Below are 55,426 nucleotides of genomic sequence, written 5' to 3' on the forward strand. Positions count from 1 at the left end.
GCCAGCGACGATTACGGCGTGCTGCGTGGCGAGGCGGTCATCACCCTCGATCTGGAGGCCATCGACCGCCGCTACGGCCTTTCGGTCGATCCCGAGGCGCGCGCACCCTTGCTGCTGGCGCTGCCGATGCCGATGTCGGGCGACCGCATGTCGCTGACCGAGACCCTGCGCGAGGACCTCTCGCAACACCCCTGGGCCAACCTGCCGGTGCAGGTCGTGCTGCGCGCGGTCGATGCGGCGGGGCAGGCGGGCGAGAGCCCGGCCGAGGCGGCGATCCTGCCCGGGCGGCGGTTCTTCGAACCCGCGGCCAAGGCGCTGATCGAACTCAGGCGCGACGTGCTGTGGAACGCGGTGAATGGTCGGCGCGCGGCGATGCTGATGCGGGCCATGCTGCATCGCTCGGAAGGCGCTTTCCATTACGAGAACGCGCCGGTCCTGATCCGCGGCGCGGTCAATTTCATCGAGACGCGGCTCGATGCCGGGACCTTCACGCCCGAGGCGCGCGATGATCTGGCGCAGCGGCTCTGGGATCTGGCGCTGTTGATGGAGGAAGGCGAGCTGGCCAATGCCCGCGACCGGCTGCAACGTGCCCGCGACCGGCTGGCCGAGGCGATGGAGCGCGGCGCCGACCCGTCCGAGATCCAGGACCTGATGGACGAGCTGCGCGAGGCCACCCGCGATTACATGGCGATGCTGGCCGAACAGGCCCCCGATGCCGAGGACCCGCAGGCCGACCAGCGCGATCAGGGCGAGCGGCAGGAGGGCGAGCGCGTCAGCCAGAGCCAGATCCAGGAGATGATGGACGCGATCCAGCAGGCCATGGAAGAGGGCCGGATGGAGGACGCCGCCGAGATGATGGCGCAGCTGAACGCGCTGCTCGACAATTTGCAGATGACCCGCGGCGAGGGTGGCGAGCCCATGCCGGGCGGCGAGGCGATGGAGGGTCTGGGCGACACGTTGGGCGAGCAGCAGGGCCTCGCCGACGAGACCTTCGAGCAATTGCAGGAGCAATTCGGCCAAGGCGGCCAGCCTCAGGACGGTCAACCGCAGCAAGGCCAGCAACAGGGCCAGCAACAGCAGGGCCAGCAGGGCGAAGCCGGCAAGGATGATGAGCAGGCGATGCGCGAGCTGGCCGAGCGGCAGCGCGAATTGCGCGAGCGGCTGCGCCAGCAGCAGCTGGGCGATCTGCCGGGCGAGGGCACCGACGAGGGCGAGGCCGGTCTGCAGGCGCTGGAAGAGGCCAACCGCGCCATGGATCAGGCGGCCGAGTCGCTCGAACAGGGCGACATGCGCGGCGCGTTGCAGCGGCAGGCCGAGGCGCTGGATGCCCTGCGCGAGGGGCTGCGCGAATTCCGCGACGCGATGGACGCCGACCGGCGCGAGCGCGCGGGCTCCGAGGGCGACCCGGATCAGGCGCAGGCCCAGGGCTCGGGCCGCGATCCTCTGGGCCGCGAGATGGGGCCCTCGGCGCAGAGCGGGGATTTCGGCTCGGTCGTGCCGGGCGAGGATCCGCGGGAGCGGGCGCGCGAGCTGATGGACGAGATCCGCCGCCGCCAGGCCGAACGCGAACGTCCCGAGGCCGAGCGGGATTACCTCAACCGGCTGATCGAGCCCTATTGAGCGGCGTCCCGCGGGGTGGGTTGCGAAGCAAACCTACGGGGCCTGGTCCGGTGCGTGCGAGCACGCACCCTACGGGGCCCGGGAGGACCGCCGTGCATCGCGCCGGGTCTCCGTGACACGCCCGGTGCGCGAGGGGCCGGGCGAGATCCTCCTGCGTAGGGCGGCGGGATCCGACCCCGGCCTGCGCAGGGGCAGCGGCGAGGCGCGCGCACCCGGCGGGCGCCCTGTAGGGTGGGATTTCGTCCCACCGTTGCCGCCCCGGTAGGGTGCGTGCTCGCACGCACCGCCGTTACAACGGCCCCGGCAGGCGTTCCTCGCTGAGGAGTACATTGGCATCGACCGCGCCGATCCCGGGCAGGGTCATGATCCGCCGCCGGAGCACCCGCTCGAAATCCGCCAGATCCCGCGCCACCACCCGCAGCCGGTAATCATAGAGCCCGAGGACGTGCTGGACCGTCTGCACCTCGGGGATGGCCGAGACGGCGCGTTCGAAATCCTCGAGGCTGACCCGGCCCTTGGCGGCGAGGCTGACGCCGAGAAAGACGGTGACGCCGAAACCCAGCGGCGCCTGATCGAGGATCAACCGGCGCCCGGCAATCGCGCCCTCGTCCGTCAGGCGCCGGATACGCCGCCAGGCGGCGGGCTGGCTGAGCCCGAGCTTGCGCCCCAGGGCACCGGCGCTTTGCGTGGCATCCTCGGCCAGCGCCCGCAGGATCGCGCGGTCGGTCTCGTCGAGGGCGATCATCGGCGGCCCCGGGGGAGGGGTTTCGCCCTCGTCCCCCGCGCCCGCGGCGCGGTCTCCTCGGGCGACCGGCCGGGGGGCGCTGCCCCCCGGACCCCCCGGGATATTTGGGGCGCAAAGAAGGGGCGGGCGAGAGAGGCGCCCTTGGCGGCTTGGCCTGCGCCCGGGGCGGGGCGGGGGGCGCTGCCCCCCGGGCCCTCCGGGATATTGGGCGGGCAAAGAAGGGTGCGGGGCAGGGCGGCGGGGAGGCCGCCGTCTGTGGTCCGGCGGGGGCGGGCAGTGGGGGGGACCCGGGCGTTCTGCGGGAGGGGCGTGGTGCCGGTCCCGGCCGACGCAGCGAGGCCAAAGCCGGTGCCGCGCACTGTGCCGTCGTCAGTGTCGGTGCCCCAGCGGTGTCTGGGGGGGCGGTGGGATGGGGCGGCGGGCGGCGCATTGCCGGCCGAGAGCCAAACCGGTGCGGCGCTGGTCGCGGGGGCAGCGCCCGGCCGCGCGTCCCCGTGTGGCGCCGTCCTGGCCGGAGCCGCCGTCAGGGCGCCGCCCCCCATGGGGTGCGCGCGAGGGGGCCGGGGCGTGCTGGCGGGCTCGGGGGCGATCACAGCGGCAGCGCCTCGCCGCGCTTGATTTCGGCCACGTGCATCAGCGCCTCCAGATCGGCGATATGGGGGAGGGTGAGGAGGCGGGTGCGGTAGACCTCCTGGTAATGGGCCATGTCGCGGGCGATGACGTTGAGGCGCACGTCGACCCGGCCGAGGAAAGTCTGGATCTCCAGCACCTCGGGCACGTGCCGGGCGGCGGCGATGAATTCGTCGAAGGCGCGCGGGTCGGTCTTGTCGAGCGTGATCCTGAGCGAGACCTCGACCTCCCAGCCGAGGCGGCGCCAGTCGATCACCGCGCCGACGCCCTTGAGGATGCCGCGCGCGCGCAGCCGGTCGAGGCGGCGCGAGGCCGTCGCCTCGGTCATCGTGGCGCGGCGGGCCAGTTCGGCCAGCGGCAGGCCGGGATCGGCCTGATACTGGCGCAACAGGCGGCGGTCGGTGTCATCGACGGACATGAAAACCCCGAAAATACCAAGATCTGCGAATGATGCATGACAGGTTTGCGCCAAAAATGCGGGAGATTGCAATGGAATTCCCGCCAAACCGCCTATGATGCCCCCACCAACGAACAAAGGAGCGCCCCGATGCGCGTGTATTACGACCGCGACTGCGACATCAACCTGATCAAGGACAAGAAAGTGGCCATCCTCGGCTACGGGTCCCAGGGCCATGCCCATGCGCTGAACCTGCGCGATTCGGGCGCGAAGAACGTCGTCGTGGCGCTGCGCGAGGGTTCGGCCTCGGCCGCGAAATGCGAGAAAGAGGGCCTGAAGGTCATGGGCATCGCCGAGGCTGCCGCCTGGGCCGACCTCATCATGTTCACCATGCCCGACGAGCTGCAGGCCGCGACCTACAAGAAATACGTCCATGACAACCTGCGCGAAGGCGCGGCGATCGCCTTCGCCCATGGCCTGAACGTCCACTTCGGCCTGATCGAGCCGAAAGCCGGCGTCGACGTCATCATGATGGCGCCGAAGGGCCCGGGCCACACCGTGCGCGGCGAATACGTCAAGGGCGGCGGCGTGCCTTGCCTCGTGGCCGTGCATCAGGACGCGACCGGCCGCGCCATGGAACTGGGCCTGAGCTATTGCTCGGCCATCGGGGGCGGGCGTTCGGGGATCATCGAGACCAATTTCCGTCAGGAATGCGAAACCGACCTCTTCGGCGAGCAGGCGGTGCTGTGCGGCGGTCTGGTCGAGCTGATCCGCATGGGCTTCGAGACGCTGGTCGAGGCGGGTTACGAGCCCGAGATGGCCTATTTCGAGTGCCTGCACGAGGTGAAGCTGATCGTGGACCTGATCTACGAAGGCGGCATCGCCAACATGAACTACTCGATCTCGAACACCGCCGAATACGGCGAGTATGTCTCGGGCCCGCGCATCCTGCCCTACGACGAGACCAAGGCCCGCATGAAAGCCGTGCTGACCGACATCCAGACCGGCAAGTTCGTGCGTGACTTCATGCAGGAAAACGCCGTCGGCCAGCCGTTCTTCAAGGCGACCCGTCGTCTGAACGACGAGCATCAGATCGAGCAGGTCGGCGAGAAGCTGCGCGCCATGATGCCCTGGATCTCGAAGGGCAAGATGGTCGACAAGTCGCGGAACTGAGTGCGGAAAACGGTGCGTGCGAGCACGCACCCTACGCCCCGGGCGTAGACGGGAGGGCGCGCGGCGAGGAGGCTGCGCGCCTTTTTTCATGGCGGCCTCTAGGGGGCGGGGTCATGAAAAAGGGGCCGCGAGGGCGGCCCCGGGCGTCCCGTTTGCAGCGCGCCTCAGCGGCGCGAGCGGCGGGAATTGGTTTCGCCGACCACGACGATCTCCGAGGCGGTTTCCAGCTGCGCCTGGGTCAGCGCCGCGACGGCGGTGATGGTGCGCGTGGCCTCGGTATTCGGGCCTGAGACGGGCGCCGAGGGCGCGGCGGCGACGAAGCGGAAGGTCAGCACGCCGCCGACCGGGCGGCCGAAATTCTCGGGCAGCAGCTGCGCGTCCCACCAGCCGTCCGAGGGCATCAGCGCCTCGGCCCGGACGATGGCGCCGGAGGAGGTGCTCTCGATGGTCATCGCCGTCACCGCGGGCACCAGCGGGCGGCCGTCGATCACGTCGCTGACCGGACCCAGTTCCGGGCGCGTGTCCTCGCTGGAACTGCCGAACCAGTTGCGCGGGTTCATGCGCGACTCGCGGAAGCCGCCGCAGCCGGAAACGGCGAGCGTGGCGACAAGCAGGATGGTCAGCGGCGCTTTCATCGGGTCTCTCCATGCGGGACAGGCGGGGCGGGCGCCCTTGGCCTAGCGCAAAGGCGGGGGGTTGAAAAGGGCGGGACTGGACCTTTGCCGCGCCGGGGCCTAGGTCTGGACCCGCAGCAAGGGGAAGACGCGCCATGGCCCAGGCAGAGTTTGACGAGATCGCCGAGACTTTCGAGTTCCTCGACGATTGGGAGGACCGCTATCGCCATGTGATCGAGCTGGGCCGCGATCTGCCGCCGATGCCCGAGGCGTTGAAGGTGCCCGCGAACAAGGTGAACGGCTGCGCCAGCCAGGTCTGGCTGTTTCCGCAGATCGAGGACGGGCGCTTCGACTTCCTCGGTGCCTCGGACGCGATGATCGTCAGCGGGCTGATTGCGGTGCTGCACGCGCTTTACGCCGGGCGGCCGCTGGCCGAGGTGCCGGGCGTCGATGCGGCGGGCGCGCTGAAGCGGCTGGGGCTGGACGAGCATCTGTCGTCCCAGCGCTCGAACGGCCTCAGGGCGATGGTCGAGCGCATCAAGCTGGTGGCGACCGAGGCGCTGGGCTGAGGCTCAGGCCATCAGCCGGGCGGTGGCGCGGCGGGCGCTTTCGGCCAGCGCCTGTTCGTCCAGCGTGACCAATTGCCCGTCGCGGACTATCTGACGACCTTCAACCAGCAGGTGGCGCACGCGGTGCGGGCCGCAGAGGACCAGCGCCGCGACCGGGTCCCAGGACCCCGCAGCCTGCAGGGCGCGCAGGTCCCAGATGGCGATGTCGGCGCGTTTGCCGGGCTCCAGCGAGCCCAGTTCCGCCGCCCGCCCCAGCACCGAGGCACCGCCCAGCGTGGCGATCTCCAATGCCTCGCGCGCGGCCATGGCGTCGGCGCCGTTCGCCACCCGCTGCAACAGCATCAATTGCCGCGCCTCGCCGATCAGGTCGCCCGCGTCGTTCGAGGCCGATCCGTCGACGCCCAGCCCGACCGTCACGCCCGCGTCCCGCATCGCCCGCACCGGGGCGATGCCCGAGCCGAGGCGGCAGTTCGAGCAGGGACAATGGGCGACGCCGGTTTTGGTATGGGCAAAGAGCGCGATCTCGGCGGCGTCCAGTTTCACGCAATGCGCGTGCCAGACATCGGCGCCGGTCCAGCCCAGTTCCTCGGCATACTGGCCCGGGCGGCAGCCGAACTGGGCCAACGAATAGGCGATATCCTCGTCATTCTCGGCCAGATGGGTGTGCAGCATGACGCCCTTGTCCCGCGCCAGCAGCGCCGCGTCGCGCATCAACTCGCGGCTGACCGAGAAGGGCGAGCAGGGGGCGAGGCCGACGCGGGTCATGGCCTGTGGCGAGGGGTCGTGGAAGGCGTCCACCACGCGGATGCAATCGTCGAGGATCGCCGCCTCGTCCTCGACCAGCGAATCCGGGGGCAGGCCGCCCTTGGACTCGCCGATCGACATGGCGCCGCGGGTGGCGTGGAACCTCAGCCCCAGCGCCCGGGCGGCGTGGATCGTGTCATCAAGCCGCGAGCCGTTGGGGTAGAGATAGAGGTGGTCCGAGGACATCGTGCAGCCGGACAGCGCCAGTTCCGCCAGCCCCAGCTGGGTGGAGACCTGCATGTCCTCGGGCCGGTAGCGGGCCCAGATCGGATAGAGCGTCTTCAGCCAGCCGAAGAGCAGCGCGTCCTGCCCGCCCGGCACGGCGCGGGTCAGCGACTGATAGAGGTGGTGGTGGGTGTTCACCAGCCCCGGGGTGACGACGCAGCCCGAGGCGTCGATCACCTCGGCCCCCGGGGCGGTCAGACCGGGGCCGAGGGCGCTGATGGCGCCGCTCTCGATCAGGATCGAGGCGCCCGCCAGCTCGCGCCGCGCGCCGTCCATCGTCACCACCACCTCGGCGTTGCGGATCAGGATCTGTGGCATCGTCTTTTCCCTTGGCGAAACGGGGGCCCGGCGGGGCCCCCGTTGGATCAGCCCTTCTGACCGGCGAGCCCGCCCGAGACTTCCTCGGTCGATTCCTCGGTCAGATGCTCGGGCAGCAGCAGGTTCAGCACCACCGCGATCAGCGCCGCGGGCAGAAGGCCCGAGGTCAGCAGGATCTGCGCCGTGCGCGGCAGGTGCTGCAGCGCCGAGGGCTCCAGCTGCAGGCCGAGGCTGACGGACAGCGCCACGGCGAAGATCACCATGTTGCGCCGGTTCCAGTGGACGTCCGACAGCATCGAGATGCCCGAGGCGCAGACCATGCCGAACATGACGATGACCCCGCCGCCCAGCACGTTGATCGGCACGGTGTTGATGAAGGCGCCGACCTTGGGCACCAGCCCGCAGAGGATCAGGAACAGCGCGCCGAAGGTCACCACATGGCGGCTCATGACGCCGGTCATGGCGACGAGGCCGACGTTCTGGCTGAACGAGGTGTTGGGCAGGCCGCCGAAGACCCCCGCCAGCGCCGTGCCGAGGCCGTCGGCAAAAGTCGCGCCCTGGATCTCCTTGTCGGTGGCCTCGCGTCCCGCGCCGCCCTTGGTGATCCCTGAGGTGTCGCCCACCGTCTCGATGGCCGAGACGACCGCCATGAAGCACATGCCGATGACGATGGCCCAGTCGAAGCGGAAACCCCAGTGGAAGGGCGAGGGCACGGTGAACCAGCCCGCCCGGTCCATCGGCGCGAAGCTGACCTGCCCCATGGCCAGCGCCACCAGGTAGCCGGCGATGATGCCGATCAGCACGGCGGCGACGGCGGCAAAGCCCCGGGCGAAGAACTTGATGGCCAGCGTGACGGCGATCACCACCAGCGCCGGCGTCCATTTCGACAGCGTGCCGAAATTCTCGGTCCCCATCAGCGGCACCCCGCCCGCGGCATACTGGATGCCGACCCGCACCAGCGCGAGGCCGATCATCAGCACGATCAGCCCGGTGACCAGGGGCGGCAGGGCGAACCGGATCTTGCCGATCACCGTGCCGAGCAGGAAATGGAAGATCCCGCCGATGAAGACCCCGGTCAGCAGGCCCGCTAGCCCGGCGGTGCCCGCGCCTGCCACGGCCGGGATCATGACCGGGATGAAAGCGAAGGAGGTGCCCTGCACGATCGGCAGCCGCGCGCCGACCGGGCCGAAGCCGATGGTCTGGAACAGCGTGGCGATGCCGGCGAACAGCATCGACATCTGGATCATGTAGGTCATGTCGGGAAAGCCCAGCGCCCCCTGATCCGAGCCGAAGCCGATCCCCGCCGCGCCGCAGACGATGATCGCCGGGGTCACATTGGCCACGAACATGGCCAGCACATGCTGGATGCCCAGCGGTACGGCCACGCCGAGCGGTGGGGTATAGTTGGGGTCGCGCAATTGTTCGGGCGTGCCGATGCTGCTGCTGGCGGTCATGATCTGTCCTTTCCCGGGGGGAGATGTGATTTTTCGCGCCGTCTCCGCGCCCTCCCCCGGGGAAGCGGTCCGGTTAGGTCGTCGCCGGGTTGGCCCCGGTCTGGATTGAGGCGCGTTACTCCGTCACGGTATGGGCCGTGTCGAACCAATGCTCCTGAAGGTTGGGCGTGGGGCCGATCCGGTCGACCACGGCGAAAAGCCCGGGCGCGGCCAGCGGCGTCAGCACCCCGTGCCAGGTGCCCCGGTGCAGGTTGATCCCCTGCGCGCCATCGGTCAGGAAGGCCAGCGGCTGGCCGGGCCGCCCGCCCGCGTCGGGCGCGACGATGACCAGAAAGGGCTGCTGGTGCAGCGGCAGGAAGGCCTGACTGCCCTCGGGGTGACGCTCGACCATCTCCAGACGGTAGGGCAGGGCGCGCGGCTCGGCGTTGAAGACCGAGATCCCGGCCCGTCCCTCCGGTCCGAAATCGAGCGCCGCGCGGTCATGGAAGCGGCCGCAGAGGCCCTGGTTGATGATCTTGTCGGGCGCGCCACGCGCCTCCAGCACGTCGCCGAACGGGGCGAAGGCCGGGGCGGTCAGGGGCTGGAGGCGGATGGTCTGAGGCATCGGGCGGCTCCTGGGCAGAGAAGCCGGGGGTTTCACACCCCCGGACCCCCGTGGCGTATTGTCAGCAGAATGAAGGGGCGGGGCTCAGGGCCTCGACCAGGGGCCGCGCAGGCGGGGATGGCGGTTCACGTCCTTGTAGAGGAGATAGCGGAAGGGGCCGGGGCCGCCGGCGTAGCAGGCCTGCGGGCAATAGGCGCGCAGCCACATGAAATCGCCCGCCTCGACCTCGACCCAATCGCGGTTCAGCTTGTAGACCGCCTTGCCCTCCAGCACGTAGAGCCCGTGTTCCATGACATGGGTTTCCTCGAAGGGGATGAGGCCGCCCGGCTGGAAGGTGACGATGTTCACATGCATGTCGTGGCGCAGATCGCGCGGATCGACGAAGCGGGTCGTGGCCCAGTCGCCCTTGGTGCCGGGCATCGAGGCGGGGGCATGGTGCTGTTCGTTGGTGACGAAGGCGGGCGGCTTCTCGATCCCCGGCGCCGGTTCCCAGATCTTGCGGACCCAGTGCAGCGTCGCGGGCGTGGTCTGCGGGTTCTTCAGGCTCCAGCGGGACCCCGCGGGGAGATAAGCGTAGCCGCCCGGCGCCAGCGCGTGCTCCTCGCCCTCGAGCGTCAGGACCGGGCGGCCCTCGGTGACGAAGAGGACGCCCTGAACCTCGGCCTCGGGCTCGCCCTGACCCTGGCTGCCGCCCTCGGGATCGAGCGTCAGGATGTATTGGGTGAAGGTCTCGGAAAAGCCCGACATCGGCCGGGCGATGATCCAGGCATGCGCCTTGTCCCAGCCCGGCAGGTAGGAGGTGACGATATCGCGCATCACGCCGCGCGGGATCACCGCATAGGCCTCGGTGAAGACGGCGCGGCCGGTGTGGATCTGGGTCTGGGGGGGCAGGCCGTCGGCGGGCCCGGCATAGGTGCTCATGGCAGAAGGTCCATCAGGCGGATTTCGGCGATCCGCTCGACCTGACGGCAGGCGGTGGCGAATTCGGTCGCGGTATCATTGGCGATGCGGGTCTCGAACGCAGCGAGGATCGAGGCCTTGGTGTTGTCCCGCACGGCGATGATGAAGGGGAAGCCGTGCTTGGCGACATAGGCGCCGTTCAGGGTCTGGAAGGTGGTGCGTTCCTGATCGGTCAGCGCATCGAGCCCGGCGCTGGTCTGCTCCTGCGTCGATTCCGCGGTGAGGCGTCTGGCCTGCGCCAGCTTGCCGGCAAGGTCGGGGTGGGCGCGCAGCACGCCGAGCCGTTCCTCGGGCGTGGCGGAGCGGAACATGCGGGCCAGTGCGTTGTGCAGGCCTACGGCCGTGTCATGAGCCGGGCCCAGCTCCAGCTGATAGGCGCGTTCGGCGATCCAGGGGGAATGCTCGAAGATCGAGCCGTAACGCTGCACGAAAGTCTCGCGGTCCATGCGCGAGGGGCGCGGATAGCGCCGCGGCGGGTATTGCGCAGCCCAGAAATCGGCGATCTGGCTGCGGGTGGCGAACCAGGCGCCGCCCCTGGCCGCCACATGATCCAGAAAGCGGATCAGCCCGGCCAGTTTCCCCGGCCGCCCGATCAGGCGGCAATGCAGCCCGATGGAGACCATGCGCCCGCCCTCGGCATGGAGCGTCTCGAAACTGTCGATCAGGTATTGGCCGAAATCCTGCCCCGTGACCCAGCCGGGCGCGGTGGCGAAGCGCATGTCATTGGCTTCCAGCGTATAGGGGATGACCAGCTGGTCGCGCTCGCCCGCCTCCAGCCAATAGGGCAGGTCGTCGTCATAGGTGTCGGAAATCCAGTCGAGTGCCCCGGTCTCGGCCGTGAGCCGAACGGTGTTGACCGAACAGCGGCCGGTGTACCAGCCGCGCGGCGGCTCGCCCACCACTTCGGTGTGGAGGCGGATCGCCTCGGCGATCTGGGCGCGTTCGACCTCCTCGGGCATGTCCTTGTGCTCGACCCATTTCAGCCCGTGGCTGGCGATGTCCCAGCGCGCGGTCTTCATCGCCTTGACCTGTTCGGGGCTGCGGGCCAGCGCGCTGGCCACGCCATAGATCGTCACCGGCAGGTCGCGGCGGGTAAAAAGCCGGTGCAGGCGCCAGAACCCGGCGCGGGCGCCGTATTCATAGATCGAATCCATGTTCCAGTGGCGCTGACCCGGCCAGGGCTGGGCCCCGGCGATGTCGGAGAGGAACGCCTCGGACTGGGCGTCGCCATGCAGGACGCTGTTTTCGCCGCCCTCCTCGTAGTTCAGCACCAGCGAGATGGCCACCCGCGCCCCGCCCGGCCAGGCGACCTGGGGCGCGCGGGGGCCGTAGCCGATCATGTCGCGGGGATAACGGGGGGGCTCGGTCACGACAGGATCCTCGGCAGGTCTCATTCCATCTTCAGGGTAGCCCAAAAAATCGGCGCGTTTATCAAATTATCCCGAAAAGACCTTTGCGGCGCGGGCGGGCTGGCCTTTGCGCGCCGCTTGGGCAGAATGGCCGGGACCATGAACAGGAGCGCGCCATGCCGGGTTATCTGACCACCCATGTCCTCGACACCGCCCGCGGGCTGCCGGCCGAGGGCGTGACCATCGCGCTCTACCGGGTCAGCGGCAATTCGCACAAGAAGATCGCCGAGACGGTGACCAACGCCGACGGGCGCACCGACAGTCCGATCCTGCCGCAGGACAGGTTCAGGACCGGGACCTATGAACTGGTGTTCTTCGCGGGCGATTACCTCAGGGCGACCGGACAGGGCGGGGCGGAGCCGCTGTTTCTGGACCAGATCCCGATCCGTTTCGGCATGAGCGACGTGGGGGCGCATTACCACGTGCCGCTGCTGCTGTCGCCCTACGGCTATTCGACCTATCGCGGCAGCTGAGCCCGCATCGGCTGGTGCCCGGGCTGCAGCCAGAGGCCGTCCTCCAGACACCAGCTTTCGGGCGCGGTGGCGACAAAGCCGCGGGGGGTGGCGTAGTGGCGGGTGACGCGCAGGCTCGGCCCCTCCAGATCCAGGGTCAGGAAGACATTCGCCTCGCCCCGCCGCCGGGTCGAGAGCGAGGTGCCGTTCTGCACGAAGAGGATGCCGGGATCGTCGCGGAAGGGCGCGATGTGGCTGACATGGATATGGCCCGAGAGCACCATCCGCACCCCCATCCCGGGCAGCGCCTGCATCAGGTCCCGGGCGCCGCGCATCAGCGGATCGACCGTCACCGCGGCATGTTCCAGAGGGTGATGCATGACGGCGATGCGGGTGCGGTGGGCGGCGCCCTCATAGGCGCGGCGCAGGCCGTCGATATGCGGCGGGCTGACCTTGCCGCGCATCCATTGCCAGCGGTCGGCGGTGTTGAGCCCGGCCACCACCGCGCGGGAATTGCGCCAGACGGGCTCGTCCGGTCCGCCGGTGGCGCGGCGAAAGCGGCCATAGGGGGCGAAGGCGCGCAGGAGCGGGTTGTAATGCGGGATGTCGTGATTGCCGGGGATCGACAGCAGGGGGCCGGGCAGGGCGTTCAGAAAACCCTCGGCCTGCTGCCATTGCGGGCGGGTGCCGCGCTGGGCGAAATCGCCCGAGATCACCGTCAGGTCGGGGCGGGCGCGGCCCACCGCGTCGATCAGCGGCGCGATCAGCGCCGGTTCATGGGCGCCGAAATGCAGGTCGGACAGATGGACGATCCGCGTCATGCGGCGATCCGGTCCGCGGGGTCGGGCCGGATGATCGCCAGCGCATCGTCGAGGATCTTGAATTCCAGCGGCGCGGGCATCCGGCGTTTCTCGCCGTCATAGGCGACATAGGGCTGGCTGGCCCGGGTGGCGATGCGCATCTGGCGCGGCGTGATCAGGTCGATGTCGCGCCCGGCCTTCATGCTGCCGGTGGCCAGCCGCAGCGCCATGCGGAACAGGTGCCAGCGCGAGCCGTCGCGGGCGATATAGACCGCGAACTGGTCGGCGCTGATCGCCTCCCGCCCGTCGAGGCCGAAGTAATCGACCTGATAGGCCGAGCGCGCGGCAAAGACCAAGGGCGTGCGGATCTCCATGCGGGCGCCGTCGTCGGTCTCGATGGTCAGCCGGTGCGGGCGCTGGAAGCGGTAGAGCGTGCGCAAGAGCGCCACATGCGCCATCAGCCGCGACCGACCCCAGCGCTTGTAGGCGGTCTCGCGTTCGCGCAGCGCTTTCGGATAAAGGCCGAGCGAGGCGTTGTTGAGGAATACCTGCCCGTTGACCACGCCGACCGAGATGCGGTGCGGGCTGCCATTGAGGATGGCGCGGGCCGCGGCCTCGGGCTCTTGCGGCAGGCCGAGGCCGCGGGCGAAATAGTTGAAGGTGCCGAGGGGCAGCACGCCCATCGGCACGCCGGTGCCGATCAGGGCCTGCGCCACGCCGGTGACGGTGCCGTCGCCCCCGGCGGCGACGATGATCCTGTAGCCCTCGGCCACCGCCTGCCTGACCTCATCCTCCAGCCCGCTCTCGGCCGACCAGCGGCGCAGGCGGGCACCCGGGCCCAGCACCGCCATGGCGCGGTCGATGGCCGCCTTGTCGCGGCTGTTGCGGCCGGATTTGGGGTTGGCGATGACGCAGATCTCCTCAGGTCGGATCGGGGTCCGGCTGTCGCTGGGGCTGGGCATCCTTCGGTCGCACCTCGATCTCGGGCAGGTCGAGCCCCTGCACCTGCGCCGCCATGTCGGTGCGGATCCGCCCGACGATGAAATCGGCAAAGAGCCGCACCTTGGGATCGCGAAGCCGCCGGTGCGGGGTCAGCAGGCTCAGCGTCACGGGCAGGGGCGGCGTGGCGATGGCCACCGGCACCAGCTGACCCGTGCGAAGGTAAGCGCCCACCTCGAAGAGCGGTTTCAACACGATGCCGTGACCCGCCAGCGCCCAATCGGTCAGCACATCGCCGTCATCCGATTCGTAAGGCCCGGAAATGTCGAATTTCTGAACGCCCGCCGGGGTTTGCAGCGCCCATTGGAATTCCTTGGCCCCGGGATAGCGCAGGTTCAGGCAATCATGCCGCTCGCGGATCAGCGCCGCGCCGTCCTGCGGCATGCCGCGCCGCGCGACATAGGCGGGTGCGGCGCACAGGATGCGCGGGCATTCGGCGATCACCCGCATCTTCAGCGCGCTGTCCTCGAGCCGGCCGAGATGCAGCACCACATCGAGCCCCTCGGCGGTGACGTCGATGATCCGGTCCGAGAGGCGCAGCCGCAGGTCGATCAGCGGATAGGCCGCCTTGAAATCGGGGACAAAGGGCCCGAGGAACCGGCGCCCCACGCCCAGCGGCGCCCCCACGAACAACACCCCCCGCGGGTTCTGCGTGGCGTCGGCCACGGCGGATTCGGCATCCTCGATGGCGTGCAGGATGCCCAGCGCGCCCTCGTAGAAGATCCGCCCGTTCTCGGTCGGTTGCAGCTTGCGGGTGGTGCGGTTGAACAGCCGCACGCCCAGATGCTTCTCCAGCTCGGAAATCCGCCCCGAGGCGACCGCAGGCGAGGTTCGCTGATCGCGCGCCGCAGCGGACATGCTGCCCAATTCGTAGACACGCACGAACATGCGGATCATGTTGACATAGGACACTTTCAGGCCCCGCTTGAAAGTCCTCAGAGATTTGTTGGACTAACAGAAAGACGGGGCGGGGTATAGCCTTGGCCCAAACAACGGGGAGAGTAGGATGTTCGAACTCGCCATCATCGGTGCCTGGGCCGAATTCGCCGTGCGCTGGCTGCATGTCGTCACGGCCATGGCCTGGATCGGCTCGTCCTTCTATTTCATCGCGCTGGATCTGGGGCTGAACCGCAACATCCCCGGCCCCGCCGATGGCGAGGAATGGCAGGTCCACGGCGGCGGCTTCTACCATATCCAGAAGTATCTGGTGGCGCCCGAGCGGATGCCCGAGCATCTGGTCTGGTTCAAATGGGAAAGCTACATGACCTGGCTGTCGGGCTTCACCCTGATGGTGCTGGTCTATTACCTCGGCTCGGAATTCTACCTGATCGACCCCGAGGTGATGGCGCTGGCCCCTTGGCAGGCGATCGGGATCTCGCTGGCGTCCTTGGCCTTCGGCTGGCTGGTCTATGACCAGATCTGCAAGCGCTTCGTGAACTCGAACCAGACGCTGGTGATGATCGCGCTCTTCGTCGTGCTGGTCGGGATGAGCTATTTCTACACCTCGGTCTTCACCGGGCGGGCGGCGCTGATCCATCTGGGCGCCTGGACGGCGACGATCATGTCCGCCAACGTCTTCATGATCATCATCCCCAACCAGAAGATCGTGGTGGCGGACCTGAAAGCGGGCCGGAAGCCCGATCCGAAATACGGCAAGATCGCCAAGCAGCGCTCGACGCACAACAATTACCTGACGCTGCCGGTGATCTTCCTGATGCTGTCGAACCATTACCCGCTGGCCTTCGCCACGGAATACACCTGGATCATCGCGTCCCTGGTGTTCCTGATGGGGGTGACGATCCGGCATTACTTCAACTCGAACCACGCGCGCACCGGCAATCCGACCTGGACCTGGGCGGTGACGGCGGTGATCTTCATCGTCATCATGTGGCTGTCCGTGGCCCCGGCGCTGCGCGATCCCGAGGAGGTCGCGGCGCTGCCCCCCTCGGTCCAGCGCTTCGCCATGGCCGAGGATTTCCCCGAGGTCTATGACACCGTGACCGGCCGCTGTTCGATGTGCCATGCCGAATACCCGGCCTATCCCGGCATCAACTGGGCGCCCCACGGGCTCAGGCTGGAGACCGAGGCCGAAGTCGCCCGCGCGGCCCGGGTGATCTATCTGCAATCGGGCCGGGCGCACGCCATGCCACCGGCGAACCTGAGCTGGATGGAGCCGGAAGAGCGGGCGTTGATCGTTCGGTGGTATCAGGGTGTAACCGAAGGCTGAGGCTTTTCGCCCTCGTTCCTCGGGCGACCAAGGGCGGGGGGCTGCCGCCCCCCGCGCCCCCCGCCCAAAGGGGGGCACGCCCCCCTTTGGAAACCCCGTGGATATTTCCAGAACAAAGATGGGGGCCTGCGGGCCCCTTTCTTTTGTCGAGATGATTGACATGGGTAATCATTTCGGCTTGTCTTGCGGCAAGGGAGAGGACCGAATGGGCGGCTATCGGTTGCATGGCAGGCTGGGGTTCCGCGTCTCGCGGCTGGCGCGGCTGATGCAGGCGCGCCACGAGGCGGCGCTGCCCGCGGGGCTGACGCGGTTGGGCGCGGCCGTGCTGGGGGGCGTGGGGGAAGAGGGGGTCGTGACGCCCTCGGACCTTGCCGCTTATGTCGGCATCACCCGGCCTGCCATGTCGCGGCTGCTCAGGGGGCTGGAGGCGAAGGGCTACGTCGCCCGCGCCGCCGCCGGGGGCGAGGACGGGCGGCAGACCGCCGTGGCGCTGACGCCCCGGGGGGTGGCGGTGCTGGCCGAGGCGCGGCGCGCGGGCGATGCCCTGCAGGCGCATTTCGCGGCCAAGCTCACGCCCGAGGAACTCTCCGCCCTGACCCGCGCCCTGGCCCGTCTGGCCGAGGGCGAGCCCGATCCCACCGATTTCTGAGGTCCCGCGATGCCGCTCTTTGCCCATGCCGACCGTCCCGTCCACCTCGGCCCCTTTCCGCTGGAGCGGTTGCGGCGCGGGGGCGGCGTGTCGCTGGAGGGCTTGCCCTTCTCGCAGCCGCTGCGCTTCGATCATCCCGACCCGCATTCGCTGGCCCATGCCATGGCGCGCTATCAGACCATGTTCGACACGGTGCGGCAGGGGCCGGTGGTGCATGAGGCGGCGGGCATCCCGGACGACCCGGTGGAGCGGTCGAACCACCTGAAGGCCGCGGGCTATTACTTCGACGCCTCGATGATGGGCGTGTGCCGGCTGGAGCCCGCCCACCACCTGCCCGAGCCGCATCGCAACCCGATGATCGACGCGCTACGGGAAGAGCTGGAGCGCGGCCAGCCCAAGACCCATGCCGCCGGGATCGACGCGATCTATGCCGATATTCTGGACGCCGCGCGCTCGCCGCACGGGCCGGTCACGCATCACCGCTTCGCCCTGCTGATCGCCGTGGGCTATACCCGCGATCCGGGGCAGGGCGAGCCCGGCTGCGACTGGCTGCACGGCACGCAGGCCGAGCGTGCGGCGCTTCTGGCCAACAACACGGCGGTGGTGCTGTCGTCCTATCTCAGGATGCTGGGGCACGAGGCGCGGGCGCATTCCATGTCGACCTCCGAGGTGGATCTGCCGCGGCTGGCGGTCTCGTCGGGGCTGGCCTTCGTGGACGGGGGCGCGGCGGTCAGCCCCTATCTGGGCACGCGCTACGGGTTGGCAGCGGTGACGACGACGCTGGAGCTGGCGCCCGATCAGCCGCTCGACGGCGACGGGCGCAGCGCGCGCAGCCACGGGCCGGGCTGGTGGAGCGGCGCCGCCGCCCCCCGGCGGGCGGCCACCGCCGAGCCTTTCGCCCATCGGGAATTCCGCAAGGGGCCGTACCCGTTCGAGCGGCTGAAACGGGTCGAGGAACCGACCACGCTGATCGACCATGCCCGTGTCCCGCGCTTCCCCAAACGGGCGGATTTCTTCGCCCGGGCGCTTTACGGCGACATGGGGAAATCGGTGCAGGAGGGGGCCAAGGGCGGGCGCTATGTCGCCAAGTCGCCGATCGGGGCCTGTGCGCGCCGGGCACTGGGTGCGTTGCTTTTGTTGCAGTTCGGGGATGCCCGCGGGCCGGAATCCGCCCCCGATCCCGAAAGAAATGCAGAGAATCTGAAAGCGGCGGGCTATTACCTCAGCGCCGATGCGGTGGGGCTCTGCGCCGTGCCGGACTGGGCCTATTACTCGCATAACTCGGCGGGCGAGGCGCTTCAGCCCTACCACCGGAACGCCGTCAACATGCTCTTCGACCAGGGGCACGAGACGATGGAAGGCGCCTCGGGCGACGACTGGATCAGCGTCGCGCAGTCGATGCGGGCCTATCTCAGGTTCTCGCTCTTGGGCGGCGTGGTGGCGGAGCAGATCCGGCGGCTGGGCTATTCGGCGCGGGTGCATTCGGTGCTGGACGGCGACGTGCTGCAACCGCCGCTGCTGCTGCTGTCCGGCCTCGGCGAAGTCAGCCGGATCGGCGAGGTGATCCTGAACCCCTACCTCGGGCCGCGCCTGAAATCCGGCAGCGTCACCACCGACATGCCGATGGCCGCCGACAAGCCCATCGACTTCGGCCTCCAGACCTTCTGCAATGCCTGCAACAAATGCGCGCGGGAATGCCCCTCGGGCGCGATCACCGCCGGGCCGAAGCTGATGTACAACGGCTACGAGATCTGGAAATCCGACGCCGAGAAATGCGCCCGCTACCGGATCACCAACCAGGCGGGCGGCATGTGCGGGCGCTGCATGAAGACCTGCCCGTGGAACCTGCAGGGCCTCTTCGCCGAGGCGCCGTTCCGCTGGCTGGCGATGAACGCGCCGGGCTCGGCCAAGGCGCTGGCGGCGCTGGACGACCGGCTAGGGCGCGGGGCGATCAACCCGGTCAAGGCCTGGTGGTGGGACATCGAACTGGACAAGGCCGGCAAGCGGTACGTCCCCGCGGCGCAGACCAACCGGCGGGACCTCAACCGCGATCTGGACCTGAAGTATGAGGACCAGACGCTGGCGGTTTACCCGGCCGATGTCATGCCGCAGCCCTTCCCGATCACCCAGCCCCTGAACCGCGAGGAGGGGATCGCCCGCTACCGCGCCATGCTGACGCCCGAGGAATACCGCAACCGGCTGGCGAGGGGCCAGACCGAGGGGCTGGTGCCGGGGACAAGGCCGCCCGAGGCGCCGCCGGTCTTCCCCGTGTTGATCGCCCGGCGCGAGGACCTCAGCGACGACACGATGCGGTTCGAACTGACCCGCGCCGATGGCCAGCCCTTGCCGCCCTTCGAGGCGGGGGCCCATGTCGCCCTGATGATCGCGCCGGAATATCAGCGCGATTATTCGCTGGCCGGGAACCCCGCCGACAGCACGAAATACGTCCTCGGCATCCAGAAAGAGGCCGCCGGGCGGGGCGGCTCGCTGCTGATCCACCGGGTGTTCCGCGAGGGGCGGCGGGTGTTCGTCACCCCGCCCTCGAACCTCTTCCCGCTGGACGAGGCCGCGCCCTTCACCCTGCTGATCGGCGGCGGGATCGGGGTCACGCCGATGCTGACCATGGCTCACCGGCTGCACGCTCTGGGCCGGGATTTCCGCCTGCATTACCTTGCGCGCGGCACGGCGCCCTTCGGGGCCGAAATCGCCGCCGCGCCCTGGGCCGGGCACGCCCAGACCCATGTGAAGACCGACGGGCCGCGGGTGGACCTCGCCACGCTGATCCCGCCCTATACCCCGGGCGCCAAGCTCTACACCTGCGGCGGGGGCGGGTTCATGGACGGCGTTTTCGACACGGCCCGGGCGCAGGGCTGGCCCGAGGACGCGCTGTCCCGCGAATATTTCGCCGTGCCCGAGGCGCCCGACTGGGTGAACCACCCCTTCACCCTGCGCCTGACCCAATCGAGGCGCGACGTGCCCGTCGCCGCCGACCAATCGGCGACCGAGGCGCTGGCGGCGGTGGGCATCACGATCCCCACCAAATGCTCGGACGGGATCTGCGGCGTCTGCGCCGTCACGCACCAGACGCCCGAGGGGATCGAGCACCGCGACTATGTGCTGTCGGCGAAGGAGCGCGAAAACCGGGTGATCCTGTGCTGCTCGCGGGCCCGGGATGCGGCGGGGGTGCTGACACTCGATCTGTGAACCCCTGCACAGGATGCTTGCGCCCGCGCGCCTTTACGGAAAGGCCACGCGCGCTTAGCTGAGGGCAAACAGGAGTTCTCAATGAGCGACATTTCCCTCGGCCTCGACACCTTCGGCGACATCAGCACCGGCGCCGACGGCCAGCCGAAACCCATGGACCAGGTGCTGCGCGACGTGGTCGAGGAAGCGGCCTATGCCGACGAACTCGGCATCGACTTCATCGGCCTCGGCGAGCATCACCGCGACGATTTCGCCATCTCGGCGCCCGAGATCGTGCTGGGCGCCATCGCCGGCCGCACCAAGCGCATCAAGCTGGGGACGGCCGTCACGATCCTGTCGACCGATGACCCGGTGCGGGTGTTCCAGCGGTTCTCCACGCTGAACGCGGTGTCGAACGGGCGGGCCGAGCCGATCCTCGGCCGCGGCAGCTTTACCGAGAGCTATCCGCTCTTCGGCTATGACATGAACGATTACGACCAGCTCTTCGAGGAGAAGCTCGACATCTTCGCCCGCCTCCTGCGCGAGGAAAGCGTGACCTGGCAGGGCAAGACCCGCACGGCACTCAGGAACGCGACGGTCTATCCGCGCCTCGGCCAGCCGATGACCACCTGGGTCGGCGTCGGCGGCAGCCCGGAATCGGTGGTGCGCGTGGCCCGGCAGGATCTGCAGCTGATGCTGGCGATCATCGGCGGCGATCCCCTGCGCTTCAAACCTTATGTCGAACTCTACCACCGCGCCGTCGCCCAGTTCGGGACCGAGGCGAAGCCGATCGGCGTGCATTCCCCGGGTTTCGTCGCCGCCACCGACGAGGAAGCGCGCGAAACGCTCTGGCCGCATTACCAGGCGATGTTCGGCCGCATCGGGCGCGAGCGCGGCTGGCCGCCCACGACCAAGGACCGCTATCTGGCCGAGGTCGCCCATGGCGCGCTCTTCGTCGGCTCGCCCGAGACGGTCGCCCGCAAGATCGTCCGCGCGGTCAAGGGCTTGGGTGTGCAGCGCTTCGATCTGAAATACACCACCGGCCCCGTGCCGCATGAGCAGAACATGGAGGCGCTGCGGCTTTACGGTGAGCAGGTGATCCCCATGGTCAAGGACATGCTGTCCGAGGGCTGAGGCCCGCCCCTCAACCCGGCCGTGCATCGGGCGCGGCCGGGACCGCCTGAGCGGTATTTCGCCGCTTCACGCGGGCGTGCCTTCATTTTTCGCCCGGAACATGGAACCTCTCGCGGGACCGCGCGTTATTTCGCCGGAACCCAACAGGAGACCTTTTCATGAAATCCGTGATCCTCGCCACCGTCGCTACCGCCAGCCTGGCGCTCGGGGCCTGCACCATGTCCCAGAACGAACGCACCGTGGTCGGCGGTCTCGCCGGCGCTGCGGGCGGTCTGATTCTCGCCGATGCCTTTGACGCCAACCCCAACTGGACCGTGGTCGCGGCGCTTGGCGGCGCCGCCGCGGGCGCGCTGGTTGCGCGCAACACCGCCAGCGGCCAATGCGCCTATTCGAACGGCGACGGCACCTATTACACCGGTCCCTGCGTCTGATCCCTCGGGTCGCAGTATCGGAAACGGGCAACGGGCGGGTTCCTTCGGGAGCCCGCCCGCGGCTTTTGGCCCCTCAGAACAGGCTGAGCTGATCGCCCGGCCGCGGCGGCGGGCGGAACTTGCCGCAATCGAGCGCGGGCAGGGTCTGGGCATAGCCCAGGCGGCGCCGCGCGGCGACGACCCGGGCGCGCAGCAGATCGGCATAGGGGCCTTCGCCCCGGAAGCGGCTGTGGAAATCGGGGTCATTGTCGCGCCCGCCCCGCATCTCGCGCAGCAGTTTCATGACCTTGCCCGCATGGTTGGGCCGGTGCCGCGCCAGCCAGTCCTGAAACAGCGGCGAGACCTCGCGCGGCAGCCTGAGCAGCGCGTACCAGGCCGTCTTCGCGCCCGCCTCGCGCCCGGCGTCCATCAGCGCCTCGATCTCGTGATCGGTCAGCCCCGGGATCACCGGCCCCATCATCAGCCGTACCGGCACCCCGGCGGCCGAAAGCGCCCGGATCATCGCCAGCCGCCGGGCCGGCGAGGGCGCGCGCGGTTCCATCGCCCGGGCGAGCCCCGCGTCCAGCGTCGTCACGCTGATCCCGACCTCGGTCAGCCCCTCGGCCGCCATCGGGCCCAGCAGGTCGATATCGCGCTCGATCAGCGCGCCGCGGGTGGTGATGCTGACCGGATGGCGCCAGTTCCACAGCACCTCCAGCACCGCGCGCGTCACGCGGTATTGCGCCTCGATCGGCTGCCAGGGATCGGTGTTGGTGCCCAGCCCCATCGGCCGCACGACATAGGATTTGCGCGCCAGCTCCTTCTCCAGCACCCGGGCGGCATCGGGCCGGGCGATGAGCTTCGTCTCGAAATCGAGCCCCGGCGACAGGCCCAGATAGGCGTGGCTCGGCCGGGCGTAGCAATAGATGCAGCCATGCTCGCAACCGCGGTAGGAATTGACCGCCCGGTCGAAGCCCAGATCCGGCGACTGGTTCCAGGCGATGACCGAGCGCGGCCGCTCGACGCTGACCTCGCGGCGCCTGAGATGCTCCTCCTCGGGCAGGTCCCAGCCGTCATGCTCCCAGGCGCGGACCTCGCTGTCATACCGCGGCGCGGGCTGCGCCAGCGTGCCCCGCGCGGGCGCGCGCAAGGAGGGATCGGTCGGGGGCAGGGGGGGCGAGCGCGGCGGCATGAATCAAACTTGAACATAACATGAACAATTTTCAAGTCCCGGATGGAAACCTGAGCTTGCTGTCGTCTTTTATCCGGGGCATGTCGGGAATGGATCAGTTGCCGCCCGCTTCCTGCCGCATCTACGGATCCAGAGACCTCTATCCGGAGACCCCGCCATGGCCGAGGACGACGACATCATCCTGTCCGAACTGAACGACGAGGAACTCGTCGCCCAGATGATGGACGACCTCTACGACGGCTTGAAGGACGAGATCGAGGAAGGCGTCAACCTGCTGCTGGAACGCGGCTGGACGCCCTATGACGTGCTGACCAAGGCGCTGGTCGCCGGCATGACCATCGTCGGCCACGACTTCCGCGACGGGATCCTCTTCGTCCCCGAGGTGCTGCTGGCGGCGAACGCGATGAAGGCGGGCATGTCGATCCTGAAGCCGCTGCTGGCCGAAACCGGCGCGCCCCGCATGGGTAAGATGGTGATCGGCACCGTCAAGGGCGACATCCATGACATCGGCAAGAACCTCGTCGGCATGATGATGGAGGGCGCGGGCTTCGAGGTGGTGGATCTGGGCATCAACAACCCGGTCGAGAAATACCTCGATACCGCGGTGGCCGAAGGCGCCGACATCATCGGCATGTCGGCCCTGCTGACCACGACGATGCCCTATATGAAGGTGGTCATCGACACCCTGAAAGAACGCGGCATGCGCGAGGAATACATCATCCTCGTCGGCGGCGCGCCCCTGAACGAGGAATTCGGCCGCGCCATCGGCGCCGACGCCTATTGCCGGGATGCGGCGGTGGCGGTCGAGACCGCCAAGGCGCTGGTCGCGCGCAAACACAATCAGGGCGCCGCGCGCGCCTGAGAGCCCTAAAACGGGGCGCGTCCTCGAACGGGACAGGGGGCCTCTGCCATCGGCAGGGGCCCTTTCCTGTCGCGCGCCCCGATCACCCCGCCCCCCTGCCGCGCCGCTCCCGGGCCAGGCGAGGGACAATTAGATCGCTCGACGATCCCCCGAAACCATCTTTGTTCTCCAAATATCCACGGGGTTTCCAAAGGGGGGCGTGCCCCCCTTTGGGCAGGGGGTGCGGGGGGCGGCAGCCCCCCGCCCTTTGCGTCCACTGGGGGCGGCAGCCCCCCGCCCTTTGCGTCCACTGGGGGCGGCAGCCCCCCGCCCTTTGCGTCCACTTGGGGCGACAGCCCCCCGCCCTTCGCGTCCACTGGGGGCGGCAGCGCCCCCGCGTTTACGTCCTCCGGGGGCGAGCAACCCCCGCTTCCCTCACTCGGTCCCGGCCGCCGGGGGCACGGGTCTGGCGCCCAGTGCGCCCTCTGCCATCCCTGCCAGACCGCCCTCCATCGACAGGCCCAGCTCCTCGCCGAGCTTGCGCAGCGCGGGCATCTGCACCGCCATGCCCATGATCGAATCGAGTGCCTGATTGACCACCGGCTTCTCGCCCGGCGCCCCGCCAGCGCCGCCGCCGCCACCGCCCGGGCCGCCCAGCCCGCCGACGTAATGGATCTTGATCGAGTCGATCTTCTCCACCGGCTTCACCATCTGCGCCATGATCGAGGGGAAGGCCTCGAGCCGCGCCAGATCCACCTTCATCGCCACGATCGCGGGCGAAATCGCGTTGTCGGCCTCGGTGATCGCCCGCTTGCCCTCGGCTTCGGCCAGCATGTCGGTCTTCTTGGCCTCGGCGCGGATGGCGATGGCGTCGGCCTCGGCGCGGGCTTCCTCGCGCCGCGCCTCGGCCCGGTCCTGGGCCGCGTCCCGCTCGGCCTGGGCGGCCAGGCGGATGCGGGTCGCTTCGCGCTCGGCCTCGCGCTGGGCGTCGATCAGGGCGATCTGCTTGACGCGCTCGGCCTCGGCCACCTGCCGCGCCGTCGTCACCGCCTCCATCGCCTTGGTCGCTTCGGCCCGGGCCAGATCGGCCGAGGCGCGGGCGCGGCTTTCCTCCTCGGATTTCTTGGCGACGATGATCTGGCGCTCCTGATCGGCCACTTCCAGCTCGCGCTCCTTGGCGATCTCGGCCTCGCGCAGCGTGCGCTCGCGCTCGATCTCGCGCGAGCGGATGGCCTCTTCACGGGCGATCCGGGCGCGCTCGCGTTCGCGGGCCGAATTCTCGTTGTCGGTGGCGATCTGCGCCTCCTGTGCGGCCTTCAGCGTGGCGATGCGCTGCGCCTGCTCGATGCGGGCCTGTTCCTCGTCCTGCTCGATCAGCAGCTTGTGGCGCTGCGCCTCCATCGCCGCCCGGCGGACCGAGACCTCGGCGTCGGCGTCGATCTGGGCGCGTTCCTTCTTCGAGGTGGCGATCACCTCGGCCAGCCGCCGCATGCCCACCGCGTTGAAGGCGTTGTTCTCATCAAGCGCTGCGAACGGGGTCTGGTCCAGCGCCGTCAGCGAGACGGATTCCAGCGACAGCCCGTTCTTCAGCAGATCCTCGGACACCGCATTCTGCACTTCCTGCACGAAATCGGCCCGGCTTTCGTGCAATTCGTCCATGGTCATCCGGGCCGCGACCGAGCGCAACCCGTCGATCAGCTTGCCCTCGATCATCTCGCGCAGCTGGTCGACGTCAAAGGTCCGCGCGCCCAATGTCTGGGCGGCGCGGGCGATCCCCTCGTCGGTGGGGCTGACCGAGACGTAGAATTCCACGCCGACATCGACCCGCATCCGGTCCTTGGTGATGAGCGCCGCCTCGTTGTCGCGCTTCACCTCCAGCCGCAGGGTCTTCATGTTGACCCGGTTCACCTCGTGCAGCAGCGGGATGACGATGGTGCCGCCATCCATGATGACCCGTTTGCCGCCCGCCCCGGTCTTGACCAGGCTCACCTCGCGCGTGGCGCGGCGGTAGAGGCGGCCCAGGACCAGGGCCAGCAGGATGAGAAAGACCAGAACAGCGCCGACCAGCGTCAGCAGGGATGTGAAAGCCATGAAAGAACTCCGTTCAATGAGAAGGGCTTATTCAAGCGGCATCAGCCGGTAGAGGCCGCGCCGGTGGTCACGCAGCACCAGAACTTCGGTGCCCTGGGCAAGTTGCGCCGCATCCTCGAGCGGTTCGGCGCGCAGGTAATGGGGATTGCCGTGGCGGTCGGTGACCCGCACCTCGGCCGGGCGGCCGCGCGCGGCGGTGCCCTGGGTGATGATGCCCCGGCGGCGGCCGAGCTGCGTCTCGCTGACCGATTGCGTCTCGTCCCGGGGGACCAGCCGGGCGAAGATACCGCCAAAGCCCCGCGCCACGCCCCAGCCCGCCAGCAGCGCCGGGATCGCCGCCAGCCAGGCGGGCAGGGGGCTGCCGGTCAGGCCCTCGGCCAGGCTCTGCAGCGCCATGCCGCCCGCGCCGAAGCCCAGCAGCGCCGAGGCGAGCCAGATCATGAACGGCGTCCGGCCGAGGCCAAGGACCGAGGCCACGCCCGAGATGGCCGGCGCCTCGACCGCGGCGGGTTCGAACCCGTCGATTTCGGGCAGTTCGGCTTCCGGCAGGTCTAGCTCTGGCGCGTCGATTTCAGGCGCGTCGACTTCGGGCATGTCGATTTCGGGCGCATCCAGCCCCTCGGCCCCGCCGCCCAAGAGCGAGCCCCCCATCAGCCCCATCACCAGTTCCAGCACCAGCAGCCCCAGCAGCAGCCCCAGCGCGGCGGTGAAGGGCGCCATGGCCCCGGAAAGAAGGACCTCAAGCATCGGCGACCCCTTCGTCATGCGGACGGAGCCCCAGAATAGGCGCTCGCAGCCGCGGTACAAGCGGCCTTTCGCTCAAGGTTTCGTGCCGAATCGTGCCATCCAGTCGGCGGGCGCCACCCCCTTGCAGCGGTGAAAGGCCCGCCGCATGCGTTCCTCCTGCCCGAAGCCAAAGGCCGCCACCGCCTGCTTGCGGGTGATCTCGCCCCGGGCCAGCGCCTCTGCCGCGGCCTCGACCCGCGCTTCCTCGACATAGCGGGCCGGGGGCAGGCCTGTCACCTGCCGGAAGATCCGGGCGAAACTGCGCTCGGACATGCCCGCCCGCGCCGCCAGCACCGGCACCGACAGGTCCCCGGACAGATGGTCGGCGATCCAGGCCGTCAGCCCCTCGAACCGGCCGTCCCGGGCCGCGATTTGCTGCCGCAGCGGCTGGCTGAACTGCCGCTGCCCGCCGGGCCGCTTGAGGTAGAGCACCATGTCGCGCGCCAGCCGCAGCGCCTCGGCCCGGCCGTGGTCGGCCTCGACCATGGCCAGCGCCATGTCGATCCCCGCCGTCACCCCGGCCGAGGTCCAGACGCCCCGGTCCTCGGAGAAGATCGCGTCGGGCTCGACCGTGATCCCGGGCCAGCCCGCTGCCAGCCGGTCGCAATATTCCCAATGCGTGACCGCCCGCCGCCCGTCCAGCCAGCCGCCCGCCGCCAGTACGAAGGCGCCGACACAGACCGAGGCCAGCCGCCGCAGCCCCGGCACCGCCTGCGCCAGTGCCGCCTGCAGCGCGGGATCCGCCGCCGCGCCCCGCGCCGCATCCCCGCCCGAGACGATCAGCGTGTCGATGGGCCCGGCGCCCGCCAGCGGCAGTGTCTCCAGCGCCACGCCGGTATCGGTGACGATCCGCCCGCCCGCGGCCGAGGTCAGCACCACCCGGTAGCCGGGCCGCGCATCGGCAAAGACCTGCAGGGGCCCGGCCACATCCAGAAGTTTGGTGGCGGGAAACAGCAGGAAGGCGATGGTGGCGGAATCGGAGGGCATCTTGTCATTTCTGCCAAGCCTGTCCCCTGCCATCAAGGGGGCAGAGAAAGGAGGCCCCATGCTCGACCTGCGCCCCAATTGCGAATTCTGCGACCGCGACCTGCCGCCCGATACGGCCGAGGCCCGGATCTGCAGCTATGAATGCACCTATTGCGCCGAGTGCGCCGAGAACCTGCTGCACAATGTCTGCCCCACCTGCGGCGGCAATTTCCAGCCGCGCCCGATCCGTCCCCGCCGCAACCACCGCGAGGGCAAGGCGCTGGGCCTCGGCCATCACCCCGCCGCGACCCGCCGCCACCATTCGCCCTGGAGCGCCGCGCAGATCGCCGAGATGGTCCACCGCCTTGCCAGCGTCGCCCCTGACCAGCGGTGACCCCTTTCGCCCGGGCGCCCGGGCGCCTATCCTCCGGGCCGCAAAGACCCGGAGATTTCCCATGACCGACCTTTCCGCCGCCGCCGAGATCCTCGCCGCCTGCGGCCTCGATGCCGCCACGCTCAACGGCGGCACGCTGGCCGTCCACAGCCCCATCGACGGGGCCGAAATCGCCCGCCTGGCCGAGACCCCGGCCGCCGAGATGCACGCCGTGATTGCCCGCTCGCAAACCGCCTTCGCCGCCTGGAAGACGGTTTCGGCCCCGCGCCGGGGCGAGCTGGTCCGCCTGCTGGGCGAGGAGTTGCGCGCCTCGAAAGACGCACTCGGCGCGCTGGTCACGCTGGAGGCGGGCAAGATCGTCTCCGAGGGTCTGGGCGAGGTGCAGGAGATGATCGACATCTGCGACTTCGCGACCGGCCTTTCGCGCCAGCTTTACGGGCTGACCATCGCCTCGGAACGCCCCGGCCATGTGATGCGCGAGACATGGCACCCGATGGGCCCCTGCGCCGTCATCACCGCCTTCAACTTCCCCGTGGCCGTCTGGTCCTGGAACGCGGCGCTGGCCTTGGTCTGCGGCGATTCGGTGATCTGGAAACCCTCGGAAAAGACGCCCCTGACCGCGCTGGCCTGCGCCAGGATCTTCGAGCGCGCGCTGGCCCGCTTCGGCGACGCGCCCGAGGGGCTGATGCAGGTGGTGATCGGCGGCGCCGAGCTGGGCGCGGCGCTGACCGCCTCGGCCGAGGTGCCGATCGTCTCGGCCACCGGCTCCACCCGCATGGGCCGCATCGTCGGGCCCGAGGTGGCCAAGCGTTTCGGCCGCTCGATCCTGGAACTGGGCGGCAATAACGCGATGATCGTGGCGCCCTCGGCCGACCTCGACATGGCGGTGCGCGCCATCGTCTTCTCGGCCGTCGGCACCGCCGGGCAGCGCTGCACCTCGCTGCGCCGCCTGATCGCCCATCATTCGATCCGCGAGCAACTGGTCGAACGCCTGACCCGCGCCTATGCCAGCCTGCCGGTGGGCGACCCCCGCAAGGGCACCACGCTGGTCGGGCCCCTGATCGACGCCGGTGCCCGGGCCCGGATGCAGGCGGCGCTGGAACAGGCCAAGGCCGAGGGCGGCATCGTCCACGGCGGCAAGGCCGCGACCAATGCCCCGCAAGGCGGCGCCTATGTCGAACCGGCGATCGTCGAGATGCCCGCCCAGACGGCGGTGGTGCGCGAGGAAACCTTTGCCCCCATCCTCTATGTCATGGGCTACGAGACGCTGGACGAGGCGATTGCCCTGCAAAACGGCGTCCCGCAGGGGCTGTCGTCCTGCATCTTCACCCTGAACCTGCGCGAGGCCGAGGATTTCCTGCAGCGTTCCGATTGCGGCATCGCCAATGTCAACATCGGCCCCTCGGGCGCCGAGATCGGCGGCGCTTTCGGCGGCGAGAAGGAAACGGGCGGCGGGCGCGAATCGGGCTCGGACGCCTGGAAGGGCTATATGCGCCGCGCCACCAATACGGTGAACTACTCGGCCAGCCTGCCGCTGGCGCAGGGCGTGAAGTTCGACGTCTGAGGGATTGCCATCGTCAATCCGCGCATCTTTGCGCTCTAAATATCCTCGGGGGTGAGGGCCGCCCGGACAAGGCGCCGGTGGCGCCTCGTCAGGCCCGAACGCCCGGCGCGCAAGCGCCGGGCCGGACAGCCGTCAGGCGAAGAGGGGGGCAGACGGCCCCCCTCCCTCCGTCCCCCCGCCCCTCTGGCCCCCGGGGTGCGACATCGGCGGATCTCGCTTCACCGCACAACTCTGATAGAAAGACTCGGGTAACACCGGGAGTCGCGCCATGAGCAGCCTCATGCATCGCCGCCAGTTCCTCGCCACCTCGGGCCTCGCCGGTCTCTCGCTGTTGGGCGGGCTGAGCCTCGGGCGGCAGGCGCGGGCCGAGCCTCTGGCGCTGACCATCCAGAACGCCCGCTACGCGCTGGAGGCCACCCCGACCGAGGGCATGGTCAGCCTCTCGCCCGACGCCCCGCCACCGGTCCTGCGCCTCAGCCGCGGCCAGCCGTTCCGGGCCGAGGTGCTGAACACGCTCGACGCCTATACCTCGATGCACTGGCATGGTCTCAGGTTGCCCAATGTCATGGATGGCGTGCCCTACCTGACCCAGGTGCCGCTGGGGCAGGGCGACCGCTATGTCTATGACTTCACGCCGCAGGACGCCGGGACCTTCTGGTATCACCCGCATTGCACCACTATGGAGCAGATGGCCAAGGGCCTGACCGGCCTTCTGATCGTCGAGGACGAGCGCGACCCGCGCTTCGACCTCGACCTGCCGGTCAATCTGCGCGACTGGCGGCTGGGCGAGGACAGCCAGTTCATCGACCTCTACACCGCCCGCGGCGCGGCGCGGAACGGCACGTTTGGGACGCTGATGACCGCCAACTGGGCCTCCGAGCCGGTCTATGACGTGCCCGCCGGGGGGCTGGTGCGGTTCAGGCTGGCGGCGACCGACACGACGCGCGTTTACCGCTTGCAGATGCCGGGGGCCGAGGGGCGGGTGATCGCGCTGGACGGGCATCCGGTGATCGACCCGGTGCTCTGGCCCGGTCCCGAGGCGCCGCTCGTGCTGGGTTGCGGCCAGCGGGTCGATCTGGCGATCCGGGCGCCGGGGCAGGAGGGGGCGGAACTGGTATTGCAGAACGACCAGCCGGGCGGGCCGCGGGTGCTGCTGAGGCTGCGCGCGGTCGGGGCGGATCTGCGCCACGATCTGGGCGACCTTGCGCCCCTCGCCGCCAATCCGCTGCCCGAGCCCGACCTCGCCCAGGCCGAGGTGCTGGATTTCGTGTTCGGCTGGTCGCCCAGCGACGCGCCGGTCAATGACGGTTTCTGCGGCTCGCTCGGCTATACCTTCTGGTCGATCAACCGGGTGGCCTGGCCGGGCGATGCCTCGGGCACCGGGCCTTTGGCCGAGCTGCGGCTGGGGCAGACCTATATCCTCAGGCTCAGGAACGAGAGCCCCAACGACCACCCGATCCACCTGCACGGCATGGTCTTCAAGCCGCTGCGCTCGAACCGGCGGGAGGTTTCGGGCAATTGGGTCGATACCGCCATGCTGCTGGCCGAGGAGACGATGGAGGTGGCGCTGGTCGCCGACAATCCCGGTGACTGGGCCTTCCATTGCCACGTGATCGAGCATCAGAAAACCGGCCTCACCGCCTATCTGCGCGTGGCCTGAGGCGCGCGCGCGGGGGGTGGCGGATTTCCCCCGGGCGCGGGGCATCAGTGTACTGGATCTATTGACGGAATCAGCGCCGGGTATATCGTCGGTGTCACGGGCCGCGCTGCGGCCCATGCCCTCCCCCCGTGCGGGATATCCCCGCCGGGCAGAGGGGTTCCGCACAGGAGGAGCGGAGATGGCTGACACCAAGAAGGCAGATCCCAAAGGCACCGGCAAAGGGGCTCCGGCCAAGGGCGCACCGGCCAAGGGTGCGGCGCCCGTCAAGGGCACCGGCGGCAAGAAGTGAGGCCATGCGGGGGCGCGTCACGCGCAGGCCCGCGATTGAGGAATGACCTGCCCGGCACCCCCAGGTGCCGGGCTTTTGCGTGGCGGGGTCCGGGGTGCCGGGCTTTTCTCCGCCCCGTCGCTCTTTGCTTTTGACCCGCCCGCCGATTGCGCTAGGCTGATGCGGTCGGGTCCTTCTTTCGACCGGCCCCGGTCCGCGTGATCGGCGAGAACCCATTAGCACAAAGGAATCAACGGTATGAGCAAGGATATCAAGGGCGGCAAGGGCTCGAGCGGCGGCCTCACCCCGGCCAGCGGCGGCAGCGTCGACAAGGGCTCGGTCACGCCGCTCGGCACCGGCAAGGGCGGCGACGCCCCGGTCAAGGGCGGCAAGAAGTAAGCCCTCTGGCGAGCCCCGCTCGCGCAACGAAAAATGGCCGGCCCTTCGGCCGGCCAAGTCGATCCTCCGACCTGAGGGAACAAGGTCAGAGCAGGAAACTCACCAGATATCGGGGCCCTTGTCGGCGAAACGCTCGACCAGGAAATCGATGAAGGCCCGCACCTTGGGCTGCGTGAAGCGCCCGGGCGGATAGACCGCATAGATGCCCAGCGTGGTCGGCGGCAGATCGGGGATCACATCCTCGACCAGGCCCTGCGCCATGGCGTCGTGGTACAGGAAGCTCGGCAGATAGGCGATGCCGAGGCCCTTCACGGCGGCATTGAGCAGCGATTGCCCGTCGTTGACCGTCAGCCAGCCGGTGCCGCGCACCTGACGAACCTCGCCCGAGGGGGCGGTGATCTTCCAGACGTTGGCGCTGGCCTGGTTGGAGTAATGCAACAGCCGGTGTTCGTTCAGATCGTCGATCCGGGCGGGGCGGCCATGGGCCTTGAAATAGCGCGGCGCGGCGATCAGGCGCTGCGTCGTCTCGGTGATCTTGCGGGCGCGCAGCGAGCTGTCCTCCATCTCGCCCACCCGGATCGACATGTCGAAGCCTTCGGAAATCAGCTCCACATAGCGGTTCTTCAGCACCATGTTGACGCTGATTTCCGGGAATTCGGTCAGGAATTCGTCCAGTACCGGCGACAGCAGGCTGACGCCGAAATCGGTGGCGACCGACATGCGCAGCACGCCCGAGGGGGCCGATTGCATGGCGGTTACGATGCTGTCGGCTTCACCCGCGTCGTTCAGCACCCGGCGGGCGCGGTCGTAATAGACGAGGCCGATCTCGGTCGGGCTGACCCGGCGCGTCGTGCGGTTCAGAAGGCGGGCGCCGAGGCGCGCTTCCAGCGACGAGACGTGCTTGGAGACGGCGGATTTCGAGATCCCCATCTTCCGCGCCGCATCGGTGAATCCCCCCTGGTCGACCACCGTGGCAAAGGCTTCCATTTCGGTCAGACGGTCCATGTTTCACCCGTAACCCAGACTGTTTCGATGTTTCCGTTACACACCTCAATTGCGGCGCGATCTGGGCGTACCCGGGGTATTGGTGGGACAATTGTCTGGAAATTCAGAACAATTTTCACGAGATTCTAGGATTGTCGCGCCCTGGCGCGGCGATTGTGTCCGTCAGGTCAAGAATTCAACCAGCGAAATCCACAGCGGCAGCGTGAGCGCCGACAGCAGCGTCGATTGCGCCACCACGGTGGCCGCCCGCATCCGGTCGGCGCCGAAAGCCGAGGCCAGAACATGCGCGGCCGAGGCGGTGGGAAGCGCCGCGAACATGGTCAGCACCTGGGTCAGCGCGGGGTCGGCTCCGAGGCCGAGGCAGGTGCCCAGCGTGACCGCCGGCAGCAGCAGCAGCTTCACCCCCACCAGCACCGCGCTGAAGGCATCCATCCGCCCCAGCGCCCGCCAGTCCATCGTCGCGCCGACCGACAGCAGCGCCACGGGAATCGCCGCCTGCGCCAGCAGAAGCAGCGGCGCCAGAATCAGCCCCGGCGGGGTCCAGCCGCTGATGCCGACCAGCACGCCCCCGACCGAGGCCAGCAGGAACGGGTTCAGCGCCACCCGCCGGACCGTGGCCCAAAGCCCCAGCCCTCCGCCCCGCGACAGGGCGCCGACGGCAAAGATATTGGCCAGCGGCACCGCCATCCCCGCGACCACCGCCATCATCCCGGCATCGGCCAGGCTCAGCGTAGCGACGGCGACGAAGCCCATGGCGGTGTTGAAGCGCCAGGCGGTCTGCCAGCTGCCGGCGAAATCCAGAAACCGCGGCGGGCCGAAGCGCCGCGCGGCATAGCCCGCGACCAGACCCAGCGTCAGGATCGCCCAGACCGAGGGGCCGATCACCGCCACCCGGCCCAGATCCATCGGCCGGCTGGCGGCGGCGGTGAACAGCAGCGCCGGAAACAGGATCTCGAAATTCAGCCGGTCGAGGCCGGTCCAGGCGTTCTCGGACAGCCGCTTGCGCAGCAGGCCGCCCAGTCCCACCAGCAGGAAGCTGGGGATCAGGCCGGCAAGAACGGCCGCGACGACCATCGCAATTCCTTACAGTTGCGCCGCCAGCCGCGCCCCCTGGTCGATGGCCCGCTTGGCGTCGAGTTCAGCGGCCAGATCCGCCCCGCCGATCACATGCACGGTTTTGCCCGCCGCTTCCAGACGGTCGGCGAGCCCGCGGTTCGATTCCTGCCCGGCGCAGAGGATGACGGTATCCACCGCCAGTTCCTGCGGGCCCGAGGGCGTGCCGAGGATCATGCCCTCGGGCGTGATCGCCTCGTAGCTGACGCCGCCCAGCATCTTCACGCCCCGCGCCTGCAGGCTGGCGCGGTGGATCCAGCCGGTGGTCTTGCCCAGACGCTTGCCGGGCTTCTCGGCCTTGCGCTGCAACAGCGTCACGGCGCGGGCCGGGGCAGGGGGCTCGGGCTCGAGCAGGCCGCCCGGCACCTCGGAGGGATCGCCGACGCCCCATTCCTTGCGCCATTCGGCGGTGTCGAGCGTGGGCGAGACGCCCTGATGCGTGACGTATTCGGCCACGTCAAAGCCGATGCCGCCAGCGCCCACCACGGCCACACGCTTGCCGACCGGCGCCTTGCCCCGCAGCACGTCGATGTAATTCAGGACATTGGCGCCGTCCTGCCCGGGGATGCCCGGATCGCGCGGCGTGACGCCGGTCGCCACGATCACCTGATCGAAGGGGGCAAGCGCCTCGGGCGTGGCCTCGGTGCCCAGGCGCAGGGTGATCCCCGAGCCCGCGACCATCGTCTCGAACCAGGCGACGAGGCCGTGGAATTCCTCCTTGCCCGGGATGACGCGCGCCATGTTCAGCTGCCCGCCCAGCCCGCTGTCCTTCTCGAAGAGCGTCACCTTGTGGCCGCGCTGATCGGCGACCAGCGCCGCCATCAGCCCGGCCGGACCCGCGCCCACCACGGCGATATTCTGCGGGGCCTCGGTCGGGGTGTAGGTGAGTTCGGTCTCGTGGCAGGCGCGCGGGTTGACCAGACAGGTCGAGATCTTGCCGCTGAAGGTATGGTCCAGGCAGGCCTGATTGCAGCCGATGCAGGGGGCAATGGTCGCGGCCTTGCCCGCCGCCGCCTTGGCGACGAAATCGGCATCGGCCAGGAAGGGCCGCGCCATCGAGATCATGTCGGCGCAACCGTCCTTCAGCACCTGCTCGGCCGTATCGGGGTTGTTGATCCGGTTCGAGGTGATGAGCGGGATGCCGACCTTGCCCATCAGCTTCTTCGTGACCCAGGCGAAGCCCGCGCGCGGAACGGAGGTGGCGATGGTCGGCACCCGGGCCTCGTGCCAGCCAATCCCGGTGTTGAGGATCGTGGCCCCGGCGGCCTCGATGGCCTGCGCCAGCCGCACGATCTCGTCGAAGCTCTGACCGTTCGGCACCAGATCCAACAGCGAGATGCGGTAGATGATGATGAAATCGGGGCCCACGGCCTCGCGCACCCGGCGCACCACCTCGACCGGCAGACGCATCCGGTTCTCATAGCTGCCGCCCCAGCGGTCATTCCGCTGGTTGACATGCAGGCTGAGGAATTGATTGAGGAAATAGCCCTCGGACCCCATCACCTCGACGCCGTCATAACCCGCCTCGCGGGCGCGCACGGCGGCGGTGACGAAATCGGCGATCTGCTTTTCGATGCCGTCTTCGTCCAGCTCCTTCGGCACGAAGGGGCTGATCGGCGATTTGACCGCCGAGGAGGAGACGCAATCCTTGCCATAGGCATAGCGCCCGGCGTGCAGGATCTGCATGGCGATCTTGCCGCCCTCGGCATGGACCGCATCGGTGACCAGCCGGTGATTGGCGATGTCCTGCGGCGTGTAGAGCCCGGCCGCGCCCGGGAACACCCCGCCCTCGGGGTTCGGCGCCATGCCGCCGGTGACGATCAGCCCCACGCCGCCGCGCGCCCGTTCGGCGTAATAGGCGGCCACCCGGGGCCAGTCGCCGCGCTCCTCCAGCCCCGAATGCATGGAGCCCATGAGCACCCGGTTCTTCAAGGTGGTGAAGCCCAGATCGAGCGGGGCGAGCATCAGGGGATAGGGGCTGGACATCGGCATCTCCTCCGGTCTGGCGACGTGCGGCCACCCTAGCCGCGGCTGAGGCTTTGTCATCCGAAACCTTGCGTCAGGCGATTTCGCCCTCGTGCCTCGGGCGACCGGAGGCGGGCAGCCGCCGCCCCCAGAGGATGCAAAGGGCGGGGGGCTGCCGCCCCCAGAGAATGCAAAGGGCGGGGGGCTGCCGCCCCCCGCACCCCCTGCTTCAAGGGGGGCACGCCCCCCTTGAAAATCCCCGTGGATATTTGAGGCGCAAAGATGGGTCTTGGAGAGTCGTTAGCCTTCATCTTTGCGCGTCAAATATCCCGGGGGGTCCGGGGGGCTGGCCCCCCGGCCTCGCCACCCGCGCGACGGGACGGGTTGCGCGGGTTTTCGGGCTGGGGGATAAGGCAGGATGGCCAAGATCTCTGCCCAGTTCGTCTGCGCCGAATGCGGCGCTGCCCATCGCAAATGGAGCGGGCGGTGCGATGCCTGTGGCGCCTGGAATTCGATCCATGAGGAGGCGCCGGTCGCCTCGGGGCCCAAGGGGCCGCTGGCCAAGGGCCGCGCCATCACCCTGAGCGCGCTCGACACCGAGGAACCGCCGCCGCCGCGCTCGCTCTCGGGGATCGCCGAATTCGACCGGGTGCTGGGGGGCGGGCTGGTTCCGGCCTCGGCCATTCTGGTGGGCGGGGACCCCGGCATCGGCAAATCCACGCTCCTCTTGCAAAGCGTCGCGGCCTTCGCCCGCAGGGGCTTGAAGACGCTCTATATTTCCGGCGAGGAGGCCGCAGCGCAGGTGCGCATGCGGGCGCAACGGCTGGGTCTGGGCGACGCGCCCGTCCGGCTGGGCGCCGAGACCAATCTGCGCGACATCCTGACCACGCTCGACGCTGAGCGCCCGGATCTGGTGGTGATCGATTCGATCCAGACCATGTGGCTGGACAGCGTCGACTCGGCGCCCGGTTCCGTCACCCAGCTGCGCGCCGCCTCGCATGAGCTGGTCACGCTGGCCAAGCGGCGCGGCATCAGTGTCATCCTGGTCGGCCATGTCACCAAGGACGGCCAGATCGCCGGGCCCCGGGTGATCGAGCATATGGTCGATTGCGTCCTTTATTTCGAGGGCGAGCGCGGCCACCAGTTCCGCATCCTGCGCGCGGTCAAGAACCGCTTTGGCCCGGCCGACGAGATCGGCGTGTTCGAGATGACCGGGGCGGGGCTGGCCGAGGTGCCGAACCCCTCGGCGCTGTTTCTGTCCGAGCGCGGCCAGCCCGCCGCGGGCTCGGTGGTCTTCGCGGGGATCGAGGGCACGCGGCCGATGCTGACCGAGATCCAGGCCCTGGTCGCGCCCTCGCCGCTGTCCAATCCGCGCCGCACGGTGGTCGGGCTCGATGGCGGGCGGCTTTCCACCATCCTGGCCGTGTTGGAGGCGCGCTGCGGCATTCCCTTTGCCGGGCTCGATGTCTTCCTGAACGTGGCGGGCGGCATGCGGGTCAGCGAGCCCGCCGCCGATCTGGCCGTCGCCGCCGCCCTTCTCAGCGCGCGCGAGGATGTGGCGCTGCCCGCCGATTGCGTCGTCTTCGGTGAAATCTCGCTATCCGGTGCGCTCCGTCCGGTGGCGCAGAGCGAAAACAGGTTGAAAGAGGCGGCGAAACTTGGTTTCACCACGGCCATGCTGCCCAAGGGCGGCAAGCCGGGCCCCGGCGCGGGCGTCAGCTTGCGCGAGATGGCGGACCTGACCGGGTTCGTGGGCGAGGTTTTTGGCGCGGGCTGATGCGCCGACGGAAGACGGGTCGAGGCCCGAGGGAGCGGTAGGAATGGATACTTTCACCCTGGTCGATGCGGCCGTTGCGCTGGTCATCGTCGTCTCGGCGATCCTGGCCTATTCGCGGGGTCTGGTGCGCGAGTTGCTGGCCATCGCCGGCTGGGTCGTCGCCGCCATCGCCGCCTTCGTGCTGGCGCCGACGGTCGAGCCGCTGGTGCGCGAGATCCCCTATGTCGGCGACATCCTGGGCGATTCCTGCGAATTGACCATCATCGCCGCCTTTGCCGCGGTCTTTGCCGTGATGCTGGTGGTGATGGCGCTGTTCACGCCGCTGTTCTCCAGCCTGATCCGCAACTCGGCGCTGGGCGGGATCGATCAGGGGCTCGGGTTCTTCTTCGGCGTCTTGCGGGGCATCCTGCTGATCGCCGTAGCGCTGATCGTCTTCCAGCGCGCGGTGCCTGCGGGCACGGTGCCGATGATCGACAATTCCCGCTCCATCGCGCTTTTCTCGCGGGTCGAGGCCTCGATCACCGAGAACCTGCCCGAGGATGCGCCGAACTGGATCGTCGCCCGTTACGAGGAACTGACCTCGAGCTGCACCGCCAATTGAGGTGGAAGGCGCGGCCGCCGATTTCCGGGCTGAACTGAGCGAACGGCTTTTCGTGCTCTATCTGGGCGGGCGCTGGATGGCGCCCCTTTCGGGTCGGCTGATCGGCGTGCCGGGCCTGCCGATGGCCCGGCTCGCCTGCGCCGAGGCGGGGGATGTGGCGCGGGCCCGGGCGGGGTTGCGCCCCGCCGGGGCCGAGGTCGGGGCGCTCCGCGCCGCCTATGCCGCAAGCGCGCCGCTGCTCCGGGCCTTGCGGGCCTATGAGGTGATGGACGATCCCGTCTCCGAGCCCGAGGATTGGGCGCTGCCCTTCGCCGGTCCCGCGGTCCTGGTCACCGCCACCTCGGTGCCGCTGTCGCGGGTCGCGGGGCTGCTGATCGCCGGGGCCGGTCAAGGGATGCTGTGGAAGCCCGCGCCGGGCGCCGCGGCCTCGGCCCATGCGCTGATCCGGGCGCTGGGGCCGGTAGCGGGCGCCGGGCTGGCGATGCTGCAGGGCGATCACGCCACGGGGGCGGCGCTGGCCGGGCAGGGGCCCCTGATCTGGGCCTCGGACGCGCCACCGCCTGCCGGTCTGCCGGTCAGTCTGCGTGTCCCGGCCACAGGTCCACACCGCCGATGATCTTCGGATCCGGGGCGCTGATGGCCTCGGGATCCTTGCGGTCATAGTCGAAATCCCTGAGCACCCGCTGCACCGCGGCCAGCCGCGCGCGGTATTTGTCGTCGCCGCGGATCACCGTCCAGGGCGCATAGGGGAAATCCGAGCGGGCAAAGGTCTCGCCGATCGCCTCGGTGTAGGCGTCCCATTTCGACAGGCCCTTCACGTCGATGGACGAGAGTTTCCATTGCTTGAGGACATGCTTCTCGCGTTCCAGCATGCGGCGCAGCTGTTCGGCCTGGCCGACGTTGAACCACAGCTTGATCAGCCGGATCCCGTCATCGACCAGCGCCTGTTCGAACCCCGGAAGCTGGCCGAAGAAATGCGCGCGCTCGGCCTCCGAGCAGAAGCCGAAGACCTTCTCGACCACGCCGCGGTTGTACCACGACCGGTCCAGCAGCGCGATCTCGCCCGCCGCGGGCATCTGGGCGATGTAGCGCTGGAAATACCATTGCGTGCGCTCGCGGTCGGTGGGTTTGGGCAGCGCCACGACAGGGGCGCCGCGCGGGTTGAGGTTCTCGCTCACCCGCTTGATGGCGCCCGACTTGCCCGCCGTGTCGCGGCCCTCGAAGATGACGACGACGCGCTGGCCGGTGGCCTCGACCCAGCGCTGGAACTTCACCAGCTCGACCTGGAGGGGCTTCATCCGCTCCTCGTATTCCGCCGATTTCATCCAGCGTTCATAGGGGAAGCCCTCGGTCAGGATGTCCTTCTTGCCGCCCTCGGCGACGGCCTTGCGCACCGCCTCGGGCGCCTCGGATTCGTAATAGCGCGAGATGGCGCCGTCGAAGGGAAGATCCATGGCTTTCTCCGGGGTTTTCCTCAGGCTAGGGCGGGGGAAACGGGCGGACAAGCGGATTTGTGGAATTTCATGTCAGACATTCAAAAGCCTGACATTATGAGTTCGGAAGTGCATCGGTCCCCGGACGGGTGGCGGGGCGATCTTGGCCTGAAGACCCTCCATGAAGGACGAAGGGCGCCTCACCTGGCTCAGGAGCGATTTTTCTCAGGGTTTCGCCCTAATAGCCTGAGATTCATAAATGTATGACATAAATATTGCGTGGCCGGGCGGGCGCCGCGACCCCAAGCCGGCAGCGATGTCGCGCCGCAGCAGGGATTGCGGGGCTTCGCCCTCCCTTGCGCGAATGTCCGACGGTGCCGCGCCGCAGCAAGCCCCAGGAGGCCCGCGCGTCCCGCGTCCGGAAACCGCCGGAATCCGGCGCTCGCTGCGATAAATCAGACATTTGCACAGGCCCTGCGCCGACCCTTGCCAAATCCGGCCCCTTGGGGTCAGGGTCGGGCGCATGGCGACCCCGATTTCCTCGATTCCCAACCTCGGTCCCGCCTCGGAAGAGGCGATGATCCGCGCCGGTATTCCGGATGCAGAGACGCTGCGCAGCCTCGGCGCCGATGCCGCCTATCAGCGCCTGCTGGACTCGGGCGAGCGGCCGCATTTCATCGGCTATTACGTCCTGCACATGGCCTTGCAGGGCCGCCCCTGGAACGATTGCAAGGGCGCCGAGAAGGACGCGCTGCGCTTGCGGTTCGATGCGCTGAAAGCCGCGCATGGCGCCAAGGGGGGGATTGAAGGGATCGAGGCGATCCTCGATGAGATCGGCGTGATCGACCCGGCGGGCCCCAGACGGCGAGCCGCCAAACCGGCAAGGAACGGATGATGCGTCTGACTGCGGCCCTGACAGCCCTGACCCTGTTTCTGTCCGCCTGCGGCGGCGGCCATGATCCGGTGCCCGACGTGCCCTCGCGCCTCTATCCCGGCGAGACCCCGCAGATGCGGGTCCATATCCGCCGCGCCGCCGACGAGCTGGAGATCCCCGAGGCGCTGCTGCACCGGGTGATCCAGCGCGAATCCGATTACCGGGCCGATGCCCGCAACGGGCCCTATTGGGGGCTGATGCAGATCCTGCCGCAGACCGCGCGCACCATGGGCTTCCGGGGCGAGCCTCAGGAATTGCTGAACCCGGAAGTGAACCTGCGCTACGCCGGACGCTATCTGCGCGGCGCCTGGATCCTGTCCGAGGGCGACATGGACCGCGCCGTCATGTTCTATGCGCGGGGCTATTACTACGACGCCCGCGACCGCTGCCTGCTGGTCGAAACCGGGCTGGCGCAACGCGAGACCAATCGGCGCTGCCGATAACGAAAAGGGCGGGGAAATCCCCGCCCTTCGTCAATCGCGTCCCGGCAACAGGTCAGCCGACCAGTTCCAGCCCCGAGAAGAAATAAGCGATTTCCTGAGCCGCGGTTTCCGGCGCGTCCGAACCGTGGACCGAGTTCTCGCCGACCGAGAGGGCGAATTCCTTGCGGATGGTGCCCTCGGCCGCGTTGGCCGGGTTGGTGGCGCCCATCACGTCGCGGTTCTTGGCAATGGCGCCTTCGCCTTCCAGAACCTGCACCACGACCGGAGCCGAGGCCATGAATTCGCACAATTCGCCATAGAAGGGGCGGTCCTTGTGCACTTCGTAGAATTTGCCGGCCTGGGCCAGCGACAGGTGGATGCGCTTCTGCGCGACGATGCGCAGGCCCGCGTCCTCGAACTTGGCGTTGATCTTGCCGGTCAGGTTGCGGTTGGTCGCGTCGGGCTTGATGATCGACAGCGTGCGTTCGATGGCCATTTTGGTCTCTCTGGATGCGCGGCGGGCCCCGTGCCCGGCCGCCGGTGGACGGATGAAATCAGGCCCGGGCCTTATCACGGGCATCGGGGATTGAAAAGCCGCGGATTGATCCGGCGGGCGCCGTCAGAGCGCCGCCCGGTCAAGCCTGACCGCCACCAGCCCCGCCGCCAGTGAGACCAGCACCGCCCCCAGCAGGATGCCCAGCAGCACCACCGGTGAGGCGCTGACCGCCAGCGCCGCCAGCGTCAGCCAGCTGAGCAAGGCCCCCAGCGCGACGGCCAGCGCTCCGCCGAGGCTGGCGGCGGTCCCGGCCAGATCGGGCCGCACCGACAGCGCGCCGGTATTGGCATTGGCCACGGTCAAGCCATTGCCGATGCCCACGAAAATCGTGGCCCCGAACATCAGGTAAGGCGAGGCCGCGCCCATCAGGAACAGGATCAGCGCCAGGCTCAGCGCCACCGAGGGGATGACCCGCCCCGCGACGATCAGCCGGTGGATCCCCAGCCGCGGCGCCATCCGCGCGGTCACCGCCGAGCCCAGCATGTAGCCCCCGGTGATCGAGCCGATCCCGGCGCCGATCCAGGCGGGCGACAGATCCCACAGCGCATGGGCGACGAAGGGCACGCCCGAGACGAAGACGAAAAACGCCCCCAGCGAGAACGCCTGGCAAAGGGCAAAGGCCCAATAGCGCGGCGCGGCCAGCAAGGCGCCGTAATCGGCGAGCCGCAGCTTGCGGCCGCCCGCCTGTTTCGTCTCGCCCAGGTCCAGGAAGGCGATGAGCAGCCCCGCGCCCCCCAGCGCCGCGTAAAGGCCAAAGACCGCCCGCCAGCCGATATAGGTGTCGAGGATGCCGCCGATGGTCGGCCCCAGCATCGGCGCCAAGGCCATCGACGCGCTCACCGCGCCCATGCGGCCCGCGGCCTCGCTGGGCGGATAGAGGTCGCGGATGATCGCCGCCGACATGACGGTGCCGGCAACGATGGCCGCCTGCGCCAGCCGGAAGGCGATGAAAACCCCGGCCGATTGCGCCAGCGCCGCGCCCAGCGAGGCCCCGGCATAGAGCAGCAAGGCCGCCAGCGCGACCGGGCGTCGGCCTATGCGGTCGCTGACCGGGCCGATGACCAGCTGCAACACCGCCGAAAAGATCATGTAGCCCGAGACGGCCAGCGCCAGCCCGGCCTCGTCGGTGCCCAGCGCCACGGTCATCGCCGGCAGCGAGGGCAGGAACATGTTGAGCGTGAGGACCGGCAGCGCGGTCAGCAGGACCAGCGTGCCGAGATGGGGAGGGGTGCGATGCATGGCGTTCTCGGTCAGACGCGCCACCAAAGGCGAGCACGCGGGGAATTGCAAGCACCCTGATATTGCCCGGCGCCTGTTGCGCGCCCGCTGGTGCCCGGCCGAGGCTTCTGCTAAGCGGCGGCATCATGTTGAGCATCACCGATCTTTCTTATTCCGTCGACGGCCGTCCGCTGATCCAGGGGGCTTCGGCCCGTATTCCGAGTGGCCACAAGGTGGGCCTCGTCGGGCGCAACGGCTCGGGCAAGACCACGCTCTTCCGGTTGATCCGCGGCGAGCTGGTGACCGAGGGCGGGTCGATCAGCCTGCCCAGCCGCGCCCGCATCGGCGGCGTCGCGCAGGAGGTGCCCTCGTCCTCGACCTCGCTTCTGGATACGGTGCTGGCCGCCGATACCGAACGCGCCGGGCTGATGGCCGAGGCCGAGACCGCGACCGATCCCCACCGCATCGCCGAAATCCAGGCGCGGCTCGCGGATATCGACGCCTGGTCGGCCGAGGGGCGGGCCTCGACCATCCTCAAGGGTCTGGGCTTCACGGCCGAGGAAATGCTGATGCCGTGTTCCGATTTCTCGGGCGGGTGGCGGATGCGGGTGGCGCTGGCGGGGGTGCTGTTCTCGCAGCCGGACCTGCTGCTCTTGGACGAACCGACCAACTATCTGGACCTCGAAGGCGCGCTCTGGCTCGAGGCCTATCTGGCGAAATATCCGCATACGGTCATCGTGATCTCGCACGACCGGGGGCTTCTGAACCGGGCGGTCGGCGCGATCCTGCATCTCGAGGACAAGAAGCTCACGCTTTACACCGGCGGCTACGACACCTTTGCCAAGACCCGGGCCGAACAGCGCGCGGTCCTGACGGCCGAGGCCAAGAAGCAGGACGCCCGGCGCGCGCACTTGCAGGCCTTCGTCGACCGGTTCAAGGCCAAGGCCTCGAAGGCGCGGCAGGCGCAGTCCCGCGTCAAGCAGCTGGAGAAGATGACGCCGATCACCGCGCCCGCCGAGGCCGCGAAACACGTCTTCACCTTCCCGCCGCCCGAGGAACTCTCGCCGCCGATTATCGCCATGGAGGGCGTCTCGGTCGGCTATGGCGATCTGACGGTTCTGCGCAAACTCTCGCTGAGGATCGACCAGGACGACCGGATCGCGCTGCTGGGGCGCAACGGCGAGGGGAAATCCACGCTTTCCAAGCTCTTGGCGGGCAAACTTGAAGCGCGGGGCGGGCAGATGACCGTCTCGACCAAGCTGCGCGTCGGCTATTTCGCCCAGCATCAGGTCGACGAGCTGCATCTGGACGAGACCCCGGTGCAGCACGTCCGCCGCCTGCGCCCGACCGAAGGCGAGCCGCGGCTGCGCGCCCGGCTGGCAGGCTTCGGGCTGATGGCAGATCAGGCGGAGACGGTGGTGGGGCGGCTGTCCGGGGGCCAGAAGGCGCGTTTGTCGCTGCTGCTGGCGACCATCGACGCGCCGCATCTCTTGATCCTCGACGAACCGACCAACCACCTCGACATCGAAAGCCGTGAGGCGCTGGTCGAGGCGCTGACCGCCTATTCCGGCGCCGTGGTGCTGGTCAGCCACGACATGCACCTGCTGTCGCTGGTCGCCGACCGGCTGTGGCTGGTCAAGGACGGCGGCGTCGCGCCCTATGAGGACGATCTTGACAGCTACCGCGCGCTGCTTCTGGGCGGCGACGAGGGCGAGAAGAAGCCCAAGGCCGAGAAAGCCGCCAGGCCCAAGGCCACGCGCGAGCAGGTTCTGGCGCTGAAGGCCGAGCTGCGCAAATGCGAGCAGCGGGTCGAGAAGCTGGAAGACATGCGCGAGAAGCTGGCCAAGAAACTGGCCGATCCCGAGCTTTACGAGGACGGCCGCAAGGGCGACCTCGATGTCTGGAACCGCAAATATGCCGAGGTCATGGACGGCCTCGACCGGGCCGAGGCCTTGTGGATGAAAGCCGTGGAAGCCGTTGAGAACGCTGAAAAGTGAATGACTGACATTTAATGTCAGTCATTCGTTTCGGGCGTCCCTTTCCCGGTGCTGGCAGGGCGGCGGATCCAGATAGGGCGGCGGCGCGGCGAGGATCGCCAGCGCCGCCTCGCTCAGCCCCGCCTCCATTCTAAGGCAGACATCGGTCAGGAAGTCCTGCACCGCGCGGGTCGTCGCCTCGCCCGGTTGGCCGTCCATCGGCCCGGGCGCGTAGCCCCGCAAGGTCAGCGCCACCTGCAGCGCCTGCATGTCGTCCCCGGCCAGCGCCGCGGCCCGGGCCTCGTCATCGGCCAGCGCGGGCGGGATCCAACCAAGCGCCGTGACCCCGCTCAGCGCGCCTCCCTCGAACTCATAGGCGGTCAGGGCCACCGCCACCACAGCGCAGGCCCGGCAGCCGTCCGTCACCACGTCGCTCGCGATGAAACGCTGCCGCGCCCCGACCGCGCGATGCCCCACGACCGCCAGCCTGAGCGACGGAAACGCCTGCGGATGTGCGGCGAGGATCGCCTGCGATTGGGCGTCCCCGGCCGTCTGCGGCTGCAGCGCCAGGGGCTGCACCACGCCGGCCGTGCCGTTGACGAAAAGCGTCTGCTCGTTGGTATTGGCGAGGAAAGGGAACAGCACGTCGGCCAGATCGACCGCGCCCGTCTCGGTGAAACCGATCATGAGGCCCGGGCTGCCGATCACCGGATCGGCCTCCAGCCGCCGGGCAAAGGCGATGCCGCCCGCGGGCACCCCGGCCTCGGCCAGACAGGACCAGAGGCCGGGCTCCGGCCCGGTCCCCCGGCAGCGGCCGATCGCCCCGTCAACGGCGATGTCCCCGGGGCCGACGATGTCCTGCGCCAGCGCCGGACCGGCCAGCGACAGGGCGACAAACAGGGGCAGGGCGCGCAGCATCCGGGACCTTCCGAGGCAGAGGCCCGCAGCCTAGGCAGCCCGGTCAGCAAGGGTCAACTCACAGGAGCGTTGACTTTGCCCCCGAAGGCGGGAAGCCTGAGCCGATGCCGGATATCGCTTTCCTCGCCACTGCTTTCGTCACGCTCTTCGTGATTATTGACCCCGTGGGGTTGGCGCCGCTGTTCATCCCGCTGACCGCCGGGATGGATGCCCGCCAGCGCCGCGCCGTGGCGATCCGGGCCTGCGTCATCGCCGCCGGGCTGCTGGCGGTCTTCGCGCTGGCGGGCGAGAAGATCCTGACCACCATCGGCATTACCATGCCCGCCTTCCAGATCTCGGGCGGGGTGCTCTTGTTCCTGACCGCGCTCGACATGTTGTTCGACCGCCGCCAGCAACGGCGCGAGGGGCATGCGACCACCGTGCCCGACCCGTCGGTCTTTCCGCTCGCCATGCCGCTGATCGCCGGGCCGGGGGCCATGACCTCGATGATTCTGCTGATGAATCAGGTCGAGGGCTGGACCGGCACCGTGGCCGTCCTTGGCGTCATGCTGGTCGTCATCGCCTCGTGCTTCGTCTTCTTCCTGCTGGCGCCGCCCATTGAACGTCTGCTGGGGCGGACGGGCGAGATGGTGGTGACACGGCTGCTGGGGATGTTGCTGGCCGCGCTCTCGGTGCAATTCGTGCTGAACGGGGCGCGGGCGGCCGGGGTGATCTGAGCCGCGACCTGACGGGCCTGTGACGGCGCGTCCTCTTCCAGCGCGGCCCCCGGCGCCCTACATCTGGGAACAGACCCCAGCGGAGGCCCGATGCCCGCCCTCGAGCAATTGACCGACGAGCAGATCCAGCGCCTCGTGTATCTCACGGTGCTGCTGGTGGTGTTGGGCAGTTACGCGCTGGTGGCGATGCGGGGTCGGGTCTTTACCTTCCTGAGGCATGCGATCCTCTGGGCACTGATCTTCGTCGGCGCCGCGGCCGCCTATGGTCTGTGGCAATCGCTCTCGTTCTCGAGTGTCGCGGTGCAGACCGGGGATGGCGAGGGGCTGGTGCTGCAACGTTCGTTCGACGGCCAGTATCACCTGACGCTGGACATCACCGGCCCGAATGGCGCGGTGACGCCGGTGCGGTTCATCGTCGATACCGGCGCCAGCGAGATGGTGCTGACCCAGCAGGACGCGGCGAAGCTGGGCTTCGATCCGGGCGATCTGCGCTTTCTGGGCGTGGCCCGCACCGCCAATGGCGTGACCCGCACGGCGCAGGTCACGCTCGACCGTGTGTCGCTCGAGGGCCATGTCTCGACCCGGGTGCGGGCCTTGGTCAATGAGGGCGAGCTGCATGGCTCGCTGCTGGGCATGGGCTATCTGGAGCGGTTCTCGCGCATCGAGATCATGCGCGACCGGCTCAGGATCACCTTCTGAGGCTCAGTTGACCCGGGCGCTGCCCTGGTGCGTGCAATGCGCGGCGCGGGCCATCCGGGTGCCCTCGTCCAGCGACAGGATCGCCTCGAGCCCGTCGTTGCAATCCACCAGTTCGCCCAGCATCAAGGGGTCGAGCGAGGCATAGAACGCCTCGACCGCGCGGGTCAGATGCGCGGACATGCGGCAGACGCCCTTCAGCGGACAGGTATTGTCGGCCGAGAAACATTCGATGAAGGGCAGATCGGATTCGAAGGTGCGGAACACGTCGCCGACGCTGATCTGTTCGGCCGGGCGGGCCAGGGTGAAGCCACCGTGGCGGCCGCGCATCGTGGTGATGAAGCCCGACTGCCCCAGCTGGTTGACCACCTGCGCCAGGTGGTTTTCCGAGGCGTTGATCGCCACCGCGACATCGCTCTTGCGCACGATCCGGTCGGGATTGACCGCGCAGACCATCAGCGTGCGCAGGGCGAGGTTGGTGCGGGTGGTCAGACGCATCGGGATCTCCGGGATACCAGGAACAGGGATAGATGCGAAACAGGGTCAGGTTTTTTTCCCGCGCCCGCCTTGATTGAGATCAAATCCCCGACCTCGCGTCCGGGGAATATTTCCCTTGTCGTGACGGCCGGTCCCGGGCCCCTGACCACAAGGAAGGTGGACGCCATGCCAGAGCCCCTGACCCTGAAGGCCTCGCGCCGCGCCTTTTTGGGGCTGGCGGCGGGCGGCGCGGCGCTGGCGGCCTCGGGGCAGGGGGCGCGGGCGGAACGGACGCGGACCTCGGCGCGGATCGTGATCCTGGGGGCGGGCGCGGGCGGCACGGCGATGGCCAACCGGCTGGCGGCCCGGCTGGAGGGGGCGACGATCACCCTGCTCGATGCCCGCCGGCAGCATTGGTATCAGCCCGGTTTCACCCTGATCGCGGCGGGGCTGAAACCGGCGAGCTACGCCATCAGCCGGACGGCCGAGTGGCTGCCCGAGGGCGTCGAGTGGATCCCCGAACACGCGGCCGGGCTCGATCCGGTGGCGCAGCGCGTCACCACCACGGGCGGCCGGGTGCTGGCCTATGATTATCTGATCGTGGCGAGCGGGCTCACGCTCGATTGGGAGGGTATCGAGGGGTTTTCGCTGGACCTCGTGGGCCATGACGGGGTCAGCGCGCATTACGCGGGCCCCGAATACGCGGAACTGAGCTGGCGCGAGCTGGACCGTTTCACCGACCGGGGCGGGGTGGGGCTTTTCGGCCGCCCGGCGACCGAGATCAAATGCGCCGGCGCGCCGCTGAAAATGGCCTTCCTGGCCGAGGATATCGCCCGCCGGAAGGGCAACCGCGAGCGGGTGCAATTGACCTATCACGCCCAGAACCAGACCTTGTTCGGCCTGCCGATCGTCCACCACCGCCTCCGACAACTCTTTGACGAGCGGGGGATCGAGGCGCGCTATGACCATGTGCTGAAGGCGCTCGACGCGCAGCGCCGGGTCGCGACCTATGCCACGCCCGCGGGCGACGTCACCACGGGCTATGATTTCATCAACGTCATTCCGCCCCAGCGCGCGCCCGGGGTGATCCGTGAGGCGGGGCTCGGCTGGACCGACCGCTGGCTCGATCAGGGCTGGATCGAGGTCGACCCCGCCACCCTGCGCCACCGGCGTTATCCCGCCATCTTCGGCCTCGGCGATATCGCCGGGGTGCCGAAGGGCAAGACCGCCGCCAGCGTCAAATGGCATCTGCCGGTGGTCGAGGATCACCTCGTCTCGGAACTGGCCGGGCGCGAGGGGACGGAGACCTTCAACGGCTATACCGCCTGCCCAATGATAACCCGGATCGGCCGGGCCATGCTGATCGAGTTCGACTATACCGACAATCTGACGCCGTCGTTCCCCGGGATCATCGCCCCGCTGGAAGAGCTCTGGATCTCGTGGCTGATGAAGGAAATCGCCTTGAAACCCACCTATAACGCCATGCTGCGCGGCCGGGCCTGAGGGGGCGCGATGAAAGACCTGAGTTTCGCCACCCTGATCGCCGTCTGGGAAGAGATGTTCGGCCGGGGCGTCTTCTGGGCGCTGGTCGCCATCGCCGCGTTGATTACCGGGCTTTACCTGCATGTCCTGTTCCGCGACCGGGCGCTGAGCCTGCGGAAATTCCTCTGGGCGCAGCTGTCGATGCCGGTGGGCGCCGCGGGGGCGGTGTGGTTCGTGCTGGCCATCACCGCCTCGCGGCTGTCCGACATGGGCGGGCCGATCGACTGGCTGGTGCTGGCCGGCATCGCTTTGGTCGGTGCGGTCGGATTCGCCATCCTCGTCTATGTCGTGCAATCGCTGGTCCGCGGCCCGCAGGACGAGTGAGCCGGGTTTTCATTCGCCTGTGAAGCGTCTAGGGTGCCGCTGCCTTGCTGCGGATCCCCCATGCGCCCCTCCCTGCCGATTGCCGTCGCCCTGATGCTGACCTGCGCGATGCTGGTCGCGGCGACCACCCTCATCGCCAAGACCCTGGGCAACGGCACGATGGGCGAGCCGGTCCCGGCGCTGATGCTCAGCCAGGCGCGGTTCCTCTTCGGCTTCCTCGCCGTCGCGGGCTTCCTGCTGGCCCGCCGCGCCACCGGCCGCAAGGCCTGGAGCGAACCCGCGGGCGGGGCGTCCCGGCCGAACTGGGGCCTGCACGCGCTGCGCACCAGTCTCGGCTGGCTGGCCACGCTGCTCATGTTCAGCGCCGCCCGCTATCTGCCGCTCTCCGACGTCAACGCGCTGAGCTTCCTGTCGCCGGTCGCCACCATGCTCTTCGCCGGGGTGATTCTGGGCGAGAAGGTCGGCCCCTGGCGCTGGCTGGCGGCGCTGGTCGCGCTGGCGGGGGCGCTGGTGCTGCTCAGGCCCGGGGCGGGGGTGATCCAGCCCGCGGCGCTGCTGGCGCTGGGCGCGGCGGCCGCCATGGGAGTCGAGGCTATCGCCATCAAGCGGCTGGCCACCACCGAACCGCCGGGCCGCACCATGGCGATCAACAACGGCATGGGCACGGTGATCGCCTGTCTCGCCGCGATCCCGGTCTTCGTCTGGCCGCAGGGTCCGGGCGTCTGGGCGCTGCTGGTGGCGCTGGGCACGATCATGGTCTCGGCGCAGATCCTCTATCTGACCGCCAACCAGCGGGCCGAGGCCAGTTTCGTCGCCCCCTTCTGGTACGCGACGCTCCTCTGGGCCGCATTCTATGACATCGTTTTCTTCGACCTCTGGCCCGACAGGATCAGCATCCTCGGCGCGCTGATCGTCGTGACCGGGGGGCTGATCATGACCTGGCGCGAGATCCGCGCCGGGCGGCGGCGCCCGGTCGGGCCGATGGGACGCTGAAAGCCCGTGTTGAACGCTTGCGCGCCCGACCCTTGCGCGAGCGGGGTCTTGGTGCTATCGCCAAGCCCATGACGACGCTGCGCATCATCATTTGCTGCATTACCCGCTGAGCTGAGGCTCGCGCGGAGGCGGTCGTCTTTTCCCCAAGAAAAGTCCCAGCCCACCCCGCGCGGGGGGTGTTTCTTTATGGAATGCGGATAGGGGAGAGGCCATGACCGCCATCCGGCTCTACAACACGCGCACCCGCTCGAAGGAGGCGTTCGAGCCCTTCGACGCCCGGAACGTGCGGATGTATGTCTGCGGCCCCACGGTCTATGACCGGGCCCATCTGGGCAATGCCCGGCCGGTGGTGGTGTTCGACACGCTGTTCCGGCTGCTGCGCCACGTCTATGGCGAGGATCATGTGAAATATGTCCGCAATTTCACCGATGTGGACGACAAGATCAACGCCACCGCCCTGGCCCGGCAGGAGGCTGGCGCGCCCGGCACGCTGGAGGATCTGATCCACCAGCGGACCGAGGAAACCATCGGCTGGTATCACGCCGACATGGACGCGCTGGGCGCGCTGCGTCCGACGAAGGAGCCCCGCGCAACCGAGTATATCGGCGCGATGGTGGCCATGATCGAGGGGCTGATCGAGCGCGGCCATGCCTATGAGGTCGCGGGCCATGTGCTGTTCGACGTGCGGTCGTACCCCGAGTACGGGCGGCTGTCGGGCCGGTCGGTCGACGACATGATCGCGGGCGCCCGGGTCGAGGTCGCGCCCTACAAGCGCGACCCGATGGATTTCGTGCTGTGGAAGCCGTCGGATGCCTCCTTGCCCGGCTGGGAGAGCCCCTGGGGCCGGGGGCGGCCCGGCTGGCATATCGAATGCTCGGCGATGAGTTATGAATTGCTCGGCGCCTCGTTCGACATCCACGGTGGTGGCATCGACCTGGCCTTTCCCCATCACGAGAACGAGGTGGCACAAAGCTGCTGCGCCCACCCGGGGTCGGACTTCGCCCGGGTCTGGATGCACAACGAGATGCTGCTGGTCGAAGGCAAGAAGATGTCCAAGTCGCTGGGCAATTTCTTCACCGTGCGGGAACTCCTGGAGCAGGGCTATCCCGGCGAGGTGATCCGCTTCGTCATGCTGTCCACGCATTACCGCAAGCCCATGGACTGGACGGCCGAGAAGGCGCGCGAGGCCGAGGGGGTGCTGCGCCACTGGCGCGCGCTGACGGCGGATGCCGAACCCACCGGCCCCGATGCCGAGCTGGTCGAGGCTTTGGCCGATGACCTGAACGGCGCCGGCGCCATGGCGCGGCTGCATGCGCTGGCCAAGGCGATCGCGTCCAACCCGCAGAAGGATTGCTTCTACGAGAAGGGCGTCTTCCTCGCCTCGGCCCGGCTTCTGGGGCTTCTGGACGAGGGCATGGGCGGCTGGGCCGAGGGCGTGGATCTGTCCGCGCTGGCCGGGAAGCTCGCCGATCTGCGGACGGCCGCCATGGCCTCGAAGGATTTCGCGCCCGTCGACGCGCTGAAATCGGCGCTGATCGCGGCCGGGGTCGAGGTGCGGATGTCGAAGGCGGGTGTGGAGCTGGTGCCCGGCGCGGGCTTCGATCCGGCCAAGCTGGAGGGGTTGTGATGGGTGCGGTGACGGTGCGTGCAAGCACGCACCCTACGGGGGCGGTGGCGCCTCTGGCCAGCGGCGGACCGGGGGTTTCACACCCCCGGACCCCCGTGGGATATTTGGGGCGCAAAGATGGGCGCGGGTTGAACGAAGGTAAACGGGGGTCGCCATGTCCTTGACGTCACGGGAGCGGCTCTATCTTTACGACACGACGCTGAGGGACGGCCAGCAGACCCAGGGCGTGCAATTCTCGACCCCCGAGAAGGCCGCCATCGCCCGGGCGCTGGACGACTTGGGCGTCGATTACATCGAGGGCGGCTGGCCGGGCGCGAACCCCACCGACAGCGAATTCTTCGAGACGCGGCCGGATCTGAGAGCCACTTTCACCGCCTTCGGCATGACCAAGCGGGCCGGACGCTCGGCCGCCAATGACGAGGTGCTGGCGGCGGTGATGAACGCGGGGACGCCGGCGGTCTGTCTGGTCGGCAAGACGCATGATTTCCACGTGACCACCGCGCTGGGCATCACGCTGGAGGAGAACCTGGTCAACATCCGCGATTCGGTCGCGCATCTGGTGGCCGGGGGGCGCGAGGCGCTGTTCGATGCCGAGCATTTCTTCGACGGCTACAAGGCCAACCCCGATTACGCGCTGGAGGCGCTGAAAGCCGCCCATGGCGCGGGGGCGCGCTGGGTGGTGCTTTGCGACACCAACGGCGGGACGCTCCCGGCCGAGGTGGGGCGGATCGTCGCCGAGGTGATCGCGGCGGGCATCCCCGGCGCGCGGCTGGGCATCCATTGCCACGACGATACCGGCAATGCCGTGGCCTGTTCGCTGGCCGCGGTGGATGCGGGTGTGCGGCAGATCCAGGGCACGCTGAACGGGCTGGGCGAGCGCTGCGGGAACGCCAACCTCACCAGCCTGATCCCGACGCTGCTGCTGAAGGAGCCCTATGCCAGCCGGTTCGAGACCGGGGTGGCGCGGGAGGCGCTGGCGGGGCTGGTGAAGGTCTCGCGGCAACTGGACGACATCCTGAACCGGGTGCCCCTGCGCAGCGCCGCCTATGTCGGGGCCTCGGCCTTTGCCCACAAGGCGGGGCTGCACGCGAGTGCGATCCTCAAGGATCCCACGACCTATGAACACGTGGACCCCGCGCTGGTCGGCAACGCCCGGGTCATCCCGATGTCCAATCAGGCGGGCCAGTCGAACCTGCGGGCCCGTCTGGCGGCGGCGGGGATCGAGGTGGCGCCGGGCGATCCGCGGCTGGCGCGGATCCTCGACGTGGTGAAGGCGCGCGAGGATCAGGGCTATGCCTATGACGGCGCCCAGGCCAGTTTCGAACTGCTGGCGCGGGCCGAGCTGGGCCTCTTGCCGCGGTTCTTCGAGATCAAGCGCTACCGGGTGACGGTCGAGCGGCGCAAGAACCGCTATGACCAGATGGTCAGCGTCTCGGAGGCCGTGGTGGTGGTGAAGATCGGCAGGGACAAGGTGCTCTCGGTCAGCGAATCGACTGACGAGACGGGCACCGACCGCGGCCCGGTCAACGCGCTGGCCAAGGCGCTGGCCAAGGATCTGGGGCCCTATCAGGCCTCGATCGAGGACATGCAGCTGGTCGATTTCAAGGTCCGCATCACCCAGGGCGGGACCGAGGCCGTGACCCGGGTCATCATTGACAGCGAGGATGGCAGCGGGCGGCGCTGGTCCACCGTCGGGGTCAGCCCGAACATAGTGGATGCCTCGTTCAGCGCGCTCCTGGACGCGATCCAGTGGAAGCTGATCCAGGACGGGGCCGAGCCGGCTTTGGGTTGACGCATGGGTCACCCGGGGCTAGGCCTCGGGTCCAGGAGCATTGAGCGGCCGATCACACGCAGCGCCGGGGGTGCGGCATGAGCCTTGTGGATCTTTTCCTGCGGCTGGACCGGGCGGGGCCGGGCGATGCCGACAGCCTGCGCTGGGCGCTGGGCGTGGCGGAAACCCGGGCCGATGCGCGCATTCTGGACGCGGGCTGCGGGACGGGGGCGGATACCGGGACACTGTTGGCAGCGGTGCCGCAGGGGCGGGTCGCGGCGCTGGACACGGCGGCCGACTTCGTGGCCGCGGTGGCGACCAGATCCCCCGCCGTCACCGCCCTTCAGGGTGATATGGCCGACCCGCCCGCGGGTCCCTGGGACCTGATCTGGTCGGCGGGCGCGGTCTACAACCTCGGCATCGGCCGGGCGCTGGCGGCCTGGCGCGGGGTGCTGGCCCCGGGCGGACGCGTGGCCTTCTCGGATCTGTGCTGGGCCGGCCCGGCGCGTCCGCAGGCGGTGACCGATTTCTTCGATGCCGAGGGCGTCGCGATGCGCGACGCCGCGGCGCTGGAGGCCGAGGTCACGGCGGCGGGCTGGCGGGTGCTGGGCGCGCGCTGGATCGGCCGCGCCGACTGGGCGCGCTATTACGACCCGCTCGAGGCCGCGCTGGCCGAGGAGCGCGACGGCGATCTGGTCGCCGCCTTCCGGGCCGAGATCGCCCTCTGGCAGCGCTGGGGCGAGAGTTACGATTATCGTCTGTTGGTGGTGGAGCCTGCATGAGTCTGTTGAGCAAGATTGCGATCTCGGCGGCGCTGAGCCTTGCCATTTCCGGCGGGATCGCCCTGGGCCTGATCGCCAGCGACCCTCCGGTCGGGGATCTCAGGGCCGAGGGTGGGGGGCTGGATTTCAGCGTGCTGAGCGGCGCCGCGCTGCCCGCGTTGCAGAGCTACCAGGCCCGGGACGGCGCCACGCTGGGCTTCCGCCGCTGGGACGCGGGCGCGGAGGCCGGGACGCTGGTCGTGGCGGTGCATGGTTCGGGCTGGCACGGGGCGCAATTCGCCCGTCTGGGCGCGGCGCTGGCCGCGGCAGGCTTTGACGTGGTGGCGCCCGATCTGCGGGGCCATGGCCCGGCGCCCGCGCGCCGGGGCGACGTCGACTACATCGGCCAGTTCGAGGATGATCTGGCCGACCTCATCGAGGGTCAGGCGCGGCCGGGGCAGCGGGTGGCGATGCTCGGCCATTCCTCGGGCGGCGGGCTGGTGATCCGCTTTGCGGGCGGCAGGCACGGGGCGCTGATCGAGCGCGCCGTGCTGCTCGCGCCCTTCGTGCGATACGACGCGCCGACCGCGCGGCCCGACTCCGGCGGCTGGGCGCGGGTGATGACGCGGCGGATCATCGGCCTCAGCATGCTGAACGGCGTCGGCATCCGGGCACTGAACCATCTGCCGGTGATCCAGTTCCGCTTTCCCGATGCGGTGCTGGACGGGCCGCAGGGCGCCACCGCCACGCGGGCCTATTCCTTCCGCCTCAACGCCTCCTTCGCGCCGCGCCGCGACTGGCAGGGCGATATCGCCGCGCTGCCGCCCTTCCTGCTGCTGGCCGGACGCGCGGACGAGGCCTTCCGGGCCGAGGCCTATGAGCCGACCTTCCGCGCGGCGACCGACCGAGGGAGCTACGCGCTGACCGGCGCCTCGCATCTGTCGGTCGTGGACGATCCCGAGACCTCGGACCGGGTGACCGCCTTCCTGAGCGGGGACTAGCGCCCGCGCGCGCCCCGCGCTATGCCGCGCGCCATGGACCGTGACGCGATCAATGCCTGCGCT

General features: G+C 69.1%; 53 protein-coding genes (2 of these 53 running past the window's edge). 30 read left to right on the top strand and 23 right to left on the bottom strand.

The window, feature by feature from the left end:
• Positions 1-1,620 carry the 3' portion of a DUF4175 domain-containing protein gene (locus DDE23_RS03815; protein WP_107750038.1) on the top strand. The gene continues 912 nt to the left of window position 1, outside the view, so only the last 1,620 of its 2,532 coding nucleotides appear in the window; the start codon falls outside the window, past its left edge; its stop codon occupies positions 1,618-1,620.
• A 289-nt stretch (positions 1,621-1,909) separates the two neighbouring features.
• On the opposite strand, the gene DDE23_RS03820 is transcribed toward DDE23_RS03815, so the two are convergent.
• Together DDE23_RS03820 and DDE23_RS03825 are read right to left on the bottom strand one after the other, a co-directional pair.
• The gene (locus DDE23_RS03820) at positions 1,910-2,365 is read right to left on the bottom strand and encodes an Lrp/AsnC family transcriptional regulator (protein ID WP_107750039.1); all 456 of its coding nucleotides are present in this window, start codon (positions 2,363-2,365) and stop codon (positions 1,910-1,912) included.
• Between the two features lie 589 nt (positions 2,366-2,954).
• Positions 2,955-3,413: an Lrp/AsnC family transcriptional regulator gene (locus tag DDE23_RS03825; protein ID WP_107750040.1), complete on the bottom strand. Its 459-nt coding sequence runs from the start codon at positions 3,411-3,413 to the stop codon at positions 2,955-2,957.
• Between the two features lie 129 nt (positions 3,414-3,542).
• Between DDE23_RS03825 and ilvC the strand changes: the two genes are divergently transcribed.
• On the top strand, positions 3,543-4,565 hold the full coding sequence (ilvC, locus tag DDE23_RS03830) for a ketol-acid reductoisomerase (protein WP_107750041.1): 1,023 nt from the start codon (positions 3,543-3,545) through the stop codon (positions 4,563-4,565).
• Positions 4,566-4,729: 164 nt separating this feature from the next.
• Here the strand turns inward: ilvC and DDE23_RS03835 are convergent, their stop codons facing one another.
• The gene (locus DDE23_RS03835; RefSeq protein ID WP_107750042.1) at positions 4,730-5,200 is read right to left on the bottom strand and encodes a hypothetical protein; all 471 of its coding nucleotides are present in this window, start codon (positions 5,198-5,200) and stop codon (positions 4,730-4,732) included.
• A 134-nt stretch (positions 5,201-5,334) separates the two neighbouring features.
• Here DDE23_RS03835 and DDE23_RS03840 point away from each other — a divergent pair, with 134 nt between their 5' ends.
• Positions 5,335-5,748, top strand: a complete 414-nt coding sequence (locus DDE23_RS03840; protein WP_107750043.1) for a SufE family protein — start codon at positions 5,335-5,337, stop codon at positions 5,746-5,748.
• Between the two features lie 3 nt (positions 5,749-5,751).
• Here the strand turns inward: DDE23_RS03840 and DDE23_RS03845 are convergent, their stop codons facing one another.
• From DDE23_RS03845 to puuE, 5 genes are all read right to left on the bottom strand, one after another.
• Positions 5,752-7,095, bottom strand: a complete 1,344-nt coding sequence (locus DDE23_RS03845; RefSeq protein ID WP_107750044.1) for an 8-oxoguanine deaminase — start codon at positions 7,093-7,095, stop codon at positions 5,752-5,754.
• A gap of 47 nt (positions 7,096-7,142) precedes the next feature.
• A complete protein-coding gene (locus DDE23_RS03850) occupies positions 7,143-8,549 on the bottom strand; it encodes a uracil-xanthine permease family protein (protein WP_107750045.1) in 1,407 nt (468 codons plus the stop codon).
• Between the two features lie 115 nt (positions 8,550-8,664).
• A complete protein-coding gene (locus tag DDE23_RS03855) occupies positions 8,665-9,153 on the bottom strand; it encodes an ureidoglycolate lyase (protein WP_107750046.1) in 489 nt (162 codons plus the stop codon).
• 84 nt (positions 9,154-9,237) lie between these two features.
• On the bottom strand, positions 9,238-10,074 hold the full coding sequence (locus tag DDE23_RS03860; protein ID WP_107750047.1) for a bifunctional allantoicase/(S)-ureidoglycine aminohydrolase: 837 nt from the start codon (positions 10,072-10,074) through the stop codon (positions 9,238-9,240).
• Complete coding sequence (gene puuE, locus DDE23_RS03865) at positions 10,071-11,453, bottom strand: allantoinase PuuE (protein WP_107750237.1); 1,383 nt, start codon at positions 11,451-11,453, stop codon at positions 10,071-10,073. Before puuE ends, DDE23_RS03860 begins: the two co-directional genes overlap by 4 nt.
• Positions 11,454-11,638: 185 nt before the next feature.
• On the opposite strand from puuE, the gene uraH reads away from it, so the two are divergent.
• Positions 11,639-11,995: a hydroxyisourate hydrolase gene (gene uraH, locus DDE23_RS03870; protein ID WP_107750048.1), complete on the top strand. Its 357-nt coding sequence runs from the start codon at positions 11,639-11,641 to the stop codon at positions 11,993-11,995.
• Here uraH and DDE23_RS03875 read toward each other — a convergent pair.
• From DDE23_RS03875 to DDE23_RS03885, 3 genes are read right to left on the bottom strand one after another with little or no spacing between them, the layout of a single operon-like run.
• On the bottom strand, positions 11,980-12,795 hold the full coding sequence (locus DDE23_RS03875) for a metallophosphoesterase family protein (protein WP_107750049.1): 816 nt from the start codon (positions 12,793-12,795) through the stop codon (positions 11,980-11,982). The genes uraH and DDE23_RS03875 overlap by 16 nt on opposite strands.
• On the bottom strand, positions 12,792-13,736 hold the full coding sequence (locus DDE23_RS03880; RefSeq protein WP_107750050.1) for a diacylglycerol/lipid kinase family protein: 945 nt from the start codon (positions 13,734-13,736) through the stop codon (positions 12,792-12,794). The genes DDE23_RS03875 and DDE23_RS03880 overlap by 4 nt, the downstream gene beginning before the upstream one ends.
• A complete protein-coding gene (locus tag DDE23_RS03885) occupies positions 13,696-14,685 on the bottom strand; it encodes a LysR family transcriptional regulator (protein WP_107750051.1) in 990 nt (329 codons plus the stop codon). Before DDE23_RS03885 ends, DDE23_RS03880 begins: the two co-directional genes overlap by 41 nt.
• 94 nt (positions 14,686-14,779) lie before the next feature.
• Here DDE23_RS03885 and DDE23_RS03890 point away from each other — a divergent pair, with 94 nt between their 5' ends.
• The 5 genes from DDE23_RS03890 to DDE23_RS03910 all read left to right on the top strand — a co-directional run bounded on the left by DDE23_RS03890 (position 14,780) and on the right by DDE23_RS03910 (position 21,397).
• Positions 14,780-16,000 (top strand): urate hydroxylase PuuD, encoded by a 1,221-nt coding sequence (locus DDE23_RS03890; protein WP_107750052.1) that lies wholly within the window; start codon positions 14,780-14,782, stop codon positions 15,998-16,000.
• Positions 16,001-16,205: 205 nt separating this feature from the next.
• Positions 16,206-16,649 carry a MarR family winged helix-turn-helix transcriptional regulator gene (locus DDE23_RS03895; RefSeq protein ID WP_157957964.1) on the top strand — a complete coding sequence of 148 codons (444 nt, stop codon included), beginning with the start codon at positions 16,206-16,208 and terminating at the stop codon, positions 16,647-16,649.
• A gap of 9 nt (positions 16,650-16,658) precedes the next feature.
• Complete coding sequence (locus DDE23_RS03900; RefSeq protein ID WP_107750054.1) at positions 16,659-19,853, top strand: 4Fe-4S dicluster domain-containing protein; 3,195 nt, start codon at positions 16,659-16,661, stop codon at positions 19,851-19,853.
• Between the two features lie 81 nt (positions 19,854-19,934).
• Positions 19,935-20,966, top strand: a complete 1,032-nt coding sequence (locus DDE23_RS03905) for an LLM class flavin-dependent oxidoreductase (RefSeq protein WP_107750055.1) — start codon at positions 19,935-19,937, stop codon at positions 20,964-20,966.
• 158 nt (positions 20,967-21,124) lie between these two features.
• Positions 21,125-21,397 carry a glycine zipper 2TM domain-containing protein gene (locus DDE23_RS03910; RefSeq protein WP_107750056.1) on the top strand — a complete coding sequence of 91 codons (273 nt, stop codon included), beginning with the start codon at positions 21,125-21,127 and terminating at the stop codon, positions 21,395-21,397.
• A 73-nt stretch (positions 21,398-21,470) separates the two neighbouring features.
• On the opposite strand, the gene DDE23_RS03915 is transcribed toward DDE23_RS03910, so the two are convergent.
• Positions 21,471-22,568 (bottom strand): PA0069 family radical SAM protein, encoded by a 1,098-nt coding sequence (locus tag DDE23_RS03915; RefSeq protein WP_107750057.1) that lies wholly within the window; start codon positions 22,566-22,568, stop codon positions 21,471-21,473.
• 157 nt (positions 22,569-22,725) lie between these two features.
• Between DDE23_RS03915 and DDE23_RS03920 the strand changes: the two genes are divergently transcribed.
• On the top strand, positions 22,726-23,430 hold the full coding sequence (locus DDE23_RS03920; protein ID WP_107750058.1) for a corrinoid protein: 705 nt from the start codon (positions 22,726-22,728) through the stop codon (positions 23,428-23,430).
• Positions 23,431-23,844: 414 nt separating this feature from the next.
• Here the strand turns inward: DDE23_RS03920 and DDE23_RS03925 are convergent, their stop codons facing one another.
• From DDE23_RS03925 to DDE23_RS03935, 3 genes are all read right to left on the bottom strand, one after another.
• Positions 23,845-25,500, bottom strand: coding sequence for a flotillin family protein (locus DDE23_RS03925; protein ID WP_107750059.1), 1,656 nt, complete (start codon positions 25,498-25,500; stop codon positions 23,845-23,847).
• A 27-nt stretch (positions 25,501-25,527) separates the two neighbouring features.
• The gene (locus DDE23_RS03930) at positions 25,528-26,247 is read right to left on the bottom strand and encodes an OB-fold-containig protein (protein WP_107750060.1); all 720 of its coding nucleotides are present in this window, start codon (positions 26,245-26,247) and stop codon (positions 25,528-25,530) included.
• A 72-nt stretch (positions 26,248-26,319) separates the two neighbouring features.
• Complete coding sequence (locus DDE23_RS03935) at positions 26,320-27,273, bottom strand: GlxA family transcriptional regulator (protein WP_107750061.1); 954 nt, start codon at positions 27,271-27,273, stop codon at positions 26,320-26,322.
• Positions 27,274-27,331: 58 nt separating this feature from the next.
• On the opposite strand from DDE23_RS03935, the gene DDE23_RS03940 reads away from it, so the two are divergent.
• The 4 genes from DDE23_RS03940 to DDE23_RS24995 all read left to right on the top strand — a co-directional run bounded on the left by DDE23_RS03940 (position 27,332) and on the right by DDE23_RS24995 (position 31,537).
• Positions 27,332-27,646, top strand: a complete 315-nt coding sequence (locus DDE23_RS03940; protein WP_107750062.1) for a DUF1272 domain-containing protein — start codon at positions 27,332-27,334, stop codon at positions 27,644-27,646.
• Between the two features lie 61 nt (positions 27,647-27,707).
• On the top strand, positions 27,708-29,210 hold the full coding sequence (amaB, locus tag DDE23_RS03945) for an L-piperidine-6-carboxylate dehydrogenase (protein ID WP_107750063.1): 1,503 nt from the start codon (positions 27,708-27,710) through the stop codon (positions 29,208-29,210).
• Between the two features lie 268 nt (positions 29,211-29,478).
• Entirely contained in the window at positions 29,479-30,870 is a 1,392-nt protein-coding gene (locus DDE23_RS03950) for a multicopper oxidase family protein (protein WP_238149887.1), read from the top strand.
• A gap of 526 nt (positions 30,871-31,396) precedes the next feature.
• Positions 31,397-31,537 (top strand): hypothetical protein, encoded by a 141-nt coding sequence (locus DDE23_RS24995; RefSeq protein WP_157957965.1) that lies wholly within the window; start codon positions 31,397-31,399, stop codon positions 31,535-31,537.
• A gap of 99 nt (positions 31,538-31,636) precedes the next feature.
• Here DDE23_RS24995 and DDE23_RS03955 read toward each other — a convergent pair whose 3' ends face one another.
• The 3 genes from DDE23_RS03955 to DDE23_RS03965 form a co-directional block, all read right to left on the bottom strand.
• A complete protein-coding gene (locus DDE23_RS03955) occupies positions 31,637-32,542 on the bottom strand; it encodes a LysR family transcriptional regulator (protein ID WP_107750065.1) in 906 nt (301 codons plus the stop codon).
• A gap of 162 nt (positions 32,543-32,704) precedes the next feature.
• Complete coding sequence (locus tag DDE23_RS03960; protein ID WP_107750066.1) at positions 32,705-33,616, bottom strand: AEC family transporter; 912 nt, start codon at positions 33,614-33,616, stop codon at positions 32,705-32,707.
• A gap of 9 nt (positions 33,617-33,625) precedes the next feature.
• Complete coding sequence (locus DDE23_RS03965) at positions 33,626-35,641, bottom strand: oxidoreductase (RefSeq protein ID WP_107750067.1); 2,016 nt, start codon at positions 35,639-35,641, stop codon at positions 33,626-33,628.
• 397 nt (positions 35,642-36,038) lie between these two features.
• Here DDE23_RS03965 and radA point away from each other — a divergent pair, with 397 nt between their 5' ends.
• From radA to DDE23_RS03980, 3 genes are read left to right on the top strand one after another with little or no spacing between them, the layout of a single operon-like run.
• On the top strand, positions 36,039-37,397 hold the full coding sequence (gene radA, locus DDE23_RS03970; protein WP_107750068.1) for a DNA repair protein RadA: 1,359 nt from the start codon (positions 36,039-36,041) through the stop codon (positions 37,395-37,397).
• Between the two features lie 43 nt (positions 37,398-37,440).
• A complete protein-coding gene (locus tag DDE23_RS03975) occupies positions 37,441-37,998 on the top strand; it encodes a CvpA family protein (protein ID WP_107750069.1) in 558 nt (185 codons plus the stop codon).
• Between the two features lies 1 nt (position 37,999).
• The gene (locus DDE23_RS03980; RefSeq protein ID WP_107750070.1) at positions 38,000-38,614 is read left to right on the top strand and encodes a hypothetical protein; all 615 of its coding nucleotides are present in this window, start codon (positions 38,000-38,002) and stop codon (positions 38,612-38,614) included.
• On the opposite strand, the gene ppk2 is transcribed toward DDE23_RS03980, so the two are convergent.
• Positions 38,574-39,452, bottom strand: a complete 879-nt coding sequence (gene ppk2 / locus DDE23_RS03985; protein ID WP_107750071.1) for a polyphosphate kinase 2 — start codon at positions 39,450-39,452, stop codon at positions 38,574-38,576. The genes DDE23_RS03980 and ppk2 overlap by 41 nt on opposite strands.
• Positions 39,453-39,954: 502 nt before the next feature.
• Here ppk2 and DDE23_RS03990 point away from each other — a divergent pair.
• Both DDE23_RS03990 and DDE23_RS03995 read left to right on the top strand, forming a co-directional pair.
• The gene (locus DDE23_RS03990) at positions 39,955-40,326 is read left to right on the top strand and encodes a TfoX/Sxy family protein (protein WP_107750072.1); all 372 of its coding nucleotides are present in this window, start codon (positions 39,955-39,957) and stop codon (positions 40,324-40,326) included.
• Positions 40,326-40,808, top strand: a complete 483-nt coding sequence (locus DDE23_RS03995) for a lytic transglycosylase domain-containing protein (RefSeq protein WP_107750073.1) — start codon at positions 40,326-40,328, stop codon at positions 40,806-40,808. Before DDE23_RS03990 ends, DDE23_RS03995 begins: the two co-directional genes overlap by 1 nt.
• Positions 40,809-40,860: 52 nt before the next feature.
• Here DDE23_RS03995 and ndk read toward each other — a convergent pair whose 3' ends face one another.
• Both ndk and DDE23_RS04005 read right to left on the bottom strand, forming a co-directional pair.
• The gene (ndk, locus tag DDE23_RS04000) at positions 40,861-41,283 is read right to left on the bottom strand and encodes a nucleoside-diphosphate kinase (protein ID WP_107750074.1); all 423 of its coding nucleotides are present in this window, start codon (positions 41,281-41,283) and stop codon (positions 40,861-40,863) included.
• A gap of 123 nt (positions 41,284-41,406) precedes the next feature.
• The gene (locus DDE23_RS04005) at positions 41,407-42,582 is read right to left on the bottom strand and encodes an MFS transporter (RefSeq protein WP_107750238.1); all 1,176 of its coding nucleotides are present in this window, start codon (positions 42,580-42,582) and stop codon (positions 41,407-41,409) included.
• Between the two features lie 125 nt (positions 42,583-42,707).
• On the opposite strand from DDE23_RS04005, the gene DDE23_RS04010 reads away from it, so the two are divergent.
• Positions 42,708-44,558, top strand: coding sequence for an ABC-F family ATP-binding cassette domain-containing protein (locus DDE23_RS04010; RefSeq protein ID WP_107750075.1), 1,851 nt, complete (start codon positions 42,708-42,710; stop codon positions 44,556-44,558).
• Positions 44,559-44,579: 21 nt separating this feature from the next.
• On the opposite strand, the gene DDE23_RS04015 is transcribed toward DDE23_RS04010, so the two are convergent.
• On the bottom strand, positions 44,580-45,455 hold the full coding sequence (locus DDE23_RS04015; RefSeq protein ID WP_107750076.1) for a peptidoglycan-binding domain-containing protein: 876 nt from the start codon (positions 45,453-45,455) through the stop codon (positions 44,580-44,582).
• Between the two features lie 104 nt (positions 45,456-45,559).
• Between DDE23_RS04015 and DDE23_RS04020 the strand changes: the two genes are divergently transcribed.
• Both DDE23_RS04020 and DDE23_RS04025 read left to right on the top strand, forming a co-directional pair.
• Positions 45,560-46,171 (top strand): MarC family protein, encoded by a 612-nt coding sequence (locus DDE23_RS04020; protein ID WP_107750077.1) that lies wholly within the window; start codon positions 45,560-45,562, stop codon positions 46,169-46,171.
• 90 nt (positions 46,172-46,261) lie between these two features.
• Entirely contained in the window at positions 46,262-46,870 is a 609-nt protein-coding gene (locus tag DDE23_RS04025) for a retropepsin-like aspartic protease family protein (protein WP_107750078.1), read from the top strand.
• Between the two features lie 3 nt (positions 46,871-46,873).
• Here the strand turns inward: DDE23_RS04025 and DDE23_RS04030 are convergent, their stop codons facing one another.
• Positions 46,874-47,365, bottom strand: coding sequence for an RrF2 family transcriptional regulator (locus tag DDE23_RS04030; RefSeq protein ID WP_107750079.1), 492 nt, complete (start codon positions 47,363-47,365; stop codon positions 46,874-46,876).
• Between the two features lie 165 nt (positions 47,366-47,530).
• Here DDE23_RS04030 and DDE23_RS04035 point away from each other — a divergent pair, with 165 nt between their 5' ends.
• The 8 genes from DDE23_RS04035 to DDE23_RS04070 form a co-directional block, all read left to right on the top strand.
• Positions 47,531-48,847: an NAD(P)/FAD-dependent oxidoreductase gene (locus DDE23_RS04035; RefSeq protein WP_107750080.1), complete on the top strand. Its 1,317-nt coding sequence runs from the start codon at positions 47,531-47,533 to the stop codon at positions 48,845-48,847.
• Between the two features lie 9 nt (positions 48,848-48,856).
• Positions 48,857-49,210: a DUF5368 domain-containing protein gene (locus tag DDE23_RS04040; RefSeq protein ID WP_107750081.1), complete on the top strand. Its 354-nt coding sequence runs from the start codon at positions 48,857-48,859 to the stop codon at positions 49,208-49,210.
• 60 nt (positions 49,211-49,270) lie between these two features.
• Positions 49,271-50,203, top strand: a complete 933-nt coding sequence (locus tag DDE23_RS04045) for a DMT family transporter (RefSeq protein ID WP_107750082.1) — start codon at positions 49,271-49,273, stop codon at positions 50,201-50,203.
• A gap of 211 nt (positions 50,204-50,414) precedes the next feature.
• A complete protein-coding gene (gene cysS, locus DDE23_RS04050; protein ID WP_107750083.1) occupies positions 50,415-51,830 on the top strand; it encodes a cysteine--tRNA ligase in 1,416 nt (471 codons plus the stop codon).
• Between the two features lie 154 nt (positions 51,831-51,984).
• The gene (cimA, locus tag DDE23_RS04055) at positions 51,985-53,622 is read left to right on the top strand and encodes a citramalate synthase (protein WP_107750084.1); all 1,638 of its coding nucleotides are present in this window, start codon (positions 51,985-51,987) and stop codon (positions 53,620-53,622) included.
• Between the two features lie 77 nt (positions 53,623-53,699).
• Positions 53,700-54,383: a class I SAM-dependent methyltransferase gene (locus tag DDE23_RS04060; protein WP_107750085.1), complete on the top strand. Its 684-nt coding sequence runs from the start codon at positions 53,700-53,702 to the stop codon at positions 54,381-54,383.
• Positions 54,380-55,363: an alpha/beta hydrolase gene (locus DDE23_RS04065; RefSeq protein ID WP_202863204.1), complete on the top strand. Its 984-nt coding sequence runs from the start codon at positions 54,380-54,382 to the stop codon at positions 55,361-55,363. Before DDE23_RS04060 ends, DDE23_RS04065 begins: the two co-directional genes overlap by 4 nt.
• A gap of 33 nt (positions 55,364-55,396) precedes the next feature.
• Positions 55,397-55,426: the 5' portion of a squalene/phytoene synthase family protein gene (locus DDE23_RS04070; protein ID WP_107750240.1), read on the top strand. Its footprint extends 729 nt past the window's final position; 30 of the gene's 759 nt are visible here — the first part of the coding sequence; its start codon is at positions 55,397-55,399; the stop codon falls past the right edge of the window.

This window comes from Pararhodobacter aggregans (assembly GCF_003075525.1).
GTDB lineage: Bacteria > Pseudomonadota > Alphaproteobacteria > Rhodobacterales > Rhodobacteraceae > Pararhodobacter > Pararhodobacter aggregans.

Bases quoted from the DNA above. Each gene is read 5' to 3' on its own strand.
- DDE23_RS03820 (WP_107750039.1), bottom strand. From the start codon at position 2,365: ATGATCGCCCTCGACGAGACCGACCGCGCGATCCTGCGGGCGCTGGCC.
- DDE23_RS03825 (WP_107750040.1), bottom strand. From the start codon at position 3,413: ATGTCCGTCGATGACACCGACCGCCGCCTGTTGCGCCAGTATCAGGCC.
- ilvC (WP_107750041.1), top strand. From the start codon at position 3,543: ATGCGCGTGTATTACGACCGCGACTGCGACATCAACCTGATCAAGGAC.
- DDE23_RS03835 (WP_107750042.1), bottom strand. From the start codon at position 5,200: ATGAAAGCGCCGCTGACCATCCTGCTTGTCGCCACGCTCGCCGTTTCC.
- DDE23_RS03840 (WP_107750043.1), top strand. From the start codon at position 5,335: ATGGCCCAGGCAGAGTTTGACGAGATCGCCGAGACTTTCGAGTTCCTC.
- DDE23_RS03845 (WP_107750044.1), bottom strand. From the start codon at position 7,095: ATGCCACAGATCCTGATCCGCAACGCCGAGGTGGTGGTGACGATGGAC.
- DDE23_RS03850 (WP_107750045.1), bottom strand. From the start codon at position 8,549: ATGACCGCCAGCAGCAGCATCGGCACGCCCGAACAATTGCGCGACCCC.
- DDE23_RS03855 (WP_107750046.1), bottom strand. From the start codon at position 9,153: ATGCCTCAGACCATCCGCCTCCAGCCCCTGACCGCCCCGGCCTTCGCC.
- DDE23_RS03860 (WP_107750047.1), bottom strand. From the start codon at position 10,074: ATGAGCACCTATGCCGGGCCCGCCGACGGCCTGCCCCCCCAGACCCAG.
- puuE (WP_107750237.1), bottom strand. From the start codon at position 11,453: ATGATCGGCTACGGCCCCCGCGCGCCCCAGGTCGCCTGGCCGGGCGGG.
- uraH (WP_107750048.1), top strand. From the start codon at position 11,639: ATGCCGGGTTATCTGACCACCCATGTCCTCGACACCGCCCGCGGGCTG.
- DDE23_RS03875 (WP_107750049.1), bottom strand. From the start codon at position 12,795: ATGACGCGGATCGTCCATCTGTCCGACCTGCATTTCGGCGCCCATGAA.
- DDE23_RS03880 (WP_107750050.1), bottom strand. From the start codon at position 13,736: ATGCCCAGCCCCAGCGACAGCCGGACCCCGATCCGACCTGAGGAGATC.
- DDE23_RS03890 (WP_107750052.1), top strand. From the start codon at position 14,780: ATGTTCGAACTCGCCATCATCGGTGCCTGGGCCGAATTCGCCGTGCGC.
- DDE23_RS03895 (WP_157957964.1), top strand. From the start codon at position 16,206: ATGGGCGGCTATCGGTTGCATGGCAGGCTGGGGTTCCGCGTCTCGCGG.
- DDE23_RS03900 (WP_107750054.1), top strand. From the start codon at position 16,659: ATGCCGCTCTTTGCCCATGCCGACCGTCCCGTCCACCTCGGCCCCTTT.
- DDE23_RS03905 (WP_107750055.1), top strand. From the start codon at position 19,935: ATGAGCGACATTTCCCTCGGCCTCGACACCTTCGGCGACATCAGCACC.
- DDE23_RS03910 (WP_107750056.1), top strand. From the start codon at position 21,125: ATGAAATCCGTGATCCTCGCCACCGTCGCTACCGCCAGCCTGGCGCTC.
- DDE23_RS03915 (WP_107750057.1), bottom strand. From the start codon at position 22,568: ATGCCGCCGCGCTCGCCCCCCCTGCCCCCGACCGATCCCTCCTTGCGC.
- DDE23_RS03920 (WP_107750058.1), top strand. From the start codon at position 22,726: ATGGCCGAGGACGACGACATCATCCTGTCCGAACTGAACGACGAGGAA.
- DDE23_RS03925 (WP_107750059.1), bottom strand. From the start codon at position 25,500: ATGGCTTTCACATCCCTGCTGACGCTGGTCGGCGCTGTTCTGGTCTTT.
- DDE23_RS03930 (WP_107750060.1), bottom strand. From the start codon at position 26,247: ATGCTTGAGGTCCTTCTTTCCGGGGCCATGGCGCCCTTCACCGCCGCG.
- DDE23_RS03935 (WP_107750061.1), bottom strand. From the start codon at position 27,273: ATGCCCTCCGATTCCGCCACCATCGCCTTCCTGCTGTTTCCCGCCACC.
- DDE23_RS03940 (WP_107750062.1), top strand. From the start codon at position 27,332: ATGCTCGACCTGCGCCCCAATTGCGAATTCTGCGACCGCGACCTGCCG.
- amaB (WP_107750063.1), top strand. From the start codon at position 27,708: ATGACCGACCTTTCCGCCGCCGCCGAGATCCTCGCCGCCTGCGGCCTC.
- DDE23_RS03950 (WP_238149887.1), top strand. From the start codon at position 29,479: ATGAGCAGCCTCATGCATCGCCGCCAGTTCCTCGCCACCTCGGGCCTC.
- DDE23_RS24995 (WP_157957965.1), top strand. From the start codon at position 31,397: ATGAGCAAGGATATCAAGGGCGGCAAGGGCTCGAGCGGCGGCCTCACC.
- DDE23_RS03955 (WP_107750065.1), bottom strand. From the start codon at position 32,542: ATGGACCGTCTGACCGAAATGGAAGCCTTTGCCACGGTGGTCGACCAG.
- DDE23_RS03960 (WP_107750066.1), bottom strand. From the start codon at position 33,616: ATGGTCGTCGCGGCCGTTCTTGCCGGCCTGATCCCCAGCTTCCTGCTG.
- DDE23_RS03965 (WP_107750067.1), bottom strand. From the start codon at position 35,641: ATGTCCAGCCCCTATCCCCTGATGCTCGCCCCGCTCGATCTGGGCTTC.
- radA (WP_107750068.1), top strand. From the start codon at position 36,039: ATGGCCAAGATCTCTGCCCAGTTCGTCTGCGCCGAATGCGGCGCTGCC.
- DDE23_RS03975 (WP_107750069.1), top strand. From the start codon at position 37,441: ATGGATACTTTCACCCTGGTCGATGCGGCCGTTGCGCTGGTCATCGTC.
- ppk2 (WP_107750071.1), bottom strand. From the start codon at position 39,452: ATGGATCTTCCCTTCGACGGCGCCATCTCGCGCTATTACGAATCCGAG.
- DDE23_RS03990 (WP_107750072.1), top strand. From the start codon at position 39,955: ATGGCGACCCCGATTTCCTCGATTCCCAACCTCGGTCCCGCCTCGGAA.
- DDE23_RS03995 (WP_107750073.1), top strand. From the start codon at position 40,326: ATGCGTCTGACTGCGGCCCTGACAGCCCTGACCCTGTTTCTGTCCGCC.
- ndk (WP_107750074.1), bottom strand. From the start codon at position 41,283: ATGGCCATCGAACGCACGCTGTCGATCATCAAGCCCGACGCGACCAAC.
- DDE23_RS04005 (WP_107750238.1), bottom strand. From the start codon at position 42,582: ATGCATCGCACCCCTCCCCATCTCGGCACGCTGGTCCTGCTGACCGCG.
- DDE23_RS04010 (WP_107750075.1), top strand. From the start codon at position 42,708: ATGTTGAGCATCACCGATCTTTCTTATTCCGTCGACGGCCGTCCGCTG.
- DDE23_RS04015 (WP_107750076.1), bottom strand. From the start codon at position 45,455: ATGCTGCGCGCCCTGCCCCTGTTTGTCGCCCTGTCGCTGGCCGGTCCG.
- DDE23_RS04020 (WP_107750077.1), top strand. From the start codon at position 45,560: ATGCCGGATATCGCTTTCCTCGCCACTGCTTTCGTCACGCTCTTCGTG.
- DDE23_RS04025 (WP_107750078.1), top strand. From the start codon at position 46,262: ATGCCCGCCCTCGAGCAATTGACCGACGAGCAGATCCAGCGCCTCGTG.
- DDE23_RS04030 (WP_107750079.1), bottom strand. From the start codon at position 47,365: ATGCGTCTGACCACCCGCACCAACCTCGCCCTGCGCACGCTGATGGTC.
- DDE23_RS04035 (WP_107750080.1), top strand. From the start codon at position 47,531: ATGCCAGAGCCCCTGACCCTGAAGGCCTCGCGCCGCGCCTTTTTGGGG.
- DDE23_RS04040 (WP_107750081.1), top strand. From the start codon at position 48,857: ATGAAAGACCTGAGTTTCGCCACCCTGATCGCCGTCTGGGAAGAGATG.
- DDE23_RS04045 (WP_107750082.1), top strand. From the start codon at position 49,271: ATGCGCCCCTCCCTGCCGATTGCCGTCGCCCTGATGCTGACCTGCGCG.
- cysS (WP_107750083.1), top strand. From the start codon at position 50,415: ATGACCGCCATCCGGCTCTACAACACGCGCACCCGCTCGAAGGAGGCG.
- cimA (WP_107750084.1), top strand. From the start codon at position 51,985: ATGTCCTTGACGTCACGGGAGCGGCTCTATCTTTACGACACGACGCTG.
- DDE23_RS04060 (WP_107750085.1), top strand. From the start codon at position 53,700: ATGAGCCTTGTGGATCTTTTCCTGCGGCTGGACCGGGCGGGGCCGGGC.
- DDE23_RS04065 (WP_202863204.1), top strand. From the start codon at position 54,380: ATGAGTCTGTTGAGCAAGATTGCGATCTCGGCGGCGCTGAGCCTTGCC.